The following is a 56,800-nucleotide window of genomic DNA, read 5'->3' as shown; positions in this document are numbered from 1 at the left end:
CCTGTCCGGCCAGGACGTGGACCCCGGCCCGCTGGCCACCGTGATGATCGGCGGCGAGGCCGTGCCGACCGCGACGGTCGCCGAGTGGGCCGCGCTCACCGGCGGGAAGGTCGGCCTGGTCAACCACTACGGCCCGACCGAGACCACGGTGTGCGCCACCACCCACCGCACGGTCGACGCCTCCGAGGTGGACCCGCGCGCCGCGACCCTGCCCATCGGCAGGCCGCTGCCGGGCGTGCGGGCGTACGTGCTGGACGGCGCGCTGCGACCGGTGCCGGTCGGCGTGCCCGGCGAGCTGCACGTCGGCGGCCTGGCACCCGCCCGCGGCTACCGCGGCGACCCGGCGCGCACCGCGTCGGCGTACCTGCCGGACCCGGTCGTCCCGGGCGGGCGCACGTACCGCACCGGGGACCTGGTGCGGCTGCTGCCCGACGGGGCGCTGGAGTTCCTGGGTCGCGTGGACGACCAGGTCAAGCTGCGCGGCCACCGCATCGAGCCCGGTGAGGTGCGGGCGGCGCTGCTGGCGCACCCGGAGGTCGCCGAGGCCGCCGCGGCGGTGCGCGGGGACGTGCTGGTCGCCTACGTCGTGCCGCGGGCAGGCGGGACCGCGCCGGAGCTGGACGAGCTGCGGGCGTTCTGCGCCGAACGCCTGCCGGAGGCGATGCTGCCCGGGGCGCGCGTCGAGCTGGACGCGCTGCCGCTCACCCGGCACGGCAAGGTCGACCTGGCCGCGCTGCCCGAGCCGGACGCGTCCGCGCGCACCGCGCCGTACGAGCCGCCGCGCACGCCGGTGGAGCGGACGCTGGCCGAGATCTGGTCGGAGGTGCTCGACGCGCCGCTCGTCGGCCGCCGGGACAGCTTCTTCGGCCTGGGCGGGCACTCGCTGATCGCCGCCGCCGTGCTGGCGAAGGTCCGCGCCCTGCTGGGCGTCACGGTGCCGCTGCGCGCCCTGTTCGCCACCGCCGACCTCGCCGAACTGGCCGAGGTGGTGGAGCAGGCCGCGGCGTCGGACCACACGTTCGCCAAGAAGTACCGGTCCGGGCTGCCGACCGTGCCGGAGATGAGGCTCGACGCCGTCCCGCCGGACGACGTCGCCCCGCACCACCCGGTCCGCACCGGCCCCGCCGAGCGCGTGCTGCTGACCGGCGCCACCGGCTTCCTCGGCGCGCACCTGCTCGGCGAGCTGCTGACCCGCACCGACGCCGAGGTGCACTGCCTGGTGCGGGCGGAGACGCCGACCGTGGCCGCCGCGCGCATCCGCGCCAACCTGCGCCGCGCGCACCTCGACGTGCCCGAGGAGCTGCTGGCGCGCGTCGTGCCCGTGGTGGGCGACATGTCCCGGCCGCTGCTGGGCCTGTCGGAGAAGGCGTTCGACGGCCTGGCCGAGAGCGTGGACGCGATCTACCACAACGGCGCGGTGATGAACTTCGTCCTCACCTACCAGTGGATGATGCCGCCGCACGTCGGCAGCACGGTCGACGTGCTGCGCCTGGCCACCCGGTACTCCACCAAGCCGCTGCACCTGATGTCCACGCTCGGCGTGTTCCTCGGCGCCGCCTACGACCGGCAGCGCATCACCGAGGCCGACCGCGCGGAGGACCCGACCGGCCTGGACACCGGCTACCACACCACCAAGTGGGTGGCCGACACGATGGGCGTGCTCGCGCGCGACCGCGGTCTGCCGGTGTCGGTCCACCGCATCGCGGCGATCGTGGGCGACGTGCGCACCGGCACGGCCAAGACCGAGTCGTACCTGAGCCGCCAGATCTCGACCTGCGCGCACGCCCGCGCCGTGCCTCGGACGAACGACGTGATCGACATGCTGCCGGTGGACCGGCTCGCCGCGGCCATCGCGGGCATCTCCGCGAAGCCGGAGCTGCACGGCCGCGACTTCCACTACTACCGGGCCGACGGGTTCACCTACGCCGACCTGGGCGGCGTGCTGGCCGCCAAGGGCTACCCGAACCGGGTGCTGGAGTACCCGGAGTGGCGGTCGCTGATGCTGGAAAGCCCGGACAGCGCGTTCGGCCCGCTGGCGTTCGGCCTGACCACCACGCACCGGGCGCACCCGGTGTTCGACTGCACCGCGACCTGGGACGCCGCCCGCTCGTGCGGCGTCGAGTTCCCGCCCGCCGACGCCGAGATGATCGCCCGCCACGTCGACTACCTCGCCTCGGCGGGGGTCATGCCGGAGAGGTCCTGACCGTGCCACTGCACCTGCCCCCGGACGACGGCCCGCCGTCGTTCCACGACATGCTCGCCGCAGCCGGCTACCGGGCGCTCACCGCGGGCCTGCGGCTGGGCGTGTTCGACGCCCTCGCCGACGGCCCCCGGTCGACCGCGGCGCTGGCCGACGCGCTCGGCACGGACCCGCGCGGCACCGCGCTGCTGGGCGACCTGCTGGTGTCGTTCGGCTACCTGCTCCGGGAGGGCGACGGCTTCGCCAACGCCCCGGCCACCACGTCGTGGCTGACCGGCGCCGGGTACGCCGACGTGCAGAAGTTCTGGTCGGTCGTGCTGTTCGAGTCCTGGCAGGACCTGGAGGGCTCGGTCCGCACCGGCAAGCCCGCCCTGGACTTCTACGCCTGGCTCGCCGAGCGGCCCGAGGTGCTGCGGCGCTTCCAGGGCATGCTGTCCGGGCACGCGGACCACATCGCGCCCGAGGTGGCGTCGACCGTGCCGGTGGGCGCGACGCTGCTGGACGTCGGCGGCGGGCACGCCACGCACGCGATCCGGTTGTGCGCGGCGCACCCGTCGCTGCGGGCGACCGTCGTCGACCTGCCCGAGGCGTTGGCCGTGGGCGGGGCGGCGGTGGCCGAGGCGGGCCTGGCGGACCGCGTCGAGCTGCGGCCCGGTGACTACGACGACCTCGACCTGGGATCGGGCTTCGACACCGCGCTGCTGTTCAACGTCGTGCACGGCCGCACCGCGGAGGCCAACGAGCGGCTGCTGGCCAGGGTGGCCGACGCGCTGGCACCGGGCGGGGCGGTCGTGCTGCTGGAGCACGACGAGCACGTGGACGACCCGGCGTCCGACGCGTTCGCCCGCGTGTTCAGCCTCAACCTGTTCCACGGCCAGGGCGGTCAGGTGTACTCGGCGGAGGAGATCGGCGGCTGGCTGACCGCGACCGGTTTCGACGCGCCGTCCGCGCACCCGCTGGCCAGTTCGCCGGGCCAGTCGCTGCTGGTGGCGCGCAAGCGCTGACCGGCCCGGCGGTGGCGACCGGTACCGCAAGGAACCGGTCGACAAGCGGGCCGCCGGCAGTAGAGTCGAGCAGGAGATCAACTCCAGCGGAGGACGCGATGAAGCGCAACATCACCTGCCCCTGCGGCGAGCACATCACCGGGGAGAACGAGGACGACCTGGTGACCAAGACCCAGGAGCACCTCAAGGAGAACCACCCGGGCCACGACTACTCGCGCGACGAGATCCTGTTCATGGCCTACTGAGCGGTCCCGCGCCTCCGGGTGATCACCGATTCTCATCGAAGTGGTCGCGGGTGCTCCCGGTTCGTCCGTTCCGGGGGAGGATGCGCCCTCCGAGGTGGTTTCGACCCAGAGACGCAGGTGGTCCCCATGGATTCGGCACTGACGAGCGTCGGCCTCCCGGTCGCGCTGGCCGTGGTGATGTTCGGCCTCGGCCTGTCGCTGGTGGTGGGTGACTTCGCCCGGATCGCGCGGGAACCGCGTGCGGTGGCGGTGGCGCTGGCGACGCAGCTGGTGCTGCTGCCGCTGGTGTGCTTCGGCCTGGTCACCGCACTGGGGCTGGACCCGCTGCTCGCGGTGGGGATGATGCTGCTGGCCGCGTCGCCCGGCGGGACGACGGCGAACCTGTTCAGCCACCTGTTCCGCGGCGACGTGGCGCTCAACATCACCCTGACGGCGGTGAACTCGGTGCTCGCCGTGGCCACGCTGCCGCTGGTGGTGAACTTCGCGCTGGCCTGGTTCGAGCCGATCGGCGGCGGCGGGGTGGGGCTGGAGCTCGGCAAGGTCGCGCAGGTGTTCGCGATCGTGCTGGTGCCCGTGGTGCTGGGCATGCTGGTGCGGCGGTGGTCGCCGTCGTTCGCGGAACGGGCGGACAAGCCGGTGCGGATCATCTCCGCCGTGGTGCTGTTCGCGGTGATCGTCGGCACGATCGTGGCCGAGCGGGAGAACATCGGGACCTACCTGGCGGACGTCGGCGTGGTGGCGGTCCTGTTCTGCGCGTGCAGCCTGGCGGCCGGGTACTTCGTGCCGCGGTGGGCGCGGGTGGGCCGGCGTCAGGCCGTCGCGTCCGCGTTCGAGGTCGGCATCCACAACAGCACGCTGGCGATCACGGTGGCCGTGACGGTGCTGGGCAGCGAGCAGCTCGCGGTGCCGGCGGCGGTGTACGGCGTGGTGATGTTCCCGCTCGCGGCGGCGGCCGGGTACCTGTCGACCCGTGTCGGGGACCCGGTCGCGAACTGACCTCGCGCCGCTCCGACACGAATGCCGTAGCGGCAAACCCACTTTTGCGGGGTTGACACTCCCCCGTGAGGGTGAGACTGGCCGGTAGGCCGAACCACCCCCTACAAAGCAGAGCGTGACGCAAGAACAGCATGTCACCCTTTCGTGCTCACTCTAAAGTGGCACGAAAGGAATGCATCTCACTATGCGTTTACTCCGCCGCAGGCGCTTCACCGCACGTTCCAGACGGATGACCGCCGTGACGGCCGCGACCCTGGTGGTCGCGGCCGGCCTGGTGGCGACCACCGCCCCGACGGCCGCCGCCGCCGTGCCGGCCGGTTTCACCGACACCCTGGCCATCGGCGGCCTGACCTCGCCGACCGCCGTCTCCTTCGCCCCCGACGGCAAGGTGTTCATCGCCGAGAAGAGCGGTCTGGTCAAGGTCTACGACTCGCTCGCCGACACCACGGCCACCACGTTCGCCGACCTGCGCCCCCAGACCCAGGACTTCTGGGACCGCGGCCTGCTCGGCCTGGCCGTGGACCCGCAGTTCCCGACGCGCCCGTACGTCTACGTCGCCTACACCTACGACGCGGCGCCCGGCGGCACCCACCCGCGCTGGGGCGACCAGTGCCCCACCCCGCCCGGCGCGACCGACCAGGGCTGCGTGGTCACCGGTCGGGTCTCCAAGCTGACCATGGGCGCCGGCGGCACGGCCACCTCGGAGCAGCCGCTGGTCACCGACTGGTGCCAGCAGTACCCCAGCCACTCGATCGGCACCGTCGTGTTCGGCCCGGACGGCGGCCTCTACGTCGGCGGCGGTGACGGCGCGAGCTTCAACTTCGCCGACTACGGCCAGGTCGGCAACCCGTGCGCCGACCCGCCGGGCGCGGCGGGCACCAACCTGACCTCGCCGACCGCGCGCGGTGGCGCGCTGCGCTCCCAGTCGATCCGCCGCCCGGCGGGCGAGCCGGTGAGCCTGGACGGCTCGATCATCCGCATCGACCCCGACACCGGCGCGGGCCTGCCCGGCAACCCGTTCGCCGCGCACGCCGACCCCAACGCCAAGCGGATCATCGCCCACGGCATGCGCAACCAGTTCCGGTTCGCGTTCCGCCCGGGCACCGACGAGCTGTGGGCGGGCGACGTCGGCTGGAACACGTGGGAGGAGGTCAACCGGATCGCCGACGTGAACGACGCGACGGCGGAGAACTTCGGCTGGCCCTGCTACGAGGGCGGCGGCCGCCAGGGCGGCTACGACGGCGCGAACCTCGACCTGTGCGAGTCGCTGTACACGGGCGCCGGCCAGACCGCGCCGTACTACGCCTACAACCACTCGGCGAAGGTGGTCGCCACCGACCCGTGCCCGACCGGCGGGTCGTCCATCTCCGGCATCGCGTTCGAGTCGACCAGCAACTACCCGGCCGCCTACGACGGCGCGCTGTTCTTCTCGGACAGCTCCCGGGGCTGCATCTGGGCGATGCAGACCACCGCGGGCCAGCCCGACCCCGCCAAGCTGGTGCCGTTCGTGACCGGCGTGAACGTCCCCGTGCAGATCACCACCGGTCCCGGCGGCGACCTGTTCTACCTCGCGCTCGGCGCGGGCCAGCTGCGCCGCGTCGGCTACCCGACCGGCAACCGCGCGCCGACGGCCGTGGCGACCGCGACCCCGCAGTCGGGCCCGGCGCCGCTGGCCGTGCAGTTCAGCGGCACCGGCTCGACCGACCCGGACGTCGGCGACACGCTGAGCTACGCGTGGGACCTGGACGGCGACGGCCAGTACGACGACTCCACCTCGCCCACGCCCACCCGCACCTACACCTCGGCCGCGACGGTCGCGGTGGGCCTGCGCGTGAGCGACCAGGCGGGCGCGTCGGGCACCACGACGGTCACGGTCACCGTCGGCACCCCGGTCTCCCAGGACCCGGTCCCGGTGATCGACGCGCCGACCGCACCGCTGAACTGGGTGGTGGGCCAGGACGTGCCGTTCTCCGGCCACGCCACCGACGCCCAGGACGGCACCCTGCCGGCGTCCGCGCTGAGCTGGAAGCTGAGCATCCAGCACTGCGCGACCAGTGGCGGGTGCCACGAGCACGTGGTGCAGAACTGGACCGGCGTGGCGTCGGGCTCGTTCACCGCCCCCGACCACGAGTACCCGTCCTACCTGGACCTGACGCTGACCGCGACCGACTCGTCGGGCCGCACCGCGAGCACGACGACCAAGCTGGACCCGCGGACGGTGAACCTGACGTTCACGTCGAACCCGAGCGGCCTCCAGCTCAGCGTCGGCGGCACGGCACAGGCCACGCCGTTCACCCGCACGGTCATCGCGGGCTCGAACAACTCGATCAGCGCGCCCAGCCCGCAACCGGGCCCCCTCGGCCTCGGCTGGCGCTACCGCGACTGGTCGGACGGCGGCGCCCAGACCCACAACATCACCGCCCCGATCGCGGCCACCACGTACCAGGCCAGGTACGGCCTCTGCCTGTGCTGACCGCGTGAACGCCGTGACGGCCGGTCGCCCCACCGGCGACCGGCCGTCACGTTCCTCCGAGAGCGGGATCAGACCGCGGAGGCCGGGAACCTCTCCCACACGCGGTGGGCCGGCAGCAGGCCCTGGAGCTGCTCCAGCGCCTCCGCGGCGGTCTCGGTGACCACCACCCCCGGCTCGCCGGGGACCAGGCCGGCCTCGGCCAGCGCGGTGGGCCCGGTGCCCCAGGCGACGACCGCCTTCGCGTGGCGGTAGACCTCCTGGAGCATCAGGACCACGCGCGGGTCGACGGTGAGCGCCGGTGCGCCCGCCTTCGCGTCGCGCTGCGGCAGGGCGTCCGGGGCGGGCGCGGGCGCGCTCGCCACCAGGAGCGCGTCGAACTCCACCGAGCGCGCGGTGAGGAAGGTGCGCTGGGCGACCAGGCCGTCCGCCAGGGTCCCGCCCCGGGCGGCGATCAGCAGCGGCACCATGCCGGCCGCCGAGATGGACTGGCGCAGCGCGTGCAGGTCGGCCGGCCCGTCCGGGTCGTCCGCGTCGACGACGATGCCGATCATCCGGCCGTCCGCGGGCCACTCGCCGCCGAGCTGGGACAGCGCGGGGCTGGGCGTCACGTCCGCGAGCACCTCGCTGGGCTCCGGCGCGGGCAGGCCCAGGCCCTGGGCCACCTTCGCGCACAGGTCGGCGTCGACGTTGGCGAGCACGCGCAGCTCGCGCTCCTTGACCGCCTGCTCGTAGCACTTGCCCAGCTCGAAGGTGAACGCCCGCACGATGTGGTCGCGCTCCACCGGCGTCATGCTCCGGTAGAACAGGCGGGCCTGGCTGAAGTGGTCGTCGACGGTCACGTGCGCGCGGCGTTCCTTCACCGACTCCGCCACCGGCTGCGGCACCTCGACGAACGCCCCGGTGTCCGCGCCCGCGAAGAACGGGCAGCCGCCGTCGAGCGTGTTCGGCTTGTACGGCGCGACGCCGCGGTGCACGGCGTGCTGGTGGAACCCGTCGCGGAACATGTCGTTGACCGGGACGTGCGGCCGGTTGATCGGGATCTGGTTGAAGTTCGGCCCGCCCAGCCGGGAGAGCTGCGTGTCGAGGTAGGAGAACAGGCGGGTCTGGAACAGCGGGTCGTCCGTGACGTCGATGCCGGGCACCAGGTTGCCGAGGTGGAAGGCCACCTGCTCGGTCTCGGCGAAGAAGTTCGTGGGGTTGCGGTTGAGGGTGAGCACGCCGATCGGCTGCACCGGCGCCAGTTCCTCGGGCACGATCTTCGTGGAGTCGAGCAGGTCGATGCCCTCGAAGGTCTGCTCCGGGGTGTCCGGGAAGACCTGGATGCCCAGCTCCCACTGCGGGAACGCGCCCGCCTCGATGGCGTCGTACAGGTCGCGCCGGTGGAAGTCCGGGTCCACGCCCCCGATCATCTGCGCCTCCTCCCACGTCAGGGAGTGCACGCCGAGCTTGGGCTTCCAGTGGAACTTCGCGAGCGCCGTCCCGCCCTCGGCGTTGACCAGCCGGAAGGAGTGGACGCCGAAGCCCTCCATCATGCGGTAGGAGCGCGGGATGCCGCGGTCGGACATGTTCCACAGGACGTGGTGCGTGGCCTCGGTGTGCAGGGACACGAAGTCCCAGAACGTGTCGTGCGCGCTCTGCGCCTGCGGGATCTCGCGGTCCGGGTGCGGCTTGGCGGCGTGGACGATGTCCGGGAACTTGATGCCGTCCTGGATGAAGAACACCGGGATGTTGTTGCCCACCAGGTCGAACGTGCCCTCGGAGGTGTAGAACTTCGTCGCGAAGCCGCGGGTGTCGCGCACCGTGTCGGCGGAGCCGCGCGAGCCGAGCACGGTGGAGAAGCGGACGAAGACGGGCGTGGTGACGCCCTCGTCGAGGAACGCGGCCTTGCACACGTTCTTGGCGTTGCCGTAGCCGACGAACACGCCGTGCGCGCCCGCGCCCCGCGCGTGCACCACCCGCTCGGGGATGCGCTCGTGGTCGAAGTGGGTGATCTTCTCCCGCAGGTGGTGGTCCTGGAGCAGCGTCGGGCCGCGCCGGCCCGCCCGGAGCGAGTGGTCCGTGTCGTACAGGCGCGCGCCCGTCGACGTCGTCAGGTACTCGCCCTGCTGCTCCCGCACGTCGGCGTCGGCCCCGGTGGGCGCGCCCGTCGCCGTGCGCGTCTCCGGTGATCCCTGATCCGCCTTGCGCGGGGGTGCCGGCTTCGGCTCGGTGGGCTCCTCCAGCGGGGGCGGCGCGCTGCCCGGTGCACCCGGGATCGGCGGCGTCGCCAGGTCGGCGACCTTCTCCACCGCCTTCTCCAGGGCGTCCTTCACGACTTTCGCGGGCTTGATGGGGTCCACGTACTCCTCCTCGTCGGCAGTCCTCCCGCGACTACCCGACGCGGCGCGGCGCTACACGTGCCGATCACCGACGGCGGCGAGCGCGTCGTCGAGGGTGTCGTGGAGCGCCAGCTCCCGTTGCAGGCCCACGAGGGCGAGGGTTCGCCGCACGATGGGCGCGGTGACCACGCGCAACGTGGCACCGGCGGCCCGGAGGCGTTGGTGCGCGGTGAGCAGGGCCTCGATGCCGGGCGAGGAGAAGAACCCGATCCCGGCCAGGTCGGCGACCACGGTGCCGCCGGCCGCGGCGCGCCCGGCCAGCTCCAGCAGGGGGTCGCGCAGCGCGGCGACCGTCACGGTGTCGATCTCGCCACTGGCGGCGAGGACGACGACGTCGTCGTCCAGCCGGCGTGTGGTGGTGCTGAGCTCCGCGCCGCCTGATCGTCCCATTCCACCCGTCCTGGTCGGTTCCGTGGGGAGACCAGCAGAGCACACCGCGCCCGGGTCGGCATGACGGGTGCGCGCCACCCCGGCGCCCCTGCCGTTCCGGGACCGGTCGGTCCGGGGTGCGCGCTCACGGGGCGGGGCTCACAGGGCGATGAGCCCCGCGTTCGTGGGGCGGAAGCCGCAGCTGTCGAAGTAGAACGCCCCGAGGTGGTCGTCGAAGTCCACGTGCAGCCACTCGCAGCCCGCCTCGCGGGCGCCGGTGACGGCGCGGGCGACCAGTTCCCGGCCGACGCCCCGCCGCCGCTCGGGGCCGGCGACCAGCGTGTCGAGGACGAACGCGTGGGCCGCGCCGTCCCACGCCACGTTGACGAACCCGACGAGGTCACCCGCGCGACGGGCGCACACCCAGCCCAGGCTGTGCCGGTTGACCTGGCCCCACCAGTCGTCGTCGGGCAGGACCGGGTGGTCGAAGCCCTCCGCGTGCAGGACGTCGACCTCGTGGTTGTCGAACCGCCCCCGCCACTCGTAGTCGATCATCCGGAAAGCCTAGCCGGCCCCATCGCATCAGCCCTTCGGCCGATGCCGAACTCCGGACCTCGGGCCGATCCCCCACGCGGCTCACGCCGGCAGCGTGGTCGCCATGGCACACCACCACTCCTTCCCCGGCCCCCGGGTCGGCGCGACCGCCATGGTGCTCGGCCCGCTGCTGCTGCTCACCGCGACGGCGCTCCGCCTGCCGTTCCACCACTTCTTCCCGCAGCAGTTGACGGCCGTGGCCGAGCACCCGGCGCTGATGGCCACCGCGCACACGGCGGCACTGGCGGGCACCGTGCTGCTGGTGCCCGCGGTCCTGGTGCTGGCCCACGACATAGGCCGGCTGAGACCGGTCTGGGCCACGTGGGCCGCCGGGCTGGTGCTGGTGGGCGTGACCGAACGGATCTTCCACGCCGGTGTCGACCAGGCGGCGCACGGCCTGGTCCGGCGGCACGGGGCCGAGTTCGCCACCGACCTGGTCGCACGGTCGTACGGCGACCTGCACCTGTTCAGCTTCCTGTCGTTCACGATCCTGCTCGGCTGGCCGGTGCTCGCGTTCGCGGCGCACCGCACCGGCGCGCTGGGCAGCGGCCGGTTCGCTGTCGTGCGCGCGGTGGCCTTGGGCGCGACGTCCCTCTTGCCGCTGGGGGTGCTCAAGGGCACCGAGGTCACGTCCGTGGTGGCCGTGGTCGGCCTGTGCGTGGCACTCGTGCCCGGCGGCGTGCGACTGGCCAGGGGCACCCCGCGCCCGACCCACCGCTCGGTCCTGGTGTTGTTGGCCGCGGTGCCGGTGCTGGGGGTTTTGGGGGTGGTGAGCACGCTGGGGTAGGCGGTGCTCCGAGAACCCCGATCGCCGTGTCCGGTGGTACGGGTGCGAAGTGGTTCGTGGTGGGCCCGGGTGGCCGGCGCAGGCCGGTCAGCGCAGGCCGGCGAGTTCCTCCACTCGGGACCGGTCCGGGCGTCCGACGCGCAGTGCCGCGTCGAGGGTCGGGTACGGGCGCAGTTCCGCGTCCAGGCCGGCGATCCGGAACGGTCGCAGGACGTGCCGCTGTGAGGCGACCACGCGCAGCGCGACGCCGACCGACTCGGCGGCGGACAGGTCCCAGTACAGCTCGTTGAGCCCCGCCGCCGCGAAGAACCCCACGCCGCGCAGGTCGATCACGACCGGTGCGGGCGGTGTCGCCAGGGCGAGGGCGATCCGCACCTCGCGCCTGATCGCGGAGGTGGTCGAGGCGTCCACCTCGCCGGTCACGCGCACGACGACGGCGTAGCCGTGCACTTCCCGCTCCACCCGGAGCTGGTCGTCGAACCGCTCGGCGATCGTCATGGCGCCCTCCTCGGGGGCGAAGAAGCAGTGGCTGCTGCTGAACCGCCTGCGTGGCTCCAGACCGTACGCTCCCGAAGGCGATTGCGCAGCTCCTGGGCGCGGAAGTTGCCGTTCCTCCCCCTCGAGGCGATTGCATGGGACCGGGCCGGCCGCGTCACCTGTGCCCGGCCCGGTGGTCCCGCCGGTTAAAAGCAGCCGGCGGGACCGTCCTCGACTTGGCCGCGGCGTGCAGCCGTTCCAGGGCGCGGCGCACGCGGTTCCGGTGCGACCATTCCAGCCACCGCGCGGCACGGTCGGTCAGCTCGTCCACCGCGTCGTGCCCATCGGCGGTCGGCAGCTGCTCCCGCGAGCCGTGGAAGGTCGTCACGACCGCCAGGCACTCGCCTTCAGTGGAGAGCAGCGGTGTGCTCACGACGGCGTGCAGGCCCAGCGCCCGCAGGTCGTCGATCGCGGTCGAGCCGGTGAAGAGCGGGTCGACCGCCACCTCGGCGGCCACGATCCTGGTCCGTCGCCGACGGGCCGCGTCCGCGGTGACGGCGCCGGCGTCCTCCACTCGGCCGGGGCGGTCGGATGGGGGTCGACGCCGGCCGGCCCGGCACCACCGGGACGAACACCACTGGAATCGACGGCGACGGGGATCGACGCCGACGGGACGGACGCGCACGGCGTGGACGACGCCGTCCGGGTTGCCGCCCTCGACGAGCCGCACCTCGTCCGCCTCCGCCCAGGTGCGCTCCAGCACCGCGCGCAGCAGGTCGCGCAGCACGGCCGGCCGGGTGTCACCGGCGCCGAACCCCGGGTCGGGGGCGGGCTCGGGCGGGGGCCACGGCTCGCGCGGCCGCGGGCGGGGCGGGTCGACCAGGGTTTCCGCCAGTTCCCGCATCCGCACGTTGCTCCGCTGGGCCACCCCGCGCAGCAGGGTGAACGCGGTGTCCGAGTCGGCCGGCAGGCAGCGCTCCTGGAGCATGCCCAGCGCACGGGCGATGACGGGGCGGCCCGCGAGCTTGGCGCGCAGGTCGCGGACTTCCCGGGCCGGCTTGAGCACCGTCGCGTCCTGGTGCCCGCCCACCACGTCGGACTGGGCCCCCAACGCGCTGTCGACCGTGGGGTGCACGTCGATCACGTCCGGCAGCCGCTTGCCGCGCAGGACGCGGGCGACCAGCGGGTTGCCCGCCACGACCCTGAGCCGCCGGCCGGTGCCCGCCAGGTCGTCGGCCACGCCGAAGAAGGCGGTCACGCCGGCCCCCGACAGCAGCCGCACGCCGGTGAGGTCCACGACCAGGTCACCGTGCCCCGCCTCGACCAGCTCGGCCAGCCTGGCCGACACGCTCGCGCTCGCCGCCGCGTCCAGCTCCCCGGACACCGCGACGACCTGGGCCTCACCGGCCGCCGGCTCGGCCGGGGTGAGCGCGGCGACGTCCACCCGGACCGCCCTCCCGTCTGCGGCGACCTGGCGCGTCGTGCTCCGGTTCACCGTCGGGGCCACCTGTGCCAGGCTGCCGGCGGGGCGCGCCGCGATGCCGGCGCGCGGTTGCCGCCGCAGGCCACGCGTTTCACTCGTTCGGCCTACTACTGTGGCGTCCGGTCCGCGACGAGCCCTTCGAAGTACGGCTTCATCGACGGGTAGTAGTCGTCGAACACCGGCAACGGGGTGCCGTCGCGCGAGGCGACGAACATGTCCAGGTAGTACTCCCAGCCCGGCCCGACCTCGCCGATGCCCTCCTCGGTGTCCAGGTGGTGCACGAGGCTCAGTTCCGTCACCCCGTCCACTTCGGACAGCAGCACCTCCAGCCGCCAGGTGCCCGCCTCGTCGACCGTGGACACGGCGAGCCTGCGCGGCGGGTCGCACACGTCGATGCGCACCTCCATCCAGGGCTGGTCCTCCTCGTGCGCCATCCGCACCCGGACCGTGCGGCCCGGGGCGCCGTCACCCTCCCAGGGGCCGAACCACCTCGCGGTGCGCTCGGGCTCGGTGAGGCCGGCCCACACGTCGTCCGCGAGCGCGCGGAAGGTGCGGGTGATCACCAGGTCGCCGGCCCCGTCGGTGCGGAGGAGTCGCCCGGTGGCCGACGGGGTGGAGCGGTGACGGGTCATGCGGTGTTCTCCTCGGGGTGTTCGGCGCGGCGTTCCCGCCGGGTCCGGTGGACCTCGGTTTCCAGGGCGTCGAGGTGGTGCGCCCAGCCGGTGGGGCGGGTGAAGCCCGCGAGCCACCGGGTCAGGGGGGTGAGGCCCGACGCGTCGAGCACGTAGAACCGCTGCCTGCCGACGAGCTCGTCGCGCACCAGGCCGCTCCCGCGCAGCACCCGCAGGTGCCTGCTGACCGCCGGGCGGCTGATCGCGAACCGCTCGGCGATCTGCCCGGCCGACAGCCGCGCGTCGTCGCGGAGCATCTCCAGGATGGCGCGCCGCACCGGGTCGGCCACGGCTGCCGCCACCTCGTCCACGACCGGAAGCGTAACCCGGTGGTTACGCTTCCGGCAACGGGGTCGGCGGATCGGGACCTCGACGCCTGTCGGACCCCGGTGCCCGTCGGACCTCAGGCGAGGCCGTCCAGGAACGCGGTCAGGACGCGCCGGTACGGCTCGACCGTGGTCAGGTCGGCGTGCTCGTCCGGGCCGTGCTGCCCCTCCCCCCGCACGCCGAAGATCACCGCGTCCACGCCGTGCTGGTGGTAGAACCGGGAGTCGGCCGCGCCGTGCTTGCGCAGCAGCTCGCCGGAGTGGCCCTGCGCCCGGGCCGCCTGCTGGAGCGCGCGCAGGTCGGGTGAGGCGGGGTCGACGCGGTGCGGCGGCTCCACGCGGTCGACGTGCGCGGTGACACCGGGCGGGCACAGGGCGGTCAGGTGCGCGGCGACCTGGTCGGGCGTGCGGCCGGCGAAGTCGGCGTCCTCGGCCGGGAAGCGGATGTCGAGCCACGCGGTGGCATCGGCCGGGACCTGGTTGAGCGCCTCGTTGCCGGTGGTCACGCGGGCGACGTTCACCGTCGTGCGCCACTCCTCCCGCTCGGCCACGGGGTACTCGGCGAGCACGCCGTCCACCGCCCTCATGACCTTGAGCAGGGCGTTGTCACCGGTCCACTGGTAGGCGGCGTGCGCGGCACGGCCGGTGGCGCGCAGCCGGGCGACGACCAGGCCCTTGGACTCGGCCACCACGCACAGCCCGCTGTGCTCGCCGATCACCACGAAGTCCGCCGTCACGCCCTGCTCGAGCTGGTGCAGGGTGCCGTGGTGGCCACCGACCTCCTCGTCGGTGACGAGCTGGAGCCCGAGCGGGTAGGGCAGGCGCTCCGCGCGGTCGCGGAACACCTCGGCCAGCACGAGCGCCGACAGCTTCATGTCCTGCGCGCCGCGGGCGAAGAGCCGGTCGCCCTCGCGTCGGGGCGTGAACTGCTCGTCGTCGCCGGGCACCACGTCGAGGTGCGCGTTGAAGAGCACCCGGAAGTGTGGCCGTGGACCGGCGGTGCGGACCAGGGCGCCGGGCTTGCCGCCCGAGTCGAACCGCTCGACGGTGAAGCCGGGCCCCACCACGTCGAGCACGAGGTCGAGCGCGCGGCGGAGGTCGTCGGGCCGGTCTGCGGTCGAGCGGATGCCGAGCAGCTCCCCGGCGCGGTGCGGCAGGTCCATGCGCCCCATCGTGCCGGGCCCAGCCGGTGTCCGGCACGGTGTGCTCAGCCCGCGTCCGACACGGCGTGCGCTCCCTCGACGGGAGCGGGGCAGCGCGGCCGGGCGCGCAGCTCGACGATGCCGACCACCAGCGCGAGCGCCACCGCGACGGCCGCGCCGCCGATCGCGACCAGCGCGGCCTCCCCGAAGTCCTGGCCCGTGCCGCTGAGCACCGCGTAGAACACACCGGCCAGCGCCGCCGTGCCGACCGCGGACCCGATGCGCTGCCCGGTCTGGAGCGCGCCGCCGGCCGCGCCCGCCATCGACACCGGCACGTGCCGCAGCGTCAACGTCGTGTTCGGCGAGATCACCCACCCGCCGCCGATGCCGCCGACGAGCAGCGCGGGCGCGACGGCCCAGCCCGCGAGGTGCGCGGGCGCGAACCGCAGCACCAGGGCCGTGGCCACGAGCCCTGCCGTGACCAGGCTCAACCCGGTCACGGTGAGCCTGCGCCCCCAGGTCTCGACCAGCCGGCCACCGATCACCGCGGACGCCGCGGAGCCGACCGCGAACGGCGTCACGGCCAGGCCGGACTCCAGCGGCGTGTAGCCGAGGCCGGTCTGGAAGTACAGCGCGAACACCAGCCAGATGCCGCTGAACCCGACGAAGTAGACCAGGCCGAGCAACGCGCCCGTGCCGTAGCCGGGTGTACTGGTGAACAGGCGGACGTCCAACAGCGGGCTGCCGTCGCGCGCGGCGATCCTCCGCTCCCAGCGCACGAACAGCACGAGCAGCGCCGCGCCGAGCGCGAACAGCCACCACAGCTCCGCCAACCCGCCCGCCTCGGCCAGCACCAGCGGCAGCATCACGGCCAGCACGCCCGTGCCGAGCAGTGCCGCGCCGAGCAGGTCGAGCTGCCCGCGCGCCCCCTTGCGGCCCCGGGGCAGCAGGCGGGCGGCGAGCACCAGGGCGAGCACGCCGATGGGCACGTTGACGTAGAAGATCCAGCGCCAGCCCTCGTCCTCCCCCGCGACGGCGAGGATGACACCGCCGACGACGGGGCCGACCGCGGTGGAGACGCCGACCGTGGAGCCGAAGAAGCCGAACGCCCGGCCGCGCTCGGCGCCGCGGAAGAGCTGCTGGATCAGCGCCGAGTTCTGCGGGGCCAGCGCACCGGCCGACACGCCCTGGAGGAGGCGGGCGACGATCAGCACCTCGGTCGTCGGCGCGAGCCCCGCCAGGGCGCTGAACAGGACGAACCCGCTGAGCGCGCAGAGGAACATGGTGCGCCGGCCGATGGCGTCGCCGAGCCGCCCGGCGGGCACCAGCGCGAGGCCGAACGCGAGGGCGTAGCCCGACACGACCCACTGCACGCCGGCGGGCGACGTGCCGAGGCCGTGCTGGATCGACGGCAGCGCGACGGACACGATGCTCACGTCGAGCAGGCTCATGAACCCGGCGACCAACGTGACGGTGAGCGCCTTCCACCGGCGCGGGTCGGGCTCGTGACCGCTGCTCATCACCTTTTCCTACCCGCAGCGGGCCGTACCTGCACCACGGCGGGTGATCGGGTGACGGATGGGACGCTTGATCACCCGCGGACCGGGATACCCCCGGGGCATGGACACGACGCAGCTGGAGCAACTCCGCGGTTTCATCCTCGACGGCCTGGCCGACGACGAGGAGCGCGTGGCGCGCGGTGACGCGCCCCTGTTGGCCGACGCGGAGGCCCGTGGCCGGTTCCGCGTCCTGCGCTCGGATGACGGCCAGGGCTTCCTGCTCGTCCCGGGCGACCTGTCGGAGGAGGAGGACGGCGTCCCGGCGTCGCACGAGGAGAAGATCCGCGCGCTGCGCTCGGAGGTGGAGAACACCGACTCCGGGGACGTGCTCCAGCTCGTGGCGTCCGCGTACGAGGGGCGCCACGGCTGGCTGGAGGAGTGGCGCACCGCCACCCCGTGACGTCAGCGACCGCCGGGCTGCGGGGCCGGCACCGGCCGGGGGCCCGGCCCCGGGGCCGGCACCGATCGGGGGCGGCCCAGGTTGTCGCGCAGCAGCGCCTGCGACTCGGCCACCCCGATCGGTCCCCCGGGCAGCCTGCCGTCCTCGGCGCGCAACCGCGACAGGGCCTCGTCCATCGCCGCGTGGGCGGCGAACAGGCACGGGGTGCTGTAGATCGCCACGCGCACCCCCGGGTCGGCCGACTCGGACCGCGACAGGGCCGGTGACCGACCGCCCGCGATCTGGTTGGACACGACCGGCTTGGGGGCGGCCGCGCGGGCGTTCCGGCGCAGGACCTCGGTGGACGGCACGCCGTCGACGAGGACCGCGTCGGCGTCGGTCGCGGCGGGGGCGGCGGCGCGGCGCAGCATCTCCGCCTCGTCGGTGGCGTCGGTCCTGACCACGACGACGAGGTCGGTGCGGGTGTCCAGGACCGCGGTCAGCTCGGCCAGGTAGTCGGGCAGCGGCAGCACCTGCTTGCCGCCCACGTGGCCGCAGCGGCGGGGCGGCTCTGGTCCTCCAGCACGCGACTCCGGACGCCCCGACCTGCTCCAGCGCGCGCACCACGTGACACGCGACCTCGACGTACCCGTCGTCGATGTCGACCAGCAGGTGGTGGTCCGGGAACGCGAGCCGCAGCCGCCGCACGAACCCGATCACGTCGGGCCAGGCGATGAACCCGATGCCGGGCGGCCCGTAGTGGGACGCGGCGAGCCCGAACCCGGACACGAACACCGCGTCGTAGTGCCGTGCCGCGACGACGCCGACAGCATGTCGAACACCCCGACCACCGGTGTCGTGCCGTCGGACGCCACCGCCGCGCGGAGAGCCTCGCCGTGTGCCACGGGCGGAACGTTGCCACCGGCCGCCGCGCGGGGTCGAGGTACCGGAAGGATGATCCACTGACACGTCCGAGTCCCACCGCGCATCACCGCCGGGGCAACACCGCCGGGCAACACCGCCGGGGCCGCACCGGGTGGCCGCCGCGCGCGCGTCGTCGTGCGGCGGCCACGTGATCGGCAGCGGTATCGCCCCTTCCCCGGATCGACGCGATGCGGTGATCACTGGACCTCTTGGAGGCGGTCCACCCCGTGTCTACCTGGTGCGATGTCCGATCGGGTCGACGTTGACCGCATCGGCGGACGCCCACCGGCCGGTCAGGTGACGACCGCTCACCCATGACGAAACGTGACCTCGTCACCGCACGTCGCGCACGTGCTTCTGGCAGGCTTCCCCTCACGTCGCGGTGACCGCCGCGCGGGAGGAACGGGGAGACGTGAGCGCTGGAGACCGCCGCTGGGGCGACCGCGGCGAGGCCATCGGACGTGGAGTGACGTGGCTGGCGCGGTGGAGCACCCGCGCGGCGCTGGCCGCACTGGGGTTCGTGCTGCTGTGGTGGCTGATCGGCAAGCTGTGGGTGGTCGTGATGCCGGTGCTGCTCGGCCTGCTCATCACCACCGTGCTGTGGCCGCCGGCGCGGTGGCTGCGCGGCCGCGGCCTGCCGCCGGCCCTGGCCGCGTCGGTCGTGCTGCTGGTCGGCCTGGGCGTGCTGGGCGGCGTGGTCGCGCTGATCTCCACGTCCATCGCCTCCGGTGTGCCGGAGATCGCCGACAGCGCCACCAAGGCCCTCCAGCAGGCCCGCGACTGGCTGTCCGGGCCGCCGTTCAACCTCGCCGACAGCAAGCTGGACCAGCTGATCGACCAGGGCGTCGACCAGCTCCAGTCCAGCGTCGGCACGATCGCCAACGGCCTGCTCACCGGCGTCGGCACGGTGACCTCCGGCCTCGTCACCGGTGTCCTGGCGCTGCTGCTGGCGTTCCTGTTCGTCAAGGACGGCCCGCGGTTCACGCCGTGGCTGCGCGGTGTGGTCGGCGAGCGCGCGGGCGGGCACCTGACCGTCGTGCTGGAGCGCGTCTGGACCACCCTGGGCGACTTCATCCGCACGCAGGCGATCGTGAGCCTGGTCGACGCCGTCCTGATCGGCATCGGCCTGGTGGTCCTGGGCGTGCCGCTCGCGGTGCCGCTGGCGGCGCTGACGTTCCTGGGCGGGTTCATCCCGATCGTGGGCGCGTTCGTCGCGGGCGCGCTGGCCGTGCTGGTCGCCCTGGTGAGCAACGGCCTCACCACCGCGATCATCATGCTGGTGATCGTGGTGGTGGTGCAGCAGCTGGAGGGCAACGTGCTCCAGCCGGTGCTCCAGTCGCGCAGCCTGCGCCTGCACGCGGCCGTCGTGCTGCTGGCGGTCACGGCGGGCAGCAGCCTCTACGGCATCGCGGGCGCGTTCCTGGCGGTGCCGGTGGTCGCGGCGGTCTCGGTGGTGATGCGCTACCTGGACGAGGTCATCCAGCGCGGCTCGGTGAGCGGCGCGAGCGAGCCCGTCGAGACGGTCCCGGAGCGGGACCGGCCCGACGAGTAGGCGCCGCTCCCCGCGCGGTGGCGGCCGCCGCGCGGGGAGCCCGGCGGGCATCCGATCCGGTCGACATCGGGTCCGGTCGGCGTCGTGCCCGTCGGTCAGCGTCGGCGCAGCACGCGCGGGTCGGCGTCGAGGTCGTCGGCCAGCCGCAGGGTGATGAACTCGTTGTCGTCCGGCTTGCCGGGGGTGCGGCCCGACGACGACGGGAAGTTGTTGTCGTTGAGCACGGCGATGGTGCGGTCGTCCAGGATCACCACGTCCTCGATCGTGGTGAACGGGAACGTGAACCGCTCGCCGAACCCGCCGAGCCGGCGCGGGTTCGCGATGTCCAGCAGGTCGGCCACGAGGGTCTTGTCGAGCGTGCCGTCGCGGTCCCGGTCGCGCTTGTCGGCCAGGTAGACCTTCTTGGTGACGGCGTCCACGCCCTGCGCGCCGTCCCGCTCGATCACCAGCAGCCGGTTGCGGTCCACGGCGATCGCGTCGCCGATGGCGTGCTCGGGCTTGTCGAGCTGGTACGTCCACCTCGCGCCGGTGTAGCGCCCCCCGGCGAGGTCGAACTCGTTGAGCCGCAACGACCCCGGCGCGTCACCGGCGACGGTGCCCTCCAGCAGCGCGTCGAGGGTGCGGCCGTCGGCGGACAGAGCCAGGCCCTCGAAGCCCTTGCTGCCGCCCAGGTTGGCGGTGCCCGCCGGGTTCTCCGGGGCGAACACGCCGGGCAGCGGCACGGGCGGCGCGAGCAGCCGGCCCGCGCGGTCGAAGTGCAGCAGGTAGGGGCCGAACTCGTCGCCGATCCAGTAGGTGCCGTCGGCGGCGCGCTGGATGGACTCCACGTCGAAGTCGGAGCCGGTGAGCACGCGGTCGGGCCGGGTGAGCGCGAACGGCACGTGACCGTGCGGGTCGGTCAGCGTGGTCCCGCCGACCACGTCCACCGCGCCGGTGCGGAAGTCCGGCGCGAGGCGCTGCACGCGCAGGAGGAAGTCGGCGCTGTTGGCCTTGGTGCCGAAGCCGTTGTCCGACAGCACGTCGTAGGTGCCGTCGGCGTTGCGCAGCACCCCGCTGAAGCCCTGCACCGGCTGGTCGGCGAACGGCGGCACGACGCCGTTGACCGGTGCGGTGCCCAGGGCCGCGCCGGACGGCTCGCTGCCCGGCACGAAGGTGAGCGCGGGCAGCGACGCGAACCCGGTCAGCGTGGCGCGGCCGGGGGCGTGGCGGTCGGTGGGCGACGCCGCACCGGGCACCGCCGCCACCACCAGCGCGAACGCGGCCAGGCCGAGGACCAGCGGTCTCCTCATGGTGTTCCGTTCTGCCGTGGCGCGACCCGTCGGGTCACGCGGTGGGCGGAACGCTAGGAGCCCGCGGTGAACGGCGGGTGGCGCGCGGCGTCACGGCCGGTGGACCGGAGTGATCCGGTCGTTGCGCAGGTGCTGGTAGACCACGGAGGTTCGCACGTCGGCGACCTCGGCGCGCTCGGTGAGCCGGTCGACGACGAAGGTGTAGAGGCTCTCGTTGTCCGGCACGGCGACGTGCAGCAGGAAGTCCTCGTCGCCGGTGGTGACGAACACGCCCAGCGTGTCGGGCTGCGCGACGGCCCAGGCCCGGAACTCCTCGATCACCCGCCGGGCGGGCGGGCGGATGCGCACGGCGACCAGCGCCTGCACCGGGCGGCCGATGGAGGGCAGGTCGACGTCGAGGATCGCGCCCTTGATGATGCCGCGCTCCCGCAGCAGGCGGGTGCGGTCGAGTGCCGTGGTGGGTGCGACGCCGACCGCGGCGGCCACGTCCCGGTTGCTGCGCCGCGCATCGACCTGCAATGCGCGCAGGATCTTCGTATCAAGTTCGTCCATGACCACCCACCAAGCCTTCTATCCGAATCATCATCGGATCACTTGGTCGAACACCGTACAGGTGCCTAGCATTCTGCCACCGAGCCCGATGAACGCACGGAGGACCACGTGACCGCTGTCGGCTTCGAGCCGCAGGAGATCGACCTGCTCCAGCCGACCCGGGCGGCCCGCTTGAAGTGGGTCGTCGTGGTGGACTCGGCGTTGCCGCCGGGCCGCGCCGTGAACGCCGCGGTGTGCGTGGCGTCGGCGACGGCCCGGTCGGTGGCCGGGCTGCTCGGCCCGGACGGCGAGGACGCGACCGGTTCGGCCCACCCCGGACTGCCCTGGGCGGGCTGCACGGTCCTGGCCGCGACCGGCGACCGGCTGGCCGCGCTGCGCGCGAAGGCCGCCGACTCCCCCGGCGTGTTCGTCGCCGACATGCCGGTGCAGGCGCAGCGCACCCGCGTGTACGACGACTACCTGCGGCAGCTCTCCGAGGCGTCCGACGTGGAGTACCTCGTGGTGAGCGTGGTGGGGCCGCGCAACCGCGTCGACAAGCTGGTGAAGGGGCTGGAGCTGATGCCGTGACGCGCTACCGGCCGCTCTCCGCCCACTTGCGCCGCGCACTGCCCACGACACCGCGCAGCAGCAGCACGATCACCACGCCGATCACGAGGTTGAGCACGGCGGTGAACGCCTTCGCCTCGGGGCTCACGCCGAGGCTGAGCGGCAGCACCACGGCGATCGCGGTGAGCAGGACCATGATCCAGGAGAAGAACCGGACGGCGTTCGGCGTGGTGGCCAGCAGCAGTTGGAGCAGCCCGGTGGCACCGAGCGCGCAGGCGGCGGAGGTGAGGGCGTAGGTCAGGGTGTTGGCGTCGCCCCACACCCCGTCCCCCTTCGGCGCGAGCACGTCCACCCCGAGCAGACCTCGCGCGACGAGGGTGCCGACGATCGCGAGCAGGCCGGTGACCAGGGCGGTCGCCACGCTGCCCGCCCACAGGGTGGTGGCGTCGAACCGCCGGCTCGGGTCGGGCGGCGCGGCGGGCCGCCGCGGCGGCGGCGGCGGTTCCCGGAGCACGGCCGTCTCCGGCGGGACCTCGCGGAACGAGTCGCGCACGGGTCGCCGCGGCTCGGGGGGACCCGTCACGGGTTCGAAGCGGGTCGTCCGGCGTTCGTCAGCCATGTCCGCGAGTATCGGGCGGCCGCCGGCCCGGCGCGCGGCGGCGGCACCGATCAGGTGACCCCATCAGGAGGTCGTCCCGACGCGGGTGCCTCCCGGCGTCGTTGCCGGGAGGCACCCGCGGGCGTGCCGCGGACCGGGTCAGCCCGCGTGCGCCTCGAACTCGGCGAGCTGGGCTGCGGGCCAGCCCGTGTTCGCGGTGAACGTCAGGCGCAGGTGGCGGTGGTTCGCGGTCACCGGGACGGTGACCTAGTTGCCGGACGCCGGGTCGAAGCGGTACTGCGCCGGGCCGACCAGCTGGGTGTACGCCGCGCTGCCCGCGACCGAGAGGGTCTGGGTGCGGGCGGCCCAGGCGGCGGCCGGTGGGAGCGCGAGCACGAGCCGGTTCACGGCCGTGCGGCTGCCCAGGTCGACGGTGAACGTCTGCGGGAACCGGTCGTTCGGGCTCTCCCAGTACGTGTTCACGTCGCCGTCGACGGCGTTGGTCCCCGGCAGGCCGCCGACGCCCGCCGCCTGGACGGGCTTGCCGCGGGCCACGTTGCCGGTCGGCTGCGGCGTGGTGGTCGTGGTGGTGGGCTGCGGGCCGGTCGTGGCGTACGCCTCCAGTTCGGCGAGCTGCCCGGCGGGCCAGCCCGTGTTGCCGGTGAACGTCAGCCGCACGAACCGGTGCGCGCCGGAGACCGGCACGGCGACCTGGTTGCCCGACGCGGGGTCGAAGCGGTACTGCGCCGAGCCGACCACCTGGGTGTACGCCCCGCCGTCGGCGCTGCCCGACACGGACAGGGTCTGGGTGCGCGCCGCCCACTCGGCGGGCGGCGGCAGCCTGAGCACCAGGCGGCCCAGGTCCTCCGGCCGTCCCAGGTCGACGGTCAGGGACTGGGGGAACTGGTTGTTCGCGCTCTCCCAGTAGCTCCCGGGGTTGCCGTCCACGGCGTTGGACGCGGGGAAGCCGCCGTTGGCCGTGGTCGCGGTGGCGGGCCTGCCCCGCGCCAGGTTCCCGCCCGGCTGCACCGACGTGGTGGTGGTCGTGGTGGTGGTGGTGGTGGTGGTGGTCGGCGGCGCGGTCGGGTCGGTGTGGACCGGCTCGGGCCACGGGCCGCAGTACGGCGTGCCGTCCCAACCGGAGTTGCCCGCGCCGCGGGTGATCCGGAACCCGCCCTCGCCCAGGCAGCTGTAGATCCCGGCCCGGCCGAGGCCGGTCGCGGTGACGTTGGTGAACGACGCCGAGCCAGGCGACTGGAGCTGCACGCCGAACGTGCCCGCGCCGATGATGCGCACACCGTTGAAGTGCACGTTCGTGATGGTGCCGCTGATGAACTGGATGGCCTCGTAGTTGCTGTCGACCAGGTCGGTGTCGGTGACGTCGACGCGGCCGTTCATCGCGCCGTCGCGGGCGTCGAACCACAGCGCGCCCACGCCGAACTGCCAGTTCGAGTCGAGCACGCCGGCGCGCAGGGTCGTGTTGCGCGACAACGCGGTCGTACCCGCCAGCGGCACGGAGGAGAACCGGTTGCCGACGTGGATGCCGCCGCCCTGGTCCTGGGTGTCGGCCACGACGTTCCCGGTGGCGGTGTTGTCGCGGCCGCCGTAGATCGCGATGCCGTTGGCCTTCATCGGCACGACCACGGTGTTGCGGTGGATCGTGTTGGAGTGGTCGGCCTGGTGCTCCGACCAGAGCGCGATGCCGTCGTCGGAGATGTTGCGGAACAGGTTGTGCTCGACCAGCGCGTTGCTGATGCCGCGGTGCAGGTTCATGCCGTCGGCGAGCTGGTCGACGACCCGGTTGTGCCGGATGGTCAGGCCGTCGAACGGCCCGTCGAGCCACATCCCGACCTTGGTGTGCTGGAGGAACATCCCGGAGATCACCGAGCCGCCGCCCAGCGCGCCGCCGATGGCGTTGGTCTGGTCGCAGTCCACCCGGTCGGTGACCTCGCCGATGATCGCGAAGTCGTGCAGGCCGACGCGGGCGCTGACGCCGGAGTTGCCGCCCTGCCCGCACGACGGGGGCTCGCCGAGGCCGTAGAAGCCGACCCGGGCGCCGGTGACGACGCTGTGCCAGTGGCCCGCGCCGCGCACGGTCACCCGGTCGACCGTGATGTGCCTGGTGACGGTGAAGCGACCGGCGGGGATCCACACCTCGCGGCCCTGCGCGCGCCCCGCCGCGACGGCGGCGTCGAACGCGGCGCCGTCGTCGGTGCCGTCGTTCGGCGTGGCGCCGTGGTCGGTGACGGAGACCGAGTTCGCCGGGCGCGTGGCGGCGGGCGCGACGAGTTCGAAGTCGGCGAGGTCGATCGTGTAGGACGGCGCGTCGTCGCCGGCGTCGACCTGGAGGCGGACCGTGGCGCCGGCCTGGAGGGTGCGGCCGAACAGCGCGCGGGTCGAGTCGTAGAGGTGGTGCGGCTTGCCCTGGTTCGGGTCGTTGGCGTACGGGTAGCCGCCGTAGCGCCAGGCGTACTTCGAGGTGAGCGTGAGGCTCGTCGACTTCCGCCCGTCGAGGTAGAGCGAGAGCGGGGCGGTGATGCCCGCGCCGCCGTTGCCGTCCGGGACGCTGTAGCGCAGGTCGATCGAGTTCGCGGGCTCGGTCAGGGTGAACTCGACGTAGCGGCCCTGGCCGGACAGGGTGACCGCGCGGCGGCCGGACGCCTCGCCCTCCAGCGTGCCCTGGCGGCGGCCGGGGCCGATCTTCGTGCCGTTCGTGGCGGCGTTCTCGGCTTCGTGCTCGACGAACGGCACGTCCGCGCCGCGGCCGACGACGTCGAACGGCGAGGTGGCGACGGCGGCGACGACCGGGGCGGACGACGCCTGCGGTGCGGCGGCGACGACGAGCGCGGTGAGCAGGGAGGTGGCCACCGCCGCCGCGCCGAGCGCCAGGGGGCGCCGGTGGGTGGGGTCGACTCGCATGGGTTCAGCCCTTCGTTGGACGGGACCCCTGACTGCGGGCAGGGATGTTCCACGCGGCCGTTGAGCAGGGACGTCACGCCGTGTGGTGTGGCGCACACCATAAGCGGGCCGAACAGCCGACCGCAAGATATCTATCAAATCGCGCAAAAACTTGACTGACCCTTCAAGGGTGTCGTAGGCGCAGCAGTCCGGTGAGCGCGTCGGCGGTGTCGTGGGAGGTCCGGTCGGGTGCGGGCCACTCCGCCGGCCAGGGCCGGCCGTGGCTGACCCACCACGTGCGGAACCCCGCGCGCCCGCCGCCCACCACGTCCAGCACGGGGCTGTCGCCGACGACCCAGCCGTCCCCTCCCCCGCAGCGGCGCGCCGCGAGGTGGTAGATCGCCGGGTCGGGCTTGCGCACGCCCGCCTCCCCCGACGCGCACCAGCCGTCCAGGTGCTCGGCCAGGCCGGTGCGCCGCAGCTTGGCCCCTGGTTGTCCGGCTCGCCGTTGGTCACCACGCCGATCCGCCACCCGGCCTCCCGCAGCGCGACGAGCGCGTCGAGCACGCCGGGGCGCGGCGCGACCAGTTCCGGCACACGGGCCCGGTAGCGCGCCCACAGCACGTCCGCGGGCTCCGCCAGGCCGAACCGCTCCCGCGCCTCGGCGAACAGCGCGTCCTTGCGCCCACCGGCCCGCGCGCACAGCCACGGCACGGCGTCGTCGGGCAGGCCGTGCTCGGTGGCGAGCCCGGCCGCCCACACCGCGAACGCGCCGGCGAGGTCCACCAGCGTGTCGTCGAGGTCGAGCAGGGCGAGGCTCAGTACGCGCCCGCCAGCTTGCGGTGGTCCCACGAGACCACCGAGGTCGGCGCGAACCGCAGCCCGACGCGCTTGACCGCCTGGGCGGCGACGAACGCGTCCAGCTCCGGTCCGCTCCGCCCGGCGTAGCGCGCGGCCACGGCGCCGCCGATGCGGGCCACCTCGGCCCGCTCCTCGACCAGCCTCACGTCGCACTCCATCGTGACGCCGCGCAGCTCCTCGTAGCTCTCGCCGGCCTCCAGCTGGAGCGTCGCCTCGGGCGTGCGGCGCAGGTTCGCCACCTTCTGCGAGGCGCGGTAGGTCCAGGCGAGCAGCTCGCCGTCCTCGACCGCGAACCACAGCGGCACGAGGTGGGGCCTGCCGCCGCGACCGACGGTGGCCACCGTGACGACGCGCCGCTCCTCCAGGAACGCGGCCACTTCGTCCGGGGTCATCGTGATCAGCGCGCGCCTCGACATGCGCGTCAGGATAGGGCGCTGCCCTCGCGCGGCCCGGCGGCCCCGGCGATGAGGTCGCCGACGGTCCCCTCCTCCAGCAGCTCCAGGAACACGTCGACCAGGTCCGGGTCGAACCGCGCGCCCCGGCCGGAGCGCAGCTCGCGCACCGCCTGCTCGTGCGTCAGCGCCCGCCGGTGCGGCCGGTCCGCGCACATCGCCGCCCACGCGTCGCACACCGACAGGATGCGCGCCTCCAGCCGGATCGAGTCGCGGGTCAGGCCGTTGGGGTAGCCCGCGCCGTCCCACCGCTCGTGGTGCTGCCGGATCACCTCGGCGACGTCGGCGTGGTCGGGCAGCACGCCCACCATCCGCGCGCCGCTGTCGGGGTGCTCGTGCAGCAGGTGCCACTGCTGGTCGGTGAGCGGGCCGGACTCGGTGAGCAGGTCGTCGGGCAGCACGATCATGCCGACGTCGAGCAGGCGTCCCGCGCGGTGCGCGGTGCGGACCTGGGCCGGGTCGCAGCGCAGGCGCTCGGCCACGGTCCTCGCCCACTCGGCGATGGCCAGGCTGCGCCCGGGGCTCGCCACCCGCAGGTCGACCAGGTCCGCGACCTGGTTGAGGTAGTCCACCGCGACGTCCTCCCGGTGTTCGGCGATCGACGTGCCGCCGGCCACGGCGCGGTCCCGACCGAGGTCCTTGGCCAGGTACAGCGCGCGGTCGGCCGCGGACACCAGCGCGGACGCCGTGCAGTGGTGCGAGGCGAACGCGGCGGTGCCGGCGGAGAGCGTAACCGTCACCGATCGCCGGTCGCTCACGGCGATGGGCCGGCGCGCCACGCCGTGCCGCAGCTCCTCGGCCAGCCGCGTGGCGTTCTCGGCGTCGGCGCCCATGACGATCAACGCGAACTCCTCGCCGCCGTAGCGGGCGAGCACGAGGTCGGGCCCCGCGACCGCGCGCAGCCGGTCGGCCACCTCGACCAGCACCCGGTCGCCGGCGGGGTGGCCGTAGCGGTCGTTGATGGCCTTGAACCGGTCCACGTCGAGGATCACCACGGCCAGCGGGACGCCGGTGCGGCGGGCCCGCGCCACGTCCTCGGCGAGCCGCCCCTCGAAGTACCGCCGGCTGCGCAGCCGGGTGAGGGCGTCGGTGATGGCCAGCCGCCGCTGGTCCACGGCGAGGCCCGCGAGGCGGGTCGCGGTCAGCGCGAACAGCAGGGCGCAGCCGATCGCGATCACCGGCACGTCCTGCTCCATCCCCCGCGCGTGCTGGAAGAGCAGCAGCAGCGGGCCGATCAGCGCGCCCGCGGACAGCACCGCCAGGCGCGGCCAGCTCAGCCGCAGGGCGGGCACCTCGGCCGGCTGCGCGATCCGCCCCATGGCCGGGTGCAGCGCGCACGCGCCGAGCGCGAGGTTGCCGCCGAGCCAGATGGCGTCGAGGAAGTTGCCCGCCGCGTAGGTGCCGTCGAGGCGTTGGAGGACGTACACCGTGTCGGCGGTCATGATCGCCGCGAGCCAGGCGGTGAGCAGCACGAACGAGCCGTCCCGGCGTCCCGCGCCGAACAGCAGCCGCAGCGAGGCCAGCAGCACGACGAGGTCCATCAGCGGGTAGGCCAACGAAGCCGCCTCCACCAGCGGCGACGTGCCGAGGCGGGTCTGCGGCCCGATGACGAACACCCACGACAGCAGGCCGGCGACCACGGTCAGCGACACGGCGTCGAGCAGGCCGGGCAGGTCGTGGTCGGAGCGGCGCTGCCGGATGAGCACGACCAGGCCGACCACGACGAGCGGGTAGTGGCCGAGGTAGAAGACGTCGGCGACGGCCGGGTAGCGGGTGTCGTTGAGCACGTAGTGCGAGACGTAGAACGTGGCGTCGGCGAGGGCGTAGACGACCTGGCTGAGCCCGAGCACGATCCACGGCGCGCGTTTGCCGGGCCGGTTGCGGCGAATTCCCCACCACACCGCGACCGCGGCCGACGTGCTGACCGCGCAGTAGACGATTACCCGCAGGGGAACCGTCCCGACGAAGATGGGCAGCGCGTAGTAGGCGCACACCGCGAGGAACCCGAATAACAGGTAACCGATCCACGGACGGTTCTGCCCGGCGGTCGGCATTTCGCGGTTATCGACCGGGGTGGCTTCGGAGACGCGCAATCCCGGTGCTCCTTCTGCGGCTTCGCGTGGTCGGGGCGGCGGAGAGCCATTCGCAGTCTCCCACACTCCCGGGGACGAGTGGGTCACGGCACGGATAGAGTGCCATTGGTGTCGCACCGCGTTCGACGGCGACGCGGCGGCCGGGTCGAGGGGGATGGATGCCCAGGAACACGAAAGCCCTGTTGGAACGCGTGCGCGAGGAGTTGAAGCGCGACGGCGGCACGAACCGGCTGGTCCCGCTGATCGCGAGCGGCGAGGCGTCGGTGGAGGCGTTGAAGGCGTTGGCGGCGGAGGAGGACCGCATAGTTCGCAGCGACTGGCGAGCCTTCCTCACCTTGGCCGCGCAGTCGACGGAACTCCCGCAGCGCGAGTTCTTCTCGACGGTGGCGAGCGGCGAGGGCCTGGCGCTGGCCAAGCTCGGCGATTTCGCCGCGGCGTGCGGGCTCTCCCCCGACGACGTCGCCGACTACCGCGCGCTGCCCGGTTGCCAGGCGTACCCGTCCTACGTGGCGAGGCTCGCCCTGGACGGCAATCCGCACGACGCGCTGCTCGCGATTCTGGCGAACTTCGCGGAATGGGGCGGCTATTGCGCGACGATCGCGGCGGCGCTGCGCGAGCACTACGGTTTCGACGACGCGGTCTGCGCGTTCTTCGACTTCTTCGCCGAGCCCGCGCCCGAGTTGGACGAACTGGGCCTGCGCGCGCTCGACGCCGTCCTCGACACGGGTTGGACCGTCTCCGGCGCGATGCCCCAGGCGCTCCTCCTTCACTCCTACGAGTTGATGTTCTGGAACACGCTGGCCGACGAGAAGGCGTGACCGGCGGGCGCCTCACCCGGTGACGGAGGGCTGGGCGTCCCAGTTCTCCGCCAGGTCGGGGCGCCCGAACAGGTAGCCCTGGGCGTAGTCGCAGCCGGCCGCGCGCAGCCAGTCGGCCTGCTCCTGCGTCTCGATGCCCTCGGCCACGGTGTGCGCGCCGAGCACCTCGGCGAGGTCGACGATGCAGCGCACCACCCCGGCGGTGCGACCGGCGTCGTCGAGGTTGCCGGTGAACGACTTGTCGATCTTGACGACGTCGAACGGGTAGCGCTGGAGGTAGCTCAGCGACGAGTAGCCCGTGCCGAAGTCGTCCAGGGCGACGCGCACGCCGGTCTCGCGGACGTCCATCAGCCCCCGCATGGCGGCCTCGTCGGCCCACACGGATTCGGTGACCTCGACGGTGAGCCGCTCCGGCGGCAGGCCGGAGGTCTTGAGCACGCGGTCCAGCGAGGGCAGGAACGCGGGTGCGGAGAGCTGGCGGGTGGACACGTTCACCGTGACGCCCAGCGCGCGGCCCTGTTCGCGCCACCGCATCGCCTGCTCGCAGGCGCCCGCGAGGACCTTGTTGCCCAGCGGCACGATGAGGCCGGTCTCCTCGGCCAGGCCGATGAACTCGCCGGGTCCGAGCAGGCCGTGGCCGGGGCGCTGCCAGCGCACCAGGGTCTCCGCGCCGGTCGCCCGGCCCGTCGCGAGGTCCACGATCGGCTGGTAGTGCAGCACGAGCTGCCCGTCGGCGACGGCGGTGCGCAGGTCGGCCTTGTCGCGCTGCCGGGCCAGCACCCGCTCCCCCATCTCCGGCCGGAACAGGCGGATGCGCGCGCCGCCCTCGCGCTTGGCCACGTACATCGCGGTGTCGGCGTCGCGCAGCAGGTCGGCGGTGCCGAGGCCGGGCTGCGACACGGAGATGCCGACGCTGGCGCGGATCACGGTGTCGTGGCCGAGGCCGGTGAGCGGTCGGGCCAGTTCGGACAGCACGCGGGTCGCCAGGCGGGCGGACTCGCGCACGTCGTGGCCGGGGGCGAGGACGGCGAACTCGTCGCCGCCCAGGCGGGCCGCGGTCGCCACGGGGCCGACGGCGCGGCCGATGCGCTCGGCGGCGGAGACCAGGTACCAGTCGCCCGCCTCGTGCCCCTCGGCGTCGTTGACCTCCTTGAACCCGTCGAGGTCGATGACGAGCAGGCCGACGGCCTCACCGGAGCGCAGCGCGTCGTCGACGAGGTGCAGGAAGTGGGTGCGGCCGGCGAGGCCGGTCAGCTCATCGCGCTCGACGCGGGTGCGCAGCGCGTCCTCCCACTGGCGGCGCTTGCTCACGTCCAGCGCGGTGACCAGGGTGTGCCGGTCGGGCACGTGGTCCACGGGCACGGCCTGCACGGCCAGCACGGCGGTGGTGCCGTCGGGGCGCTCGACGTCGACCTCGACGGGGTCGTCGGCGCCGCGGCAGCCCCGGCCGCAGGCGGTGATGTCCGGGCCGTGCGGGCAGGGCACGCGGCCGGACCGCCCCTCGGGCCAGTCGAACAGGCGGCGGGCGCGGTCGTTGTGCAGGGTGGGCGCGCCGTCGCCGTCGAGCAGCACGAGGCCGACGGGACTGGCGCGGATGACGGCCTCGACGGTGCGGTGGGCGGCTTCGAGGCGGCGCGCGGAGCGGACGATCTCGTGCAGCGCCAGGGACACGATCGTGAGGCCCACCAGGGGCAGCAGGGTCGAGGCGAGGAGGGGTCCGGTGGCCTCGACCGGTTCGAGGACCACCCACGTGCCGACGCCGGTGAGGTAGCCCAGCAGCACGGGCACGGACTTGACCGGCAGCAGCACCGCGTCGCCGCGCAGGGCGCGCCGCACGACGACCGCGAACAGGAACCCGATGGCGGGTTCGGCGCTGGGCAGCACCAGCACCGCGCCGAACGCGGCCACGGCCTCCACCCCCGTCGTCCACCACGGGTCGCCGTCCGGCCGCACCCACCAGGAGGCGAGGACGCCGACCACGAGCAGCGCCAGCGGGATGCGCACGAGGCCGGAGCCGAGCAGGACGAGCTGGACGGTGAAGGCCACGCAGGCGAGCCACGCGAACAGCTCGGTCAGCTCGGTGATCCGGCGCACGCCGGCCTGTCCGGGTGACGACAGAGCGTCGTCGACCACGGCACGCGATCGACGAACCACGCCCCGTTACCCCCAGTCAAGCTGCGATCGGCCGAACATCCCGGTCGGGAGATCGCACTATGCTGAGCGGGAACCCGCGGGACAACCGCCATTCGGGTGAGTCCACTGTGGACGCGCGAAAATGCGGACCCGCCGGTCGAGCCGGCGGGCGCGTCAACCGGCGGGCGTCGCCTCGTCCGGCGGCTCCGCGTCGGGCGTCGGGTCGGGCGTCGTCCGCCGCAGGTCCGCGGCGGTCGACTTGGCCTCGTCGATCGCGCGCTGCGAGTCGGCCAACCGCTCGTCCTCGTCGGGGGTTCGGACCTCGGGCACCTCGTTCACGTCGGACATGGCCCTGGGTTGCCGGGCGATGCCGGGCACAAACTTGGACACGGCGCCGGGCGAGGCGTACCGTCGATAACAGCCCACCGGTTCGTAAAGCCGCGTGCCCGTGGAAGTCCCGGCGCCATCGAGTCCGGTGCCCGTCGAGTCCCCGTGATCCCGCCGAGGAGAGCCCATGTCGACCCGGACGCCCGCGCCGCCCCGCCCCTCGGCACGGCGGCGCGCCACGTTCACCGCGGTGCTGCTGGTGCTGACCGCGTTGCTGTTCTGGGTGCCGTGGGCCGGCCTGCTCGCGCCCAGCGCGCGGTGGCCGTGGCCGGTGCAGGTCGTGGGCACCGCGTTCTTCGCGGTCGCCTCGGTGGCGTTCCCGCTGCTGCTGGTCCGCGCGCACGGCCGCCGCCACTCCGACCGGGCGTCCCGGGCCGCGCACGCGATGCTGGGCGTGGCGTGGGTGTTCTTCGCCTGGACGCTGGTCACCGACGTGCTGCGCCTGGTCCTGGCGGTCGCGGGCGTGGACAACCCGTTCCGGTCCCGGTTGGTCGCCGTCCTGCTGCTGGTGATCGGCACGGCCCTGGTCGCGTACGGCGTCCACGAGGCGCGCCGCGTGCCGCGGGTGAAGCGGGTGGACGTGGCGCTGCCGAGGCTGGACGCCGCGTTCGACGGGCTCACCGTCGCGGTGCTGGCCGACACCCACTACGGCGCCATCGACCGCACGGCGTGGTCGCGGGCCACCGTCGAGGCGGTCAACGCGCTCGGCGCGGACGTGGTGGTGCACGTGGGCGACATCGCCGACGGCACCGTGGAGCAGCGGCGCGGGCAGGCGGCCCCGCTGGGCGACGTGCGGGCGTCCCACCGGTTCTACGTGTCGGGCAACCACGAGTACCTCGGCAACGCCCAGGCGTGGCTGGACCACATGACCGAACTGGGCTGGACGAGCCTGCACAACCAGCACCGGGTGCTGGAGCGCGGCGGCAAGCGCCTGGTGTTCGCGGGCGTCGACGACGTCACCGCCGCGCACTCGGGCGAACCCGGCCACGCCGCGGACCTGGACGCCGCGCTGTCGGGCACGCGCACCGACGACCCCGTGGTGCTGCTGGCGCACCAGCCGAGCGAGATCGGCAAGGCCGTCGCGGCCGGGGTGGACCTCCAGCTGTCCGGGCACACGCACGGCGGCCAGATCTGGCCGTTCCACCTCCTGGTGCGCTTGCAGCAGCCGGTGCTGGCCGGGTTGAGCCGGCACGGCGAGCGCACCCGGCTCTACACCAGCCGGGGCGCGGGGTTCTGGGGCCCGCCGCTGCGGGTGTTCGCACCGAGCGAGATCTCCCTGCTGACGCTGCGCGCCGCCTGAGGCGGCATGATCGGCCCATGAGGGTCGTGGTGGTGGGTGCGAGCGGGTTGATCGGGCAGCACGTCGTGGCGCGGCTGCGGGAGTCGGGGCACGGGGTGACGTCGGTGGCGCGCACGGCGCGGGCCGGCGTCGACCACGCGCTGGACGCGACGGCGGCCGCGGCGGCGGACTTCCGGGCGCTGCTGGCCGGGCACGACGGCGTGGTGTTCGCGGCGGGCGCGGACGACCGCGAGGCGCCGCGCGGCCCCGCCTACCCGGTGTTCCACCGCGGCAACGTGGCCCCGGTCGTGCGACTGCTCACCGCCGCCCGCGAGGAGGGGCTGACCCGGGCCGCCGTGATCGGCTCGTACTACACGCACTTCCACCGCGAGCACCCGGAGTGGCGGCTGGCCGAGCGCCACCCGTACGTCCGCAGCCGGGTCGAGCAGGCGCGCGGCGCGCGCGAGGCGGCGGGCCCGGACCTGCCGGTGGCGGTGCTGGAGCTGCCGTTCGTGTTCGGGCGGGCGCGGGACAGGCTGCCGAACTGGGCCGGGCCGCTGGACGCGTGGGTGCGCTCGCGCTCGCCGCTGCTGGCCCCGCCCGGTGGCAGCGCGGCGACGACGGTCGCGCACGTGGCCGAGGTCGCGGTCGACGCGCTGGAGCGGGCGTCCGGTGAGGACCTGCCGGTGTCGCTGGAGAACCTCACGTGGAAGGACATGTTCGGCCGCATCGCCGCCGCCGCGGGGCACGCGCGCCCGGTGCGCGCCCTGCCCGGCGCACCGGTGCGGGCGGGGTTGGTGCTGACGGGTCTCGCGCACCGCGCGCGGGGCAGGCAGTCCGGACTGGACCCGCGGCACCTGGGCGACCTGGTGCTGCGCGAGCTGTTCGTCACGCCGACGCGCGCGGGCTCGGTCGACGCGGCGCTCGCGGAGACCTTCCCGCGCGCCTGACCGTCCCCCGGGCGGGGCCGCCGTCAGTAGCGGCGGCCGCCCTGGTGCGGCGGCTCGTCGTAGTCGTAGTCGTCCTCGGGGACCTCGAACGGCAACGGCCGGTTCGTCCACGAGTCCAACAGCAGCACGAGCAGCGCGAACACCACGACGACGCCGCCGACCCAGGCCAGGCCGCCCCACACCATGACGCCCGCGATCAGCAGCATCGGCACCACCAGGAACAGGATGAACGGGTCGATCCGACCGAACTTCCTGCTTGCCGAACCCGCCATCAACGTCCTCCCAGTCAAGCGCCTCCCCGGGTGAACTTACGCGATCGCGTTCACCCGGCGGTCGACCGGGCGTCACCGACCGCGTTGTTCGCGGTCCGGGTACTGGCCCCGAGAGCGTTCCACAAACGTGGCCACGACTGCCAACAGGACCATGCCCGCGCCGAGCCCGAGGTGCAGCAGGTTGTCGGCCGCGTTGAACGGCACGAAGTTCGCGCCGCCGTCCTCGCCCACGATCGAGCCGTAGACCCAGAGCAGCAGGTAGACGAACCCGCCGGCGACGAGGAACAGGCGTGCGGTGCCGCGCGCCCGCGAGGCGGCCAGGCCCGCGACGCCGAACAGCAGGTGCACCAGGTTGTGCAGCACTGAGACCTGGAACACACCGAACAGCAGCGCGTGCGAGTGCGGTCCGGCGAAGCCCAGCTCGCCGTACTCCGCGGTCACGCCCGGGACGAACCCGAGCACACCGACCACCAGGAACACCGCACCGACGAGCAGGGCGAACACCTGCACCGGTCGGCGGTCCGCCTCGACCCGTTCCGCAGAGGTCGTCATCCCGTTCCTCCGATCGTCTCCATCCCGACCGTCATACCCGCGGCGGTCACGGCGAAACGAGGGCCGCGCGTTCGCGGTCACCTGCCTCCACCACAGGAGTGACGGGACAGCCACGGTCGTGCGCGAGGTGGCCGCCACCACCAGCGGAATCCCGTTCCAGCCCCCGGTCGGCGGTGGTGGAGGCCGACAGCGGTGAGGTCCGGGGCCGCGGAGGCGGCGGACCGCCGCGATCCGTCCGACCGTCAGGGCATCCGGGCCGCGATGGCGGCGGCGATCGGTTCCAGGCGCTCGCGCATGTCGGCGGGCGTCCAGTCCGCGTTGCCGTTGGTGAGCCCGCAGTCGACGCGGACCCGGTGGAACCCCTTGGTGAACTCCAGCCTGAACGAGGAGGAGTCGGCGACGCCGAACACGGCCCCGTCGCCGACTCCGGGGACGTCGACGGCGCCCTGGATGTCGCGGCGGTCCTCGGCGAGCGCGGCCCGTGCCGCCGCGTCGTCGGGGTGCGGGGTCACGGTGACGTTCGGGGACAGCGCGCCGTCCATGTGGGTGGTTCCCCCGGGGGTCGGCAGGCCGCGGTTCGGTGCGGCGGTGGTGCGCCTGCACGTGCTGGTGATGGGCCCCGCCGGTGTCGCGCCGTAGGTGCGGTCGACGTTGGTCGGGTCGACGGCGTAGCCCGTCGCGTCCTGGAAGTCCGCGCCGGTGAACGCGGTGCAGGCGTCGATGACCACCTGCCGGCCGTCCTGGCTCAGGTCACCGAGGTCGGCCGCCGCGTCGGGCGCGTCGGGCACCCCTTGGACGACCGCCGCGGCGAGCGCGGCGAGCGTGGCGTCGGGGATGGCCGGCTTCTTGTTGCTCCAGACCAGGTTCATCCTGAACCGGGTGTTGCGGACCCACCCGAGCACCTCGGCGGCACCGTCCCCGTCCTGCACGACGACCCCTTCGACGCCCGGCAGCGGCCGTCCCGGCTCCGCGGGCCCCGGCTCCACCACGCCGTCCTTGCCGTACTGCTCCAGCTCCAGCGTCAGGCTGCGGAACACCGCCTTCTCGTAGTCGACCGGCCTGACGTCGCACGTCGACCGCACCCCGAAGGTCCACGCCGGCGGTGACGCCGCGTCGGCGGGCGGCAGGGGGTCGGCGAAGGTCTCCCGCACCCGCAGTCCCTCGTTGCCGATCGCCCCGATCCGGGCCGACGTGCTCGACGGGTCGAGCAGCCCGCAGGCGTTGACGTACGGGTACGGGCCGACGCAGTACTCCCCCGAGCAGTTCGCGCCACCGGTGGCGTCGCCGCCCCGGCTGCCCGCGGGGGACCCGTCGCCGTCGTCGCCGAGGACCGACCAGGCGGTGATCCCCGCGGCCACCAGCAGCACGACCAGCGCCAGGACCACCCACACCGCCCTGTTCCCCCGGCGTGGGGGCGGGACCGGGGCGTACGCCGGTCCGCCGGGCCCAGTCGGGTAGGCGGGCCAGGATTGCCCGCCGGGGTGCGGGCCGTGGGCCGGTCCCGGTCCACCCGGGACCCCGGGACCCTGCGGGTACGGCGGTGGAGACGACATGCGCGACACTCAATCACACCTCTTCGCACCCGGTGGGCCGATCGACGGTACACCCGTGTGCCGGGTTCTGCGCACCGGCGGGCCCTCCTGGGCGGACTCCGACGCGTTCGCCGGGACACGTCCCGCGGCGGTCGGGGAAGGACGACCTCCCGGCCGCGGTGGGCCGTACCCCCCGGAACGGCCCACCGCGGCCGTCCGGCCGCTCCGTGCGCGGGCGGACCCCCAGTTTGGCCGCCCGTGCGAGCGTGGTCACTGTGTACGGTCGCGTGTGCACGCGGCTTGTGCTTTCCTGCAATCCGCAGGTGCGGGGCTTGCGACGCGGACGTGGTGTGCCGCAGGTCACATGTCCGCGATCATGTGGTTCGACGGTTCGCCGTGCTCCGGCAAGAGCACGGCGGCGCGGTCGCCGGGCGTCACCGCCTACTCGTGCGACGACCACGTCGAGCGGCACGCCCGCGAGTTGCCGGACGGACGTGGGCCCGGGTGGGGCGCAGGGGTGTGGCAGGTGCTGACCGCCGGGGATGGCCGGCTGGTCCCCGACAGCGGTGCCGGGCGCGGGCGTCGCGCCCGGCACCGGGGAACGCGATCACGCGCCGCGGCGCGTCCACTGCTGGTTGGTGCCGCCGTTGCACGCGTGCTGCTTGACCACGGCCCCGTCGGCGCTCGACGCGCTGGTCACGTCGAGGCACTTGCCGCTGTGCCGCGCCACCAGCCGGTGGTACGAGCCCGCGGCCTGGAACTGCCACTGCTGGTTCGCGCCGCCGTTGCAGGTGTGCTGGGTGACGGCCGCGCCGTCGGCGGTGGAGGCGTCCGCCACGTCGAGGCACTTGCCGCTGTGCCGGGCGATCAGCCGCGCGTACCCGCCGCCCGCGTCCTCCGGCTGCCACTGCTGGTTCTGGCCGCCGTTGCACGGGTACTGCTTGAGCGCGGCGCCGTCGGCGCGCGAGGAGCTGGGGATGTCGGCGCACTTGCCGCTGTGCCGGGCGACGAGGGTCTCGTAGGGCGTGCCGCCGCCGACCGGGTCCACGGCGCCGGTCGCGGTGTCGATGGCGACCTGCGGAGACCAGCTCATCGTCATGCTGGTGGCGGAGGGGAACCGCAGGGGCAGCCAGACGTACCGGGACTCGGTGACGCGCCCGCCCCACGCCCCGGCCCACCGGTCGCCCAGGTACAGGTAGGACGTGGTCCGGCTGCCCTGCACGGGCAGCACGTAGGCGGTCTGGGAGCCGTAGGCGGTGCCGTCGCCGACGTTCGACAGCCCGCTCCAGCCGCCGGCGACGCTGCTCGCGGTGGCGTACTTCTGCTGGTTGGGTCCCCAGCCGGTGGCGCCGGAGGTGAGCAGGAAGTACACGCCGTCGCGCTTGAACATCGCGGGCGCCTCGCGGTAGGAGCCGGGCCACAGGTTGTGCACCAGCGAGGCGACGCCCAGGTAGTCCGGGGTGAGGCGGTAGACGTGCAGGTCGGCGTTCTCGCGGGCGGCGGAGATCATGTACCCGGTGCCGTCGTCGTCGCGGAACAGGGTGATGTCGCGGGACATGTGCCCCAGCGGGCGGAAGCTGCCCCGGTAGGCGTAGTCGCCGTCGACCGCGGAGGAGGTGGCCACGGCGGCGCGCGCCTCGCCGTAGTCGCTGCCGTTCTCCTTGTGCATCCACATGACGAACTGGCCGGTGGAGCTGTTGAACACCACCTTGGGCCGCTCGATGTTGGCGAAGCCCAACTCGGCCGCGGAGGACCGGGTGAGCACGTCCCGGCGGAACTCCCAGGTCCGCAGGTCGGTGGACCGGTACGCCGAGACCGAGCGGAACGTGTTGTCGGCGTTGCGGTTCTCGCCGAACCAGTAGTAGTGGGAGCCGACCTTGAGCACGCCGCCGCCGTGGGCGTGCACGACGGCGCCCGAGGTGTCGGTGAACTGGACGCCGTTGGTCACCGTGACCACCGCCGCCCGGGCCGGGACCGCGACGGCGGTGAGGGCCAGCAGGGCTGCGGTGGTTCCGAGCGCGAAGCGTCTGCGCAGCATCGCGACGCTCTCCTTCCTCGTTGAGGGAGATCGCCTCGGCGGTGAAGGCTCGCCACCGACCGTAGCCACTGAACCGGTTCGGCGGAAGGTCGGCGGTCCGCCGGGAGCGGCCGGCCGGGGGGCGGCGGTCAGCGCAGGAGCACGAGGGCCTCCCACGGACCCAGTTCGGCGTGGCCGTCGGCGACGCGCGGCTCGTCGGAGTTGGCCAGCACCACGTGCCCGGCGCCCCAGCCGGGTTCCAGCCCGGCGGTCCGCGGCTCGCCGCCCAGGTTGGCCACGACGAGCAGCCGCCGCTCCCCCAGCGTGCGCTCGTAGCTGTAGAGGGCGGGGTCGTCGGGGTGCAGCATGCGGAAGTCGCCGACCGCGACGACGGGGTGCTCGTGGCGCAGCGCGATGAGCCGCCGGTAGTGGTTGAACACCGAGCGCGGGTCGTCGTACTGGGCGGCGGCGTTGAGCCAGGTGTGGTTGGGGTTGACCGCGAGCCACGGCTCGCCGGTGGTGAACCCGGCGTTCGGCGTGCCGTCCCACTGCACGGGGGTGCGGGCGTTGTCGCGGCCCATGGCTCGCAGGCCGCGCAGCACGACCTCCGGGTCCACGCCCGCGGCGACGGCCTCGCGGTGGTGGTTGACCGACTCGACGTCGCGCATGTCCTCGACCGAGGCGAACGGGGCGTTGGTCATGCCCAACTCCTCGCCCTGGTACACGTACGGCGTGCCGCGGTGCAGGTGCAGCACGGTGGCCAGGGCGGTGGCCGACTCGCGCCACCACCGGTCGTCGTCGCCGAAGCGGGACACCACGCGCGGCTGGTCGTGGTTGTTCCAGTAGAGGCTGTTCCAGCCGACCTCGCCGAGCGCGGTCTGCCAGCGCCCGAGGGACGCCTTGAGCAGCCGCAGGTCCAGCGGCCGGGGGTCGAACTTGCCGCCGGGGCCGTGGTCGAGCGAGACGTGCTCGAACTGGAACACCATGTCGACCTCGCGCCGCGCGGGGTCGGTGAACAGGACGGCGTCCTGCCAGGTGACGCCCGGCATCTCGCCGACGGTGAGGAACTCGCCCTCGCGGCCGCCGAAGACCTCGCGGTGCATCTCCTGGAGGTACTCGTGGACGCGCGGGCCGGTGGCGAAGTGCGGGAACCCGTCGCCGACGCCGCCGACGCCGGTGGTGGCGCCGTCGGGCAGGGCCGGGTCCTTGGAGATGAAGTTGACCACGTCCATCCGGAAGCCGTCCACGCCCCGGTCCAGCCACCACCGCATCATGTCGTACACCGCTTCGCGGACCTCGGGGTTCTCCCAGTTGAGGTCGGGCTGCTTGCGGTCGAACAGGTGCAGGTAGTACTCGCCCGTCGCCTCGTCGAGGTGCCAGGCGGGCCCGGAGAAGAAGGAGCCCCAGTTCGTGGGCTCCGCACCGGGCTGCCCGGCCTCGAAGCCCTCGCGCGGCGGGCGCCACCAGTACCAGTCGCGCTTCGGGGCGTCGCGGGAGGAGCGCGACTCGACGAACCACGGGTGCTCGTCGGAGGTGTGGTTGACCACCAGGTCCATCACGAGCTTCATGCCGCGCGCGTGCAGGTCGGCGACGAGGGCGTCGAAGTCGTCGAGGGTGCCGAACGACGGGTCGATCGCCCGGTAGTCGGAGATGTCGTAGCCGTTGTCGGCCTGCGGCGAGGCGTAGACCGGGGAGAGCCAGACGACGTCGACGCCCAGCCGTTGCAGGTGGTCCAGCCGCGCGGTGATGCCGCCGAGGTCGCCCACGCCGTCGCCGTCGGAGTCGGCGAAGCTGCGCGGGTACACCTGGTACACCACGGCTGACTGCCACCACGCGGTCTGGTCGTGGGTCATCGGCATCCCCCTGCACGTCGGTTCCGGCATCCGGTCGGTGATCAGTCCACCGTGGGCGGCGGGGCGGGGCAACCCGGCGGAGCGCGCCGACCGGGACCGCGCCCGCGTCAGGTCCGGGTGTCCTCGGGGTGGATGCCGGGGCCGTGGTCGGGGTCGTCGGTGGGCGCGATGGGCGTGGGGCTGAGCGAGGACTCGTCCTCGCCCTCCTCCAGCAGGGTGGCCGCGGCGCCGACGACGCGCGGGTCGGGTTCGCCGACCACCTCCGGGTCCTTGTCGGCGTAGTCGATGCGGGCCAGGATGCTGCGCATGGCCTCGATGCGGGCGCGCTTCTTGTCGTTGCTCTTGACGACCGTCCACGGCGCGCGGGCGGTGTCGGTGGCGCGGAACATGGCGACCTTGGCCTCGGTGTAGGCGTCCCACCGGTCGAGCGAGCGGATGTCGTTGGGGCTGAGCTTCCACTGCCGGACGGGGTCGACCTGGCGGATGAGGAACCTGGTGCGCTGCTCCGCGCGCGACACCGAGAACCACAGCTTGACCAGCACGATCCCGTCGTCGACCAGCATCTTCTCGAACGTGGGCGCCTGCCGCATGAACCGCTGGTACTGCTCGTCGGTGCAGTAGCCCATCACCCGTTCGACGCCGGCCCGGTTGTACCAGGAGCGGTCGAACAGCACGATCTCGCCGGCGGTGGGCAGGTGGTTGGCGTAGCGCTGGAAGTACCACTCCCCCTGCTCGCGGTCGGTGGGCTTGCTCAGCGCCACCACGCGCGCGCCGCGGGGGTTGAGGTGCTCGGTGAACCGCTTGATGGTGCCGCCCTTGCCGGCGGCGTCGCGCCCCTCGAACACGACGACCATGCGCCCGCCGGTGTCCTTGATCCAGTACTGGAGCTTGAGCAGCTCGATCTGGAGCAGCCGCTTGGCCAGCTCGTAGTCCTCGCGCGTCATCCGCTCCCGGTACGGGTAGTTCTCCCGCCAGGTGTCGATGAGCGTGCCGTCGGCGTGGCGCAGGACCGGGTCGTCGGCGTCGTCGTAGTCCACCACCAGGCCGGAGATGTCGAGCCCGGGGAACCGTTCGGAGAGGTCGAGCGCGGTGTTCACGATTCGGACTTACCCGGCGCGGTGGGTGGGCAAACGGTGTGGTCACGCGTCCGGTGCGGGGGCGTGCGCCCGGTGCGGGGTGGTGCGGGCACGCGCCGCGGATCCGGTCACGGCCGCACCGGTCGCGCCTGACCACGACGAGCGCACCGGGGCAGCCGGCCGGCGCGGGCGACAGGTGGTCCGTCGACTCGTCCGGCACCAGCAGGTCACGCCGCTCGACCAGGCCGGGTGACGGCGACCGGTCGGCGTGCCCGCCGGGGTGCCGGTGAGCGGCACGCGGTCGAGCACGGCGCGCCCCGGGTGGCTCGTGACGATCCCGCGCAGGGCGGGTCGCGCGGTGCGCGAGGCGGACTCCCGTTCCGACGGGAAGCGGACACGCCGGCACGTCCGCGCGCAGCGGGGGGGAGAAGGAGTTCGCGGAGCAGGCTCCAGCGAACGCGACTGGTGACCGCAGGAGGAATCGGCACCGCCGGAGTGCCACGCCCGGCGATCACACAACGTCACGTGATGGGGACCACAGCGGCATTCCGCCCCGAAGCATGGTTTGAGTCGTATAGACTCAAACCATGCTCACCAGGCAGGAAGCCCTCGACCGGGTCGAACGGGCCCGCGACGCGGCCGACCTGTTCGGCCCCCGCGACCCCGCGCGGCGCAAGGAAGCACAGCGCCTCTACCGGTCACTCGCCGCCGTCCTGCACCCCGACAAGGTCGGCCCCCACGACACCAGGGCGCACGCCGCCTCCGCCGAACTCACCCGACTGCACCACGAGTGGCAGCAGACCCCCGCCACCGAACTCCACACCGCCACCACCACCTACCGCACCACCGACCTCCACGCCGTCGGCAGCGTCGCCAACCTCTACCGCACCGACGGCCCCCACCTCGTCAAACTCGTCCGCAACCCCGCCCTCAACCCCCTCCTGCACGCCGAGTGGCACGCCCTCACCGCGCTCCGACGCCTCACCGACCGCCACCCCTGGCTGCGCCCCTACTACCCCCGCCTCCTCGACACCTCCGGCGACGTCCCGCGCGGCGACCGCGCCTTCACCGTCCTCGAACCCCTCACCGACGGCTTCACCACCCTCACCGAGGTCAAGAAGGCCTTCCCCGACGGGCTCGACGGCCGCGACTACGCCTGGATGCACCGCCGCCTCCTGCGCGCCGTCGCCGGCGCCCACCTCGCCGGACTCGTCCACGGCGCCATCACCACCGACAACGTCCTCGTCCACCCCGCCCAGCACGGCATCGTCCTCGTCGGCTGGACCTTCGCCGTCGACAGCGGCCAACCACCCCTCGCCACCGACAGGACCACCCGCTACCCACCCGAAGTCCACACCGGACACCCCCTCACCCACGCCACCGACGTCCACATGGCGCACACCCTCATGCTGGACCTCCTGGCACCCGGCGAAACCCGCCAACGCGCCTTCGCCCGCGGCTGCACCCAGGACGACCCCGCACGCCGCCCCGACGCCGCCGACCTGCTCACCGAGTACGACGAACTGCTCGACGACCTCTACGGCGAACGCACCTACCGACCGTTCGCACTCCCCCGCACCACCACGACAGGAGCCTGACCATGGGACACGGCAAGTGGGACGACAACGCCTACGCGGCGGCCAAGACCTTCCGCGCCGCCAAGGGCGTCGACGACTTCGGCTACACCGCCGCCATGCGCAAGACCTCGTCCGCCAACTGGAAGGCCGACCCCTCGCTCGACCCCAAGGGCGTCACCGCCCGCGAGTGCCGCGACTCCGCCGACCACGCCGACTCCACCCCCATCGCCGTCCTCTTCGACGTCACCGGCTCCATGGGCCGCGTCCCCCAGATCATGCAGCGCAAGCTCGGCAAGCTGCACGGCCTCATCCAGCGCAAGGGCTACCTCACCGACCCCCAGCTCCTCTTCGGCGGCATCGGCGACGCCGACAGCGACCGCGTCCCCCTCCAGGTCGGCCAGTTCGAGTCCGACAACCGCATGGACGAACAACTCCGCACCATCTTCCTGGAGGGCAACGGCGGCGGCCAGAAGAGCGAGTCCTACGAACTCGCCGCCTACTTCATCGCCCGCCACGTCGTCACCGACGCCTGGCAGAAGCGCGGCCGCAAGGGCTACCTCTTCCTCATCGGCGACGAGCTCAACAAGCCCCGCCTCGAAGCGCGCCACATCCGCCGCATCATCGGCGACGACATCACCCAGGACATCGACCCCGCCTCCGTCTACCGCGAACTCGCCCGCAAGTGGCACGTCTACTTCGTGCTCCCCAACCAGTCCTCCTACTACAACGACCCCCGGATCGCCGACCACTGGCGCGACCTCCTCGGCCAGAACTTCCTCAAGCTCGACGACCCCGGCGCCGTCTGCGAGCTGATCGCCGCCACCATCGGCCTCGAAGAACGCGTCGTCGACCTCGACCAGGCGCTCGTCGACCTCGCCGAGGTCGGCTCCGCCGCCGAGGGCGAAGCAGTCGGCAAGGCCCTCGTCCAGGTCGGCGCACGCACCCCCGCCACCCGCCGCGCCGCCACCCCGCCCGCCCTCGACGGCCCCGACGACGTCACCCTGTCATGACCACCGACCTCACCGGCCACGTCATCGTCGTCGGCCTCGGCTTCGGCGACGAGGGGAAGGGAGCGGTCGTGGACGCCCTGTGCCACGACCGCCCCACCACCGCCGTCATCCGCTTCAACGGCGGCGCCCAAGCCGCCCACAACGTCGTCGCCGACGGCCGCCACCACACCTTCAGCCAGTACGGCTCGGGCACGCTCGCCGGCGTGCCCACCCACCTCTCCCACCACGTCCTCGTCGAACCCATCGCCCTCGCCACCGAAACCCGCGAACTCGAAGCCCTCGGCATCCCCAACCCCCTCGACACCCTCACCGTCGACGCCGACGCACTCCTCACCACCCCCCTCCACATCGCCGCCAACCGCGCCCGCGAGGACGCCCGCGGCGACGGCCGCCACGGCTCCTGCGGCAAGGGCATCGGCGAAACCGCCTGGTACGCCCTCCTGCACGGAGCCGCCGAAGGCGACGTCGTCGAACACCAACACGTCCCCGGCACCCCCGGCGAACCACCCCGCGTCGGCGACTGCGCCCACCCCACCACCCTGCGCCGCAAGCTCGACGACCTCGCCCGCTTCTACCGACCGCTCATCGGCGACGGCCCCGTCATCGACGACCTCGTCGCGCTCTACCGCGACTTCGCCACCGCCGTCCGCACCACCCGCGGCGACGAGGTCGGCCGCCTCGCCGACACCGGCACCGGCCGCCTCGTCCTCGAAGGCGCCCAAGGCGTCCTCCTCGACCAGCACCACGGCTTCCACCCCCACACCACCTGGTCCACCACCACCCCCCACAACGCCCGCGCCCTCCTGCGCGGCCGCCCCGCCACCACCCTCGGCGTCACCCGCACCTACCAGACCCGCCACGGCGCCGGACCACTCCCCACCGAGGACCCCGCCCTCCTCGCCCGCTTCCCCGAACGCCACAACGGCACCGGCCACTACCAGGGCGCCTGGCGCACCGGCCACCTCGACGCCCGACTCCTCACCTACGCCGCCGACGCCTGCGACGGCCTCGACGGCCTCGCCGTCACCCACCTCGACGCCACCGACCTCCGCGTCACCACCGCGCACGGCACCCACGACATGCCCGACCCCCGGCACTGGATCACCGACCACCTCGACCGGCCCGTCCTGGTCACCGGGCACGGCCCCGACCGCACCCACTACACCGTCCGGACGTGCGCGACAATCACCACATGATCGAGTCGACCCCGGTCTCGGTGGACGTGCTGGCCCTGCGCTTCGACCCGGTCGGGCGTGCCGTCCTGCTCGGCACCGCACCCCGTGCCGCCGAGCCGTTCGCCGGGGAACTCGCCCTCCCCGGCGTCCTCCTCGGCCTCGGCGAACGCCTCCGCGACGCCGCCCGCCGCGCGGTGACCGACAAGCTCGGCCTGCCCGCCGACGCCATCTCCGCCACCGGGCAGCTCGCCACCTTCGACGAACCCTCCCGCGACCCCCGCGGCCCCACCCTGTCCGTCGCCCTCTGGGTCACCCTCGACCCCACCCGCCTCACCGACGGCCCCACCCACTGGGCGTTCCTCGCCGAGGTCCCGCCCCTGGCCTTCGACCACGACCGCATCGTCGCCGACTGCCGCCCCCTCCTGGCCGACAAGCTCTGGCGCGACCCCGCCTTCACCGCCGGCCTCCTCGGCCCCGAGTTCACCACCGCCCACGCCCTCGACGCCACCGAGGCGCTCACCGGGGACCGCCCCTACCCCGCCAACCTGGGCCGCACCATGGAACGCGTGCCCGGCCTCCGGCGCACCACCCAGCACGCCGCCGCCCTCCCCCGAGGCGGAAGACCACCCTCCGTGTGGCGCTGGGACTCATGAGTCACTCGAATGGGTACCCCTCCCCCGTCACCGGACAGAGGAGGACCACATGCAGCCACACCCCTTCCCCTTCGCGCCCTGGGTCTGGCGCGACGCGGTGACCGTCCTGGACAGCCCCACCAGGACCATCGCCCAGGACCGCGGCCGCCCCGACGTCGGCCTGCTCGGCTACGAGGTGGACGCGGTCGACGGCCGCATCGGCAAGGTCGACGAGCACAACGCCGAACTGCCCGCGGACTGCCTCCTGGTGGACACGGGGACCTGGCTGACCAGCCACCGGGTGGTGCTGCCGGTGGGCGCCATCTGCGAGGTCGACCACGACGCCAAGCTGGTCCGCGTCGACCGGACGAAGAAGCACGTCACCGACGCGCCCGCCTACGACCCGGAGCACCCCGACGCCGACGACTACCGTCGCCGCCTGGGCGAGTACTACACCGACAGCTACCGCACCAGTCCCACGGACGAGTGATTCTTTTTAAGCAACACTGAAGTAATAAAGGATGTCGAACAACCGAGGCCACCGCGCGCCCGCCCGTGCGGTGGCCTCGCCGTCGTCGGGGATCAGGAGCGCCCGGCGTCCAGCGCCGCGGCCAGCTCCTGCCGCACCCGGTCGAACCAGACGCCCTCGTTGGCCGGGTACAGGCCGGGCCTCCCGTTGAGCCGCGCCATCCGGGTGCCGCCCGCGTGGTGGACCGCGATCAGGTCCCACTGCCGGTCGAACACGGGACTGCCGGAACTGCCCTCCTCGGTCGGCGTGCGGTAGTGCAGGCGGGTGTCGTCGGCGTCGAGCAGCCGGTTGTCCTGCACCGACAGCATCACCTGCTCACGACCGCGCGGGTGGCCGATGACGTAGGCGCTGGTCGGCTCGTCGGGCCGCAGCACGGGTCGGCGGCGGGCCGGCGGGCAGCGGGTGGCCTGCGCGGGCACGCCGTCCAGCTCGGCGACGGTCACGTCCAGCCGGTCCACCGGCGAGGACCAGAGCACCCGCCTGATCCGGCGCCCCGGACCGCACTCCAGCGCGCGGAACGTCACGAGCGCCCGGTCCGGGTGCAGCGCGCCCGGGTGGTCCGCCGACACCACGTGCGCGTTGGTCACGAGCACCACGTCCGGGCACGACGGGTGCAGCGCCTTGCCGTCCACCAGGAACCCGGTGCCCACTCCCCCGTCCACCGGGTCCTCGACCAGCGCCACGGCCCGGCACCGCTCCAGCGCGGTGCGGAACCACGCGAGGCTCTGGAAGCCCTCGTCGCCCAGCAGCTTCTGGAGGTGGTCGAGCCGGTCGAGCACCTCGTCGCTCAGCTCGGCCGCGCCGACCGCGACGTCACCGGCCGGCCGACGGGCCAGCAGCGCGCCCGCCAGCACCGGCAGCAGGGACAGGCCGGGTTCGCGGGACGCGTCCAGCTGCCACACGTCCCGCAACTGCCGCAGGGTCCCGGCGATCTCGAACGCGTCGGCGCCCGCGCCGAGGTAGGCGTGCAGCCGCTCCACCGCCTCCTCGTGCCTGCCCAGCGCCACGCACGCCTCCAGCGCGGTGCCGTGGTCCCACACGCCGCGGCGTGGCCGAGCCCCGTGGCGGCGGCCAGCACGTTGCGCGCGATCAGCAGCGGGTCGCCGGGCAGGTCGACGCCGTCCTCGCGGGCCCGCACCAGCAGGGCGACCAGGTTGATGCCGTGCCGGGCGAGCCCGGCCTGGTCGTACACGCCGCGGTAGTGCTCGACGGCGAGTTCCAGGAAGCGCCGCCTGCGCTCCGGGGCCGTCGGGGCGGTCGTGACGTACATCTGCTTGTAGGCCCGGCCGAGCAGGCCGCGGGCCTCGGTCGCCTCGTACGGGCTCGACGCGACGTCCTCCAGCAGGCGTTCGAGCACCGCGACGGCGGCGGTGAGCACGCCCTGGTCCAGCAGCGCCTGGGCGTAGTGCCGGCGGATCGTCGGATCGGACCGACCCGCCTGGATGAGCGCGTCGGCGACCCGGCGCAGCGGTTCGAGGTACCGCTTGCGGCGCAGTTCGCCCAGCACGCGGTGGGCCTGGTCGAGCGGGTAGGGGCGCTCGTCGACGCGCAGGTCCTCGACCAGGTCCGCGCACAGGGCTTCCACCCGCGGCCGGTCGAGCGCGTCGACCGCGCGGAACAGCTCGACGACCGAGGTCCGGCGGTCCCAGGTCACCCGGTCGTCACCACTCCCCGTCCGGCATCCCGGCCAGCGCGTCCCGCAGCCCGGTGCCCGCCAGGTACTTGTCGGCGCCGTGCCGCCAGGCCCCGCGGTTCGACGCGCCGACGTCCACGACCGCCTTCACGCCCTGGCGGCGGAAGTCGTCGGCCGGCAGGGGGTCCACGCCCGCGACGGGGTCGAGCCGGTCGTGGACGTTCACCCACTGCCGCAACCCGGCCGGGAACCCGTCGTGGCGGGTCCACCCGGGACGGAGCCGGTCCTGCACCTCGTCGATGCCCAGCGGGCTGCCGAACGTGAGCAGGCCGTCCACCCGCGGGCAGTCCGGCAGCCGCTTGACGCAGTCGTAGGCGATGACGGTGCCCAGGCTGTGCGCCACGACGACGTGCGGGCCGGGCCGTCGCGCGCCCTCGTCGAGCGCGCGCGGATCTCGCGCCGGATCGGGTGCGTCTCGCCCTCGCGCGGGCTGAACTCGGTGTCGAACAGGTAGTGGTGGGCGTCGCGCAGGAACACCTTCATCAGGCGTCGCTTGACGGACCACGGCAGCAGCACGCGTTCCCCCGTCGGGTCGGGTTCGACGCCCGCGGGCAGTACCGGGTCGTCGGAGGCGAATTCGTCCGAACCGACGCGGTCGGCCGGCGCCGCGACGAACGACGCCTCGACGCCGGTGGACCGCACCAGCCACCGCATGCCGATCTCGGGCGCCTCGACCTCCAGCGTGCCGCGGGTGTCCTCGTAGCGCGTCTCCGGCAGCGGCGCGGGGTGCAAGAGGTCGGCCCAGTAGACGAACGCGCTGGTCACGCCGGAAGCGTCGAGGTCGAGACCGTTCTCGGCGAGGACCCGCCGCCAGTTGCGGCCCAGCCTCGGGGCGGGCGGTTCGTTGCCGATTCCGTGGATGAACGTGACGTGCGGCAAGCCCGTGCACCTTTCCCGCGCGATCGTCTCGAACGGTACTCCGCCATTGGACGCCACCACGTTACCAATGGCGGAGTACGCATTCGGGGTTGATTGCCGGGAAATGAATCTAATGGCGGGCGGCCAACAGCACGATTTGTGCGGCCACCTCCGCGGGCGCTTCCAGCGGGAGCATGTGACCGGCGTCGGCGACCACGACCGACTCGCCGCCGACCGACGCGGCGAGGGCCTTCGCGTCGCCCTCGGGCACCAGCCGGTCCTCGTCGCCGACGATCGCCACCACCGGCCGCTCCCCCGCCACGGTGAGCGCGGCCTCCCGGTCGTAGCGGTCGACCGCGGGCCGGAACAGGGCGATCGTGCCGGGCCAGTGCGCCCACACCACGTCGGCGACGAGGTCCACGTCCTCCTGGCGCGGTTCGTCGCCGAACAGCCACCAGCGCAGGCCGGCCGTCTTCGCGGGCTCGATCCTCTCCCGGATGGTGCGCACCAGCGGCCCGAACGCCCGCTCCAGCTCGCGCACGAGCTTGCCCAGCGCCTTCGGCCACGCCAGGGACGTCTCCGACAGGTCGGTCGTCGCGGTGGACACGAACACCACCCCGGCCACGCGCTGCCGGTACAGCCTCGGCCGCCGCTCGGCCATGGCCATCGCCGCCATTCCCCCCATCGAGTGACCGACGATGACGACGCCGCCCTGGGGCACCAGCCGTTCGACGAGTTCGCCGAGGTCGTCGCCGAGCTGCTCGATCGTGGCCGTCTCCTTGGTGGCGGGCGTGGACGAGCCGTGCCCCCGGTGGTCGTAGCGGATCACCCGCAGGTCGGACGGCAGCGCGGCCACCACCCGGTGCCAGGTGCGGTGGTCCAGCGCGTAGCCGTGCGCCAGCACCACGGTCAGCCGCGCGTCCGCCGGACCGCTGACCACCACGTTCAGCTCGGCGCCGTCCTCCAGCCGCAACCGCTCGGTCGCCATCCCGCTGCCCCTTCCGTCGGCCGTGTTGCTTTACCAACGAGTAGGTAGCCGGTTCGTCACGGGGGCGCGCGAAGATCAGCAGGAGCCCTTCGCGGCCAGCACGCGGCGGGCCGCCTCGTCCACCCGCGCCACGGGCAGCGTGCCGGCCGCGACCGAGGCCTCCAGGTGGTCCAGCACCTGCGCGACGCGCCCGCCCGAGGACCACAGGGCGAGGTCGGCGCCGGCGGCGAGGGCCTGGCGCACCGCGTCGGGCAGGTCGACCAGGTCCGTCACCGCCTTCATCGCGCCCAGGTCGTCGGTCATCGCCGGGCCGGTGAAGCCGAACTCCTCGCGCAGCAGCCGGTACGCCTCGCCGCTGAGCGTCGCGGGCCTGCCGCCGGTGAGGCCCGGCACGTCGATGTGGCCGAGCATCACCACGACGTCGCCGTAGCGGTCGATGTCCCGGTAGGGCACGAGGTCGGTGGTGCGCAGCACGTCCAGCGGCGGCGACCGCACGGCGCCGAGGTGGGAGTCGCCGCTGGTGTTGCCGTGGCCGGGGAAGTGCTTGAGCACGGGGGTCACGCCGGCGTCGTGCAGGCCCTCGGCGAAGGCCAGCGCGTAGCGGGCGGCCACCTCGGGGTCCGGGCTGAACGAGCGGTCGCCGATCACCGTGCGGTCGGCCTGGCCGCTGGTGTCCACGACGGGGGCGAGGTCCATCGTCACGCCCCGGTCGCGCAGCCTCAGGGCCCGCTCGTGGGCCAGCGCGCGGACCTGGTCGGGCGACAGGTCGGCGGCCATCCGCCGGGCGCTGGGCAGGTCGCCGTCGAGCTGGTCGACCCGCTGCACGCGACCGCCCTCGTCGTCCACGGCCACGATCAGCGGCAGGGCCGCCGCGGCCCGCACCGCCCCCAGCGCGCCGCCGCTGAGCAGGCCCGGGGCGTCGCCGCCGACGAAGATGCCGCCGACCTGGTCGCGCTGGACGATGCCGAGCGCGTCGGCGGGCCCGCGCGGGTCGACGCCCACGACGAGCAACTGGGCCAGGCGGGCGCGCAGCGGCAGCGCCCCGGCCGCGACGGCGCACGGGTCGGGTGCGGGCGCCGGTTCGGGCCGGGGCGCGGTGGTCGCCTCGGGCGGGGGTGGGGACGAGGGGGGTGCGGGCGCGGCGACGGGACGGCCGGTCACCGACGTCCCGGGGTCGTGCAGCAGCGCCGCGAGCAGCGCACCGACGGCCAGGAACACCAGCAACGCCCTCGTACCGGCGTTCCGGCCGCCGTGTCGCCTGCTCGGCTGCTCGTCCCGCACGGCACCCAAGTTACGTCATCGCGCCGGCGGTCGCCGACCAGCACACCCCTCAGTCGTACCGGTCCTGGTTGAGGAACCGCGCGACGCCGCGCCACGAGTTCGGTCCCATCACGCCGTCGACCGGACCGGTGTAGTCCCACCCGGAGGCCAGGCGCTGCCAGGCCTTGTAGGTGTTCACGCCGGGCACGCCGTCGACCGGACCGGTGTACCCGTGGGCGCGCAGCGCGCGCTGCAACGCCGCGTAGGTGTTCACCCCGGGCACCCCGTCGACCGGACCGGTGTACCCGCCCTCCTCGGTGAGCCAGTTCTGCGCGCGCTGCCAGAACACCGCGCCCGGGACGCCGTCCTGCTCGGTCGACGTCTTGGGCAGGCCGGGCGGCTCATCCGGCGGCTCACCCGGCGTCACCACGTCGAACGCGGTGGGCTTCGCCACGTTCAGGTCGACGCGCACGCCGCCGACCACCCCGGACGACGTGTACTGGTGCGCGCTCCACGTCGGGTAGGCGCCGCCGAGGGCCGGCTCGCCCGGGTAGCCGCCGTCGTTCGCGCCCCACGACGCCACCCACAGCTTCGCGCCGAACGCGATCGTGCGCGGCCACGTCCCGGACCTCAGGTCCGCCGCGCCCATGTAGAGCCACGGCACGTGGTCGCCCACGCGCTCGTGCACGCGGGTGAAGAACGCGGTGACCTGCGCGTCGGTCCACAGCCGGGTGGAGTCGTCGAGCACCTCGTTGTCCAGCGCGAGCACGTCGCCGCGCCGGTAGTCGTGCAGGGCCGCGGTGAACGAGTCCGCCGCCTCGACGGGTGCCTGGAAGTCGCCCGCCACCCAGTAGTGGCCCACCCGGAGGCCCTGGGCACGCGCCCCGGTGACCTGGGTGCGGTACCGGGAGCCGGTGTAGGGGCCCTCCGACAGCTGGGAGCCGCCGGTCTTGACGACCACGAAGCCGTGGCCCTCGGCGCGGACGCGGGCGAAGTCGATCCCGGCCTGCCAGGTGGCGACGTCGACCCCGGTGATCACACCGGGTGGTACCGGGGTCGCGGCGGCGACGACCGCCGCGACCAGTGCCTGGACCAGCACGGCGCGCCCCCTCTAGTCGTACTTGTCCTGGTTCAGGAAGCGCGCGAACCCGCGCCACGAGTTCGGCCCCATCACGCCGTCGATCGGCCCGGTGTAGCCCCAGCCGGCGGCGAGGCGCTGCACGCCGGCCCACGAGTTCGGGCCCATCACGCCGTCGACCGGCCCCGTGTAGCCGTGGCCGCGCACGCCGCGCTGGAGCGCCGCGTAGGTGTTCGTACCGGGCACGCCGTCGATCGGGCCCGTGTAGCCGTGCTCCAGGCGCAGCCAGTTCTGGGCGCGCTTCCACATGACCGCGCCGGGGACGCCGTCCTGCTCGGTGGAGGTCTTGGGCAGGCCGGTGCCGGGGTTGCTTCCGAGGAAGGTCAGCGGGTTGATGCGCGTGCCGCTGGGGTTGATCATGTGCCAGTGCACGTGCGGGCCGGTGGACGAGCCGGAGCCGGGAGCGCCCGCGGCGCCGCCGGACAGGCCGACGGGGTCGCCCATGGCGACGCGCGTGCCGTTGGCCGGCAGGAACCGCGACAGGTGCATGTACTGGGTGCGGTAGCCGTTGTCGTGCCGGATGGTGACCGTGTGGCCGCCGGTGCCGTTGTTCGGGGTGTTGGTGACGGTGCCGCCGCCCGCGGCGCGCAGCGTCGTGCCGACGGCCATGCCGTAGTCGATGCCGCCGAGCGAGCCGCGGTTGAGGTGGTCCTGCCAGGTGCCGGTGACGCGGTAGCCGCTGAAGGGGTTGTAGAACCCCGGCACGGCCGCGAGGGCGGCCGTGCCGCCCACCGCGGTGACGACGCCCGCCGCCACCGTGCCCTGTAACAGCGTCCGTCTGCTGATCCCGCCGTCGTCCATGGTGAACTCCCCGGTCGGAGGTGTGTGCCCAGGACGCTAGGGACGACGCGGGCGCCCGGCATCGTTCGTTCGACCGACGGCCGTTCGGGCGGCGAGCGGTAGTTAGTAAGGCTAAGCTTTCGGCGTGAACCGTGCTCCTCGTGCGAGGCGGCCGGTGGGCCTCGTCATCGCCGTGCTCAGCCTGTGCGGGACCGTCGTGTCCCTCATGCAGACGCTCGTGGTCCCGCTGCTGCCCGACCTCCCCGAACTGCTGGACACCACGGCGGACAACGCGGCCTGGCTGGTCACGGTCACCCTGCTCACCGGCGCGGTGGCCACCCCGATCCTGTCCAAGGTCGCCGACATGGTCGGCAAGCGCCTCGTCATGGTCATCGCCCTCGGCGTGCTGGTGGCCGGTTCGGTGCTGTGCGCGGTGAGCACCGGGCTGACGTGGATGCTGGTCGGGCGGGCGTTGCAGGGCTTCGCCGCCGCCCTGATCCCGGTCGGCATCAGCATCATGCGCGACGAGGTGCCGAAGGAGCGCGTCGGCGCGGCCGTGGCGCTGATGAGCGCGACCCTCGGCATCGGCGCGGCGGCCGGCCTGCCGCTCGGCGGGGTCATCGCCGAGGTCCTCGACTGGCATTCGCTGTTCTGGGTGTCGGCGGGCATGGGCGCGCTGATGCTCGCGGCCGTGCTGGTGGTCGTGCCGGAGTCGACGGTGCGCAGCCCCGGCCGGTTCGACGTGGTGGGCGCGGTGCTGCTGTCGGTGTCGCTGGCGGCGCTGCTGCTGGCGGTCTCCAAGGGCTCGACGTGGGGGTGGACGAGCCGGAACACGCTGCTGTGCGCCGCGGTGGCCGCGATCGGGTTCGCGATCACCACGCCGTGGGAGCTGCGCACCGGCAACCCGCTGGTCGACCTGCGCACGTCCGCGCGCCGGCCCGTGCTGCTGACCAACGTCGCCTCGCTGCTCGCGGGCTTCGCCATGTACGCGAACCTGCTGGTCGGCACCCAGGAGCTCCAGCTGCCCACGTCGACCGGCGTCGGCCACGGCCTGACCCCCACCGCGGCCGGCCTGGCGATGCTGCCCGGCGGCGCGGTCATGGTGGTCCTCGCCCCGGTGTCGGCGGCGCTGACCCGCCGCTTCGGCGCGCGGATCACGCTCATGGTCGGCTCCCTGGTCATCGCCGTCGGCTACGCCGCCCGCGCCCTGTTCACCGGCGGGCTGTGGCAGCTCGTCACCGCCACCACGGTCATCTCCACCGGCACGGCCATCGCGTTCGCCGCCATGCCGATCCTGGTCATGCGGTTCGTGCCGATCACCGAGACCGCGTCGGCCAACGGGCTGAACACGCTCGTCCGCCAGATCGGCACCTCGACGTCCAGCGCCGTCGTGGCGGCCGTGCTCACCGCGGGCACGACCACCGTCGCCGGCGTCGCCGCGCCCGACGCCGGCGCGTTCGCGCTGACCGCGTGGATCGCCGGGGCCGCCGCGGTGCTCGCCGCCGCACTGGCCCTCGCGCTGCCCGGGCGCAGCGTCACCACGGTCAACGCCCCGGCCCGGGAGGTCGCGCCGGGCAACGACGAGGTCGTCGTCACCGGGGACGTCGTCACCCCCGACGGGCACCCGGTCCGGCTGGCCGTGGTCACCGTCCTCACCCTCCAGGGCGAGCACACCGACTGGTCGCGCGCCGACAGCGCCGGGTCGTGGTCCGCCGCGCTGCCCGGTCCGGGCCGCTACCTGGTGGTCTGCTCCGCCGACGGCTGGTCGTCGTGCTCGCAGGTCCTCGACCTGGGCGACCGGCCGCAGCGCATCGTGCTGCGCGACCGGCGCGAACTGGCCGGGATCGTCAGCGACGGCGGCGTGGCCGTGGCCGACGCCCTGGTCACGCTGACCGGCACGGCGGGCGGCACGGCCGAGCGCACCCGCACCGACGCCGACGGCCGCTACGCGCTGCCCCTGCCGCCGCTGGGCGGCTACGTGCTGACCGTGCTGCCGCCGGGCGGGGCCGCGGCGCACGCCGCTGACGTGGTCGTGACGCCGCAGCGCCGCACGGTGGACCTGGACCTGGCGACGGGCGGCCCGCTCGTCGACGAACGGGCCGCCCGCTCGGTCGGGATCACGCGGTGAGCAACCTCAGTCCGTAGACCGACAGGATCTCGTTGATCGGCTGGAACCACGTCCGGCCGCCGGACGAGCAGTTGCCGTACCCGCCGGACGTGACGCCCTGCGCCTGGTCGCCGGTGATGAACGAGCCGCCCGAGTCGCCGCCCTCGGCGCACACGCTGGTGCCCGCCATCTGGTGCACGTCGCCCTGGGCGTAGTGGATCGTCTCGTTGCGGGACTGGATGACGCCGCAGTGCCAGCGCGTGGTCGAGCCGGAGCGGCAGACCGACGTGCCGACCGGGGCCTCCCACGAGCCGCGCACCAGCGCGTCGCTCACCGTGCCCCAGCCGAGCACGACGGGCACGTTCCACCAGCCGCCGCCGGTGCGCACCCACGCGTGGTCGTTGCCGGGGAACGACGAGCCCGCGAACGTGCCCTGCCACGAGCGGTCCCAGCCGTAGACCTGGGCGCCGGTGCCGCCGCAGTGGCCCGCCGTGACGTAGCCGCCGTGCACCGAGAAGCCGATCGAGCAGCGCACGTTGCCGGTGTAGTACGGGTCGCCGCCCACCGTCCCGGCCGCGAACGGCACGGGTGCGGTGACGCCCTCGGTGTTGACCTCGATCGGGCCGAACTGCTTCGCCCGGTCGAGGAAGTCCGCCACCTCGCGGGTCTGCTCGCCCGCCCGGAGGTTGACCACCACCGCACCGCTGCGCGGGTCCGGGTGCCAGCTCGTGACGGCCGACGGCACGCCGCCCGCCTCCGACAGCGCGTCCACCCGGTCCTTCACCCGGTCCAGCTCGGCGGCCGTGCGGGACACCAGCCGCGGTTCGGCGCCGGTGGCACGCACCCGTTCGGCGGCCTTCCCGTCGGTCACGCCGACGACGAGCACGCCCCGGTCCTGGTCGAACCAGCTGCCGCCGAACGCGCCGCCCGCCGCCGTGCGCGCGGACGGCGCCACGCGGGTCGCCTCGGCCTCCCGGGCGATCCGGACCAGGGCCTGTTGCTCGGTCAGGCCGAACGCGGCCCGCATCGAGGAGACCAGGCCCGGCGACAGCTGGCCCGACGTCACGGGCGCGGCCTGCGCGGCGGGTGCGGCGACCAGGCCGCCCACCACCAGCGCGACGGCCGTCCCGACCTTCGTCAACGTTGTCATGCGCACGCGGTCCTCCTTGTCCACAGGGTGGGCGCGCAGCCGGACAGGGAGGGTGGCCGCGCGCCCTGGGCAAGTCTTTGAGAGCGCTCTCACAACCGATCTGGTTCAGACCATGCCAAGCCCGCGGCCCGGCGTCAATCCCGCGGGGGCGCCGCCACCGGGCGACGCCCCCGCACGTGCTCACCC

At 73.8% G+C, this 56,800-nt stretch carries 53 protein-coding genes (2 of these 53 cut by a window edge); 18 read left to right on the top strand and 35 right to left on the bottom strand.

Going from position 1 to position 56,800, the window contains the following annotated elements; genetic code table 11:
* The 5 genes from CKY47_RS22250 to CKY47_RS22230 all read left to right on the top strand — a co-directional run.
* Positions 1–2,203, top strand: partial view of a non-ribosomal peptide synthetase gene (locus CKY47_RS22250; protein WP_306747878.1) — the 3' portion only. Its footprint begins 2,201 nt before the window's first position; 2,203 of the gene's 4,404 nt are visible here — the last part of the coding sequence; its start codon lies off the left edge, out of view; its stop codon occupies positions 2,201–2,203.
* Between the two features lie 2 nt (positions 2,204–2,205).
* On the top strand, positions 2,206–3,204 hold the full coding sequence (locus CKY47_RS22245; RefSeq protein ID WP_306747877.1) for a class I SAM-dependent methyltransferase: 999 nt from the start codon (positions 2,206–2,208) through the stop codon (positions 3,202–3,204).
* A 98-nt stretch (positions 3,205–3,302) separates the two neighbouring features.
* Positions 3,303–3,449 carry a DUF1059 domain-containing protein gene (locus CKY47_RS22240; RefSeq protein WP_306747876.1) on the top strand — a complete coding sequence of 49 codons (147 nt, stop codon included), beginning with the start codon at positions 3,303–3,305 and terminating at the stop codon, positions 3,447–3,449.
* Positions 3,450–3,575: 126 nt separating this feature from the next.
* Positions 3,576–4,445: a bile acid:sodium symporter family protein gene (locus CKY47_RS22235; protein ID WP_306747875.1), complete on the top strand. Its 870-nt coding sequence runs from the start codon at positions 3,576–3,578 to the stop codon at positions 4,443–4,445.
* Positions 4,446–4,674: 229 nt separating this feature from the next.
* A complete protein-coding gene (locus CKY47_RS22230; RefSeq protein ID WP_306747874.1) occupies positions 4,675–6,918 on the top strand; it encodes a PQQ-dependent sugar dehydrogenase in 2,244 nt (747 codons plus the stop codon).
* A 68-nt stretch (positions 6,919–6,986) separates the two neighbouring features.
* On the opposite strand, the gene CKY47_RS22225 is transcribed toward CKY47_RS22230, so the two are convergent.
* The 3 genes from CKY47_RS22225 to CKY47_RS22215 all read right to left on the bottom strand — a co-directional run bounded on the left by CKY47_RS22225 (position 6,987) and on the right by CKY47_RS22215 (position 10,220).
* Positions 6,987–9,257: a catalase gene (locus CKY47_RS22225; protein WP_306747873.1), complete on the bottom strand. Its 2,271-nt coding sequence runs from the start codon at positions 9,255–9,257 to the stop codon at positions 6,987–6,989.
* A 51-nt stretch (positions 9,258–9,308) separates the two neighbouring features.
* Positions 9,309–9,686, bottom strand: a complete 378-nt coding sequence (locus CKY47_RS22220) for an STAS domain-containing protein (RefSeq protein WP_306747872.1) — start codon at positions 9,684–9,686, stop codon at positions 9,309–9,311.
* A 138-nt stretch (positions 9,687–9,824) separates the two neighbouring features.
* Complete coding sequence (locus CKY47_RS22215) at positions 9,825–10,220, bottom strand: GNAT family N-acetyltransferase (RefSeq protein ID WP_306747871.1); 396 nt, start codon at positions 10,218–10,220, stop codon at positions 9,825–9,827.
* A 103-nt stretch (positions 10,221–10,323) separates the two neighbouring features.
* Between CKY47_RS22215 and CKY47_RS22210 the strand changes: the two genes are divergently transcribed.
* Positions 10,324–11,046, top strand: coding sequence for a hypothetical protein (locus CKY47_RS22210; protein ID WP_306747870.1), 723 nt, complete (start codon positions 10,324–10,326; stop codon positions 11,044–11,046).
* 87 nt (positions 11,047–11,133) lie between these two features.
* On the opposite strand, the gene CKY47_RS22205 is transcribed toward CKY47_RS22210, so the two are convergent.
* The 6 genes from CKY47_RS22205 to CKY47_RS22180 all read right to left on the bottom strand — a co-directional run bounded on the left by CKY47_RS22205 (position 11,134) and on the right by CKY47_RS22180 (position 16,665).
* Positions 11,134–11,544, bottom strand: coding sequence for an anti-sigma factor antagonist (locus CKY47_RS22205; protein WP_306747869.1), 411 nt, complete (start codon positions 11,542–11,544; stop codon positions 11,134–11,136).
* Positions 11,545–11,698: 154 nt separating this feature from the next.
* Positions 11,699–13,030 (bottom strand): STAS domain-containing protein, encoded by a 1,332-nt coding sequence (locus CKY47_RS22200; protein ID WP_306747868.1) that lies wholly within the window; start codon positions 13,028–13,030, stop codon positions 11,699–11,701.
* Positions 13,031–13,113: 83 nt separating this feature from the next.
* Positions 13,114–13,638 carry an SRPBCC family protein gene (locus tag CKY47_RS22195; RefSeq protein ID WP_306747867.1) on the bottom strand — a complete coding sequence of 175 codons (525 nt, stop codon included), beginning with the start codon at positions 13,636–13,638 and terminating at the stop codon, positions 13,114–13,116.
* Entirely contained in the window at positions 13,635–13,988 is a 354-nt protein-coding gene (locus CKY47_RS22190; protein WP_306747866.1) for a metalloregulator ArsR/SmtB family transcription factor, read from the bottom strand. The genes CKY47_RS22195 and CKY47_RS22190 overlap by 4 nt, the downstream gene beginning before the upstream one ends.
* Positions 13,989–14,080: 92 nt before the next feature.
* Positions 14,081–15,166, bottom strand: a complete 1,086-nt coding sequence (locus CKY47_RS22185) for a M20 family metallopeptidase (RefSeq protein WP_306747865.1) — start codon at positions 15,164–15,166, stop codon at positions 14,081–14,083.
* Between the two features lie 44 nt (positions 15,167–15,210).
* Positions 15,211–16,665: an MFS transporter gene (locus tag CKY47_RS22180; protein WP_306747864.1), complete on the bottom strand. Its 1,455-nt coding sequence runs from the start codon at positions 16,663–16,665 to the stop codon at positions 15,211–15,213.
* 100 nt (positions 16,666–16,765) lie between these two features.
* Here CKY47_RS22180 and CKY47_RS22175 point away from each other — a divergent pair, with 100 nt between their 5' ends.
* Positions 16,766–17,104, top strand: coding sequence for a hypothetical protein (locus tag CKY47_RS22175; protein WP_306747863.1), 339 nt, complete (start codon positions 16,766–16,768; stop codon positions 17,102–17,104).
* A gap of 2 nt (positions 17,105–17,106) precedes the next feature.
* Here the strand turns inward: CKY47_RS22175 and CKY47_RS22170 are convergent, their stop codons facing one another.
* Complete coding sequence (locus CKY47_RS22170) at positions 17,107–17,631, bottom strand: hypothetical protein (protein ID WP_306747861.1); 525 nt, start codon at positions 17,629–17,631, stop codon at positions 17,107–17,109.
* A 788-nt stretch (positions 17,632–18,419) separates the two neighbouring features.
* Here CKY47_RS22170 and CKY47_RS22165 point away from each other — a divergent pair.
* On the top strand, positions 18,420–19,559 hold the full coding sequence (locus tag CKY47_RS22165; protein WP_306747860.1) for an AI-2E family transporter: 1,140 nt from the start codon (positions 18,420–18,422) through the stop codon (positions 19,557–19,559).
* Positions 19,560–19,654: 95 nt separating this feature from the next.
* Here the strand turns inward: CKY47_RS22165 and CKY47_RS22160 are convergent, their stop codons facing one another.
* Together CKY47_RS22160 and CKY47_RS22155 are read right to left on the bottom strand one after the other, a co-directional pair.
* Positions 19,655–20,848 (bottom strand): esterase-like activity of phytase family protein, encoded by a 1,194-nt coding sequence (locus CKY47_RS22160; protein ID WP_306747859.1) that lies wholly within the window; start codon positions 20,846–20,848, stop codon positions 19,655–19,657.
* 90 nt (positions 20,849–20,938) lie between these two features.
* A complete protein-coding gene (locus tag CKY47_RS22155) occupies positions 20,939–21,400 on the bottom strand; it encodes an Lrp/AsnC family transcriptional regulator (RefSeq protein ID WP_306747858.1) in 462 nt (153 codons plus the stop codon).
* 108 nt (positions 21,401–21,508) lie between these two features.
* Between CKY47_RS22155 and CKY47_RS22150 the strand changes: the two genes are divergently transcribed.
* Positions 21,509–21,967 carry a DUF2000 domain-containing protein gene (locus CKY47_RS22150; protein WP_306747857.1) on the top strand — a complete coding sequence of 153 codons (459 nt, stop codon included), beginning with the start codon at positions 21,509–21,511 and terminating at the stop codon, positions 21,965–21,967.
* Positions 21,968–21,971: 4 nt separating this feature from the next.
* Here the strand turns inward: CKY47_RS22150 and CKY47_RS22145 are convergent, their stop codons facing one another.
* From CKY47_RS22145 to CKY47_RS22125, 5 genes are all read right to left on the bottom strand, one after another.
* Positions 21,972–22,565, bottom strand: coding sequence for a DUF6069 family protein (locus CKY47_RS22145; protein WP_306747856.1), 594 nt, complete (start codon positions 22,563–22,565; stop codon positions 21,972–21,974).
* Positions 22,566–22,811: 246 nt separating this feature from the next.
* On the bottom strand, positions 22,812–25,463 hold the full coding sequence (locus tag CKY47_RS22140) for a discoidin domain-containing protein (RefSeq protein ID WP_306747855.1): 2,652 nt from the start codon (positions 25,461–25,463) through the stop codon (positions 22,812–22,814).
* 163 nt (positions 25,464–25,626) lie between these two features.
* Positions 25,627–25,974 (bottom strand): HAD family hydrolase, encoded by a 348-nt coding sequence (locus tag CKY47_RS22135; RefSeq protein WP_306747854.1) that lies wholly within the window; start codon positions 25,972–25,974, stop codon positions 25,627–25,629.
* A gap of 286 nt (positions 25,975–26,260) precedes the next feature.
* Positions 26,261–26,719, bottom strand: coding sequence for a pyridoxamine 5'-phosphate oxidase family protein (locus CKY47_RS22130; protein ID WP_306747853.1), 459 nt, complete (start codon positions 26,717–26,719; stop codon positions 26,261–26,263).
* Positions 26,720–26,724: 5 nt separating this feature from the next.
* Positions 26,725–28,809, bottom strand: a complete 2,085-nt coding sequence (locus CKY47_RS22125) for a bifunctional diguanylate cyclase/phosphohydrolase (RefSeq protein ID WP_306747852.1) — start codon at positions 28,807–28,809, stop codon at positions 26,725–26,727.
* A gap of 197 nt (positions 28,810–29,006) precedes the next feature.
* On the opposite strand from CKY47_RS22125, the gene CKY47_RS22120 reads away from it, so the two are divergent.
* Positions 29,007–29,666 carry a thiaminase II/PqqC family protein gene (locus CKY47_RS22120; RefSeq protein ID WP_306747851.1) on the top strand — a complete coding sequence of 220 codons (660 nt, stop codon included), beginning with the start codon at positions 29,007–29,009 and terminating at the stop codon, positions 29,664–29,666.
* Positions 29,667–29,678: 12 nt separating this feature from the next.
* Here CKY47_RS22120 and CKY47_RS22115 read toward each other — a convergent pair whose 3' ends face one another.
* Together CKY47_RS22115 and CKY47_RS22110 are read right to left on the bottom strand one after the other, a co-directional pair.
* Entirely contained in the window at positions 29,679–31,799 is a 2,121-nt protein-coding gene (locus CKY47_RS22115) for a putative bifunctional diguanylate cyclase/phosphodiesterase (protein WP_306747850.1), read from the bottom strand.
* 174 nt (positions 31,800–31,973) lie between these two features.
* Positions 31,974–32,189: a hypothetical protein gene (locus CKY47_RS22110; protein ID WP_306747849.1), complete on the bottom strand. Its 216-nt coding sequence runs from the start codon at positions 32,187–32,189 to the stop codon at positions 31,974–31,976.
* Between the two features lie 124 nt (positions 32,190–32,313).
* Between CKY47_RS22110 and CKY47_RS22105 the strand changes: the two genes are divergently transcribed.
* Together CKY47_RS22105 and CKY47_RS22100 are read left to right on the top strand one after the other, a co-directional pair.
* Positions 32,314–33,486, top strand: a complete 1,173-nt coding sequence (locus CKY47_RS22105; RefSeq protein WP_306747848.1) for a metallophosphoesterase — start codon at positions 32,314–32,316, stop codon at positions 33,484–33,486.
* Positions 33,487–33,503: 17 nt separating this feature from the next.
* Positions 33,504–34,415 carry an NAD(P)H-binding protein gene (locus CKY47_RS22100; protein WP_306747847.1) on the top strand — a complete coding sequence of 304 codons (912 nt, stop codon included), beginning with the start codon at positions 33,504–33,506 and terminating at the stop codon, positions 34,413–34,415.
* 23 nt (positions 34,416–34,438) lie between these two features.
* On the opposite strand, the gene CKY47_RS22095 is transcribed toward CKY47_RS22100, so the two are convergent.
* From CKY47_RS22095 to ppk2, 6 genes are all read right to left on the bottom strand, one after another.
* Positions 34,439–34,687, bottom strand: coding sequence for a hypothetical protein (locus CKY47_RS22095; protein ID WP_306747846.1), 249 nt, complete (start codon positions 34,685–34,687; stop codon positions 34,439–34,441).
* 72 nt (positions 34,688–34,759) lie between these two features.
* The gene (locus CKY47_RS22090) at positions 34,760–35,239 is read right to left on the bottom strand and encodes a DUF4383 domain-containing protein (protein WP_306747845.1); all 480 of its coding nucleotides are present in this window, start codon (positions 35,237–35,239) and stop codon (positions 34,760–34,762) included.
* A 242-nt stretch (positions 35,240–35,481) separates the two neighbouring features.
* Entirely contained in the window at positions 35,482–36,630 is a 1,149-nt protein-coding gene (locus CKY47_RS22085; protein ID WP_306747844.1) for a hypothetical protein, read from the bottom strand.
* Positions 36,631–37,378: 748 nt separating this feature from the next.
* Positions 37,379–38,809, bottom strand: coding sequence for an RICIN domain-containing protein (locus CKY47_RS22080; RefSeq protein ID WP_306747843.1), 1,431 nt, complete (start codon positions 38,807–38,809; stop codon positions 37,379–37,381).
* A gap of 128 nt (positions 38,810–38,937) precedes the next feature.
* Positions 38,938–40,641, bottom strand: a complete 1,704-nt coding sequence (locus CKY47_RS22075; protein WP_306747842.1) for an alpha-glucosidase — start codon at positions 40,639–40,641, stop codon at positions 38,938–38,940.
* Positions 40,642–40,748: 107 nt separating this feature from the next.
* Entirely contained in the window at positions 40,749–41,738 is a 990-nt protein-coding gene (gene ppk2 / locus CKY47_RS22070; RefSeq protein WP_306747841.1) for a polyphosphate kinase 2, read from the bottom strand.
* A 566-nt stretch (positions 41,739–42,304) separates the two neighbouring features.
* Here ppk2 and CKY47_RS22065 point away from each other — a divergent pair.
* The 5 genes from CKY47_RS22065 to CKY47_RS22045 are packed head-to-tail and all read left to right on the top strand — an operon-like array spanning position 42,305 to position 46,601.
* Positions 42,305–43,315: a protein kinase family protein gene (locus tag CKY47_RS22065; protein ID WP_306747840.1), complete on the top strand. Its 1,011-nt coding sequence runs from the start codon at positions 42,305–42,307 to the stop codon at positions 43,313–43,315.
* A 2-nt stretch (positions 43,316–43,317) separates the two neighbouring features.
* Positions 43,318–44,304, top strand: coding sequence for a hypothetical protein (locus CKY47_RS22060; RefSeq protein WP_306747839.1), 987 nt, complete (start codon positions 43,318–43,320; stop codon positions 44,302–44,304).
* Positions 44,301–45,500, top strand: a complete 1,200-nt coding sequence (locus CKY47_RS22055; RefSeq protein ID WP_306747838.1) for an adenylosuccinate synthetase — start codon at positions 44,301–44,303, stop codon at positions 45,498–45,500. Before CKY47_RS22060 ends, CKY47_RS22055 begins: the two co-directional genes overlap by 4 nt.
* The gene (locus CKY47_RS22050; RefSeq protein WP_306747837.1) at positions 45,497–46,132 is read left to right on the top strand and encodes an NUDIX hydrolase; all 636 of its coding nucleotides are present in this window, start codon (positions 45,497–45,499) and stop codon (positions 46,130–46,132) included. The genes CKY47_RS22055 and CKY47_RS22050 overlap by 4 nt, the downstream gene beginning before the upstream one ends.
* Before the next feature lie 49 nt (positions 46,133–46,181).
* Complete coding sequence (locus CKY47_RS22045; protein ID WP_306747836.1) at positions 46,182–46,601, top strand: PRC-barrel domain containing protein; 420 nt, start codon at positions 46,182–46,184, stop codon at positions 46,599–46,601.
* Positions 46,602–46,693: 92 nt separating this feature from the next.
* Here CKY47_RS22045 and CKY47_RS22040 read toward each other — a convergent pair whose 3' ends face one another.
* The 8 genes from CKY47_RS22040 to CKY47_RS22005 form a co-directional block, all read right to left on the bottom strand.
* Positions 46,694–47,290 (bottom strand): trypsin-like serine peptidase, encoded by a 597-nt coding sequence (locus tag CKY47_RS22040; protein WP_306747897.1) that lies wholly within the window; start codon positions 47,288–47,290, stop codon positions 46,694–46,696.
* Between the two features lie 137 nt (positions 47,291–47,427).
* Positions 47,428–48,294 carry a tetratricopeptide repeat-containing protein gene (locus CKY47_RS22035; RefSeq protein ID WP_306747835.1) on the bottom strand — a complete coding sequence of 289 codons (867 nt, stop codon included), beginning with the start codon at positions 48,292–48,294 and terminating at the stop codon, positions 47,428–47,430.
* Between the two features lie 7 nt (positions 48,295–48,301).
* Positions 48,302–48,499, bottom strand: a complete 198-nt coding sequence (locus CKY47_RS22030) for a hypothetical protein (protein WP_306747834.1) — start codon at positions 48,497–48,499, stop codon at positions 48,302–48,304.
* Positions 48,496–49,272 (bottom strand): hypothetical protein, encoded by a 777-nt coding sequence (locus tag CKY47_RS22025; RefSeq protein ID WP_306747833.1) that lies wholly within the window; start codon positions 49,270–49,272, stop codon positions 48,496–48,498. The genes CKY47_RS22030 and CKY47_RS22025 overlap by 4 nt, the downstream gene beginning before the upstream one ends.
* 49 nt (positions 49,273–49,321) lie before the next feature.
* Positions 49,322–50,179 carry an alpha/beta fold hydrolase gene (locus CKY47_RS22020; protein ID WP_306747832.1) on the bottom strand — a complete coding sequence of 286 codons (858 nt, stop codon included), beginning with the start codon at positions 50,177–50,179 and terminating at the stop codon, positions 49,322–49,324.
* Positions 50,180–50,254: 75 nt separating this feature from the next.
* Entirely contained in the window at positions 50,255–51,460 is a 1,206-nt protein-coding gene (locus CKY47_RS22015; RefSeq protein ID WP_306747831.1) for a glycoside hydrolase family 3 N-terminal domain-containing protein, read from the bottom strand.
* A gap of 49 nt (positions 51,461–51,509) precedes the next feature.
* Positions 51,510–52,538: a GH25 family lysozyme gene (locus CKY47_RS22010; protein ID WP_306747830.1), complete on the bottom strand. Its 1,029-nt coding sequence runs from the start codon at positions 52,536–52,538 to the stop codon at positions 51,510–51,512.
* A gap of 12 nt (positions 52,539–52,550) precedes the next feature.
* A complete protein-coding gene (locus tag CKY47_RS22005; RefSeq protein ID WP_306747829.1) occupies positions 52,551–53,378 on the bottom strand; it encodes a M23 family metallopeptidase in 828 nt (275 codons plus the stop codon).
* A gap of 124 nt (positions 53,379–53,502) precedes the next feature.
* Between CKY47_RS22005 and CKY47_RS22000 the strand changes: the two genes are divergently transcribed.
* Positions 53,503–55,485 carry an MFS transporter gene (locus tag CKY47_RS22000; RefSeq protein WP_306747828.1) on the top strand — a complete coding sequence of 661 codons (1,983 nt, stop codon included), beginning with the start codon at positions 53,503–53,505 and terminating at the stop codon, positions 55,483–55,485.
* Here the strand turns inward: CKY47_RS22000 and CKY47_RS21995 are convergent.
* Positions 55,475–56,614 carry a S1 family peptidase gene (locus CKY47_RS21995; RefSeq protein WP_306747827.1) on the bottom strand — a complete coding sequence of 380 codons (1,140 nt, stop codon included), beginning with the start codon at positions 56,612–56,614 and terminating at the stop codon, positions 55,475–55,477. The genes CKY47_RS22000 and CKY47_RS21995 overlap by 11 nt on opposite strands.
* A gap of 180 nt (positions 56,615–56,794) precedes the next feature.
* Positions 56,795–56,800, bottom strand: the final stretch of a protein-coding gene (locus tag CKY47_RS21990; RefSeq protein WP_306747826.1) for a hypothetical protein. The gene runs 1,071 nt beyond the window's last position; only the last 6 of its 1,077 coding nucleotides appear in the window; its start codon lies off the right edge, out of view; it ends in the stop codon at positions 56,795–56,797.

The sequence above is a fragment of the Saccharothrix longispora genome, from assembly GCF_030852425.1.
In the GTDB taxonomy this organism is placed as follows: domain Bacteria; phylum Actinomycetota; class Actinomycetes; order Mycobacteriales; family Pseudonocardiaceae; genus Actinosynnema; species Actinosynnema longispora.
The sequence above is the reverse complement of the archived record's forward strand: the minus strand, read 5'-3'. Positions and strand labels throughout refer to the sequence as shown.

Bases quoted from the DNA above. Each gene is read 5' to 3' on its own strand.
- CKY47_RS22240 (WP_306747876.1), top strand. From the start codon at position 3,303: ATGAAGCGCAACATCACCTGCCCCTGCGGCGAGCACATCACCGGGGAG.
- CKY47_RS22235 (WP_306747875.1), top strand. From the start codon at position 3,576: ATGGATTCGGCACTGACGAGCGTCGGCCTCCCGGTCGCGCTGGCCGTG.
- CKY47_RS22230 (WP_306747874.1), top strand. From the start codon at position 4,675: ATGACCGCCGTGACGGCCGCGACCCTGGTGGTCGCGGCCGGCCTGGTG.
- CKY47_RS22220 (WP_306747872.1), bottom strand. From the start codon at position 9,686: ATGGGACGATCAGGCGGCGCGGAGCTCAGCACCACCACACGCCGGCTG.
- CKY47_RS22215 (WP_306747871.1), bottom strand. From the start codon at position 10,220: ATGATCGACTACGAGTGGCGGGGGCGGTTCGACAACCACGAGGTCGAC.
- CKY47_RS22210 (WP_306747870.1), top strand. From the start codon at position 10,324: ATGGCACACCACCACTCCTTCCCCGGCCCCCGGGTCGGCGCGACCGCC.
- CKY47_RS22205 (WP_306747869.1), bottom strand. From the start codon at position 11,544: ATGACGATCGCCGAGCGGTTCGACGACCAGCTCCGGGTGGAGCGGGAA.
- CKY47_RS22195 (WP_306747867.1), bottom strand. From the start codon at position 13,638: ATGACCCGTCACCGCTCCACCCCGTCGGCCACCGGGCGACTCCTCCGC.
- CKY47_RS22185 (WP_306747865.1), bottom strand. From the start codon at position 15,166: ATGGACCTGCCGCACCGCGCCGGGGAGCTGCTCGGCATCCGCTCGACC.
- CKY47_RS22180 (WP_306747864.1), bottom strand. From the start codon at position 16,665: ATGAGCAGCGGTCACGAGCCCGACCCGCGCCGGTGGAAGGCGCTCACC.
- CKY47_RS22175 (WP_306747863.1), top strand. From the start codon at position 16,766: ATGGACACGACGCAGCTGGAGCAACTCCGCGGTTTCATCCTCGACGGC.
- CKY47_RS22160 (WP_306747859.1), bottom strand. From the start codon at position 20,848: ATGAGGAGACCGCTGGTCCTCGGCCTGGCCGCGTTCGCGCTGGTGGTG.
- CKY47_RS22155 (WP_306747858.1), bottom strand. From the start codon at position 21,400: ATGGACGAACTTGATACGAAGATCCTGCGCGCATTGCAGGTCGATGCG.
- CKY47_RS22145 (WP_306747856.1), bottom strand. From the start codon at position 22,565: ATGGCTGACGAACGCCGGACGACCCGCTTCGAACCCGTGACGGGTCCC.
- CKY47_RS22140 (WP_306747855.1), bottom strand. From the start codon at position 25,463: ATGCGAGTCGACCCCACCCACCGGCGCCCCCTGGCGCTCGGCGCGGCG.
- CKY47_RS22130 (WP_306747853.1), bottom strand. From the start codon at position 26,719: ATGTCGAGGCGCGCGCTGATCACGATGACCCCGGACGAAGTGGCCGCG.
- CKY47_RS22125 (WP_306747852.1), bottom strand. From the start codon at position 28,809: ATGCCGACCGCCGGGCAGAACCGTCCGTGGATCGGTTACCTGTTATTC.
- CKY47_RS22120 (WP_306747851.1), top strand. From the start codon at position 29,007: ATGCCCAGGAACACGAAAGCCCTGTTGGAACGCGTGCGCGAGGAGTTG.
- CKY47_RS22105 (WP_306747848.1), top strand. From the start codon at position 32,314: ATGTCGACCCGGACGCCCGCGCCGCCCCGCCCCTCGGCACGGCGGCGC.
- CKY47_RS22100 (WP_306747847.1), top strand. From the start codon at position 33,504: ATGAGGGTCGTGGTGGTGGGTGCGAGCGGGTTGATCGGGCAGCACGTC.
- CKY47_RS22095 (WP_306747846.1), bottom strand. From the start codon at position 34,687: ATGGCGGGTTCGGCAAGCAGGAAGTTCGGTCGGATCGACCCGTTCATC.
- CKY47_RS22090 (WP_306747845.1), bottom strand. From the start codon at position 35,239: ATGACGACCTCTGCGGAACGGGTCGAGGCGGACCGCCGACCGGTGCAG.
- CKY47_RS22080 (WP_306747843.1), bottom strand. From the start codon at position 38,809: ATGCTGCGCAGACGCTTCGCGCTCGGAACCACCGCAGCCCTGCTGGCC.
- CKY47_RS22075 (WP_306747842.1), bottom strand. From the start codon at position 40,641: ATGACCCACGACCAGACCGCGTGGTGGCAGTCAGCCGTGGTGTACCAG.
- CKY47_RS22065 (WP_306747840.1), top strand. From the start codon at position 42,305: ATGCTCACCAGGCAGGAAGCCCTCGACCGGGTCGAACGGGCCCGCGAC.
- CKY47_RS22060 (WP_306747839.1), top strand. From the start codon at position 43,318: ATGGGACACGGCAAGTGGGACGACAACGCCTACGCGGCGGCCAAGACC.
- CKY47_RS22055 (WP_306747838.1), top strand. From the start codon at position 44,301: ATGACCACCGACCTCACCGGCCACGTCATCGTCGTCGGCCTCGGCTTC.
- CKY47_RS22050 (WP_306747837.1), top strand. From the start codon at position 45,497: ATGATCGAGTCGACCCCGGTCTCGGTGGACGTGCTGGCCCTGCGCTTC.
- CKY47_RS22045 (WP_306747836.1), top strand. From the start codon at position 46,182: ATGCAGCCACACCCCTTCCCCTTCGCGCCCTGGGTCTGGCGCGACGCG.
- CKY47_RS22020 (WP_306747832.1), bottom strand. From the start codon at position 50,179: ATGGCGACCGAGCGGTTGCGGCTGGAGGACGGCGCCGAGCTGAACGTG.
- CKY47_RS22005 (WP_306747829.1), bottom strand. From the start codon at position 53,378: ATGGACGACGGCGGGATCAGCAGACGGACGCTGTTACAGGGCACGGTG.
- CKY47_RS21995 (WP_306747827.1), bottom strand. From the start codon at position 56,614: ATGACAACGTTGACGAAGGTCGGGACGGCCGTCGCGCTGGTGGTGGGC.